The 57671-nt window shown below is 62.6% G+C and carries 53 protein-coding genes (2 of these 53 running past the window's edge); 19 read left to right on the plus strand and 34 right to left on the minus strand.

Annotation, left to right across the window (positions count from 1 at the left end; genetic code table 11):
- Window positions 1-705 carry the 3' portion of an ABC transporter permease gene (locus A0W34_RS15770; protein ID WP_003944033.1) on the plus strand. 51 nt of this gene lie to the left of the window's left edge, so the window shows 705 of its 756 coding nt (coding positions 52-756); its start codon lies off the left edge, out of view; it ends in the stop codon at window positions 703-705.
- Complete coding sequence (locus A0W34_RS15775) at window positions 702-1319, plus strand: TetR/AcrR family transcriptional regulator (RefSeq protein ID WP_064689646.1); 618 nt, start codon at window positions 702-704, stop codon at window positions 1317-1319. The genes A0W34_RS15770 and A0W34_RS15775 overlap by 4 nt, the downstream gene beginning before the upstream one ends.
- Here the strand turns inward: A0W34_RS15775 and A0W34_RS15780 are convergent.
- From A0W34_RS15780 to A0W34_RS15845, 14 genes are all read right to left on the minus strand, one after another.
- Window positions 1316-1522, minus strand: coding sequence for a Trm112 family protein (locus A0W34_RS15780; protein WP_003944045.1), 207 nt, complete (start codon window positions 1520-1522; stop codon window positions 1316-1318). The genes A0W34_RS15775 and A0W34_RS15780 overlap by 4 nt on opposite strands.
- Window positions 1523-1561: 39 nt before the next feature.
- Window positions 1562-4543 carry an acyl-CoA synthetase gene (locus A0W34_RS15785; RefSeq protein ID WP_021334041.1) on the minus strand — a complete coding sequence of 994 codons (2982 nt, stop codon included), beginning with the start codon at window positions 4541-4543 and terminating at the stop codon, window positions 1562-1564.
- A gap of 170 nt (window positions 4544-4713) precedes the next feature.
- Window positions 4714-6156, minus strand: coding sequence for an argininosuccinate lyase (gene argH, locus A0W34_RS15790; protein WP_081557920.1), 1443 nt, complete (start codon window positions 6154-6156; stop codon window positions 4714-4716).
- Window positions 6157-6159: 3 nt separating this feature from the next.
- Window positions 6160-7359: an argininosuccinate synthase gene (locus A0W34_RS15795; RefSeq protein WP_007736221.1), complete on the minus strand. Its 1200-nt coding sequence runs from the start codon at window positions 7357-7359 to the stop codon at window positions 6160-6162.
- A 47-nt stretch (window positions 7360-7406) separates the two neighbouring features.
- A complete protein-coding gene (locus tag A0W34_RS15800) occupies window positions 7407-7886 on the minus strand; it encodes an arginine repressor (protein WP_020907875.1) in 480 nt (159 codons plus the stop codon).
- Entirely contained in the window at window positions 7883-8833 is a 951-nt protein-coding gene (gene argF / locus A0W34_RS15805; RefSeq protein ID WP_064075615.1) for an ornithine carbamoyltransferase, read from the minus strand. Before argF ends, A0W34_RS15800 begins: the two co-directional genes overlap by 4 nt.
- Window positions 8830-10029, minus strand: a complete 1200-nt coding sequence (locus A0W34_RS15810; RefSeq protein ID WP_007736227.1) for an acetylornithine transaminase — start codon at window positions 10027-10029, stop codon at window positions 8830-8832. Before A0W34_RS15810 ends, argF begins: the two co-directional genes overlap by 4 nt.
- Complete coding sequence (gene argB / locus A0W34_RS15815) at window positions 10026-10949, minus strand: acetylglutamate kinase (RefSeq protein WP_081557921.1); 924 nt, start codon at window positions 10947-10949, stop codon at window positions 10026-10028. Before argB ends, A0W34_RS15810 begins: the two co-directional genes overlap by 4 nt.
- Window positions 10946-12196, minus strand: coding sequence for a bifunctional glutamate N-acetyltransferase/amino-acid acetyltransferase ArgJ (gene argJ / locus A0W34_RS15820; RefSeq protein ID WP_064075620.1), 1251 nt, complete (start codon window positions 12194-12196; stop codon window positions 10946-10948). Before argJ ends, argB begins: the two co-directional genes overlap by 4 nt.
- Before the next feature lie 20 nt (window positions 12197-12216).
- Window positions 12217-13287 (minus strand): N-acetyl-gamma-glutamyl-phosphate reductase, encoded by a 1071-nt coding sequence (gene argC, locus A0W34_RS15825; protein ID WP_081557922.1) that lies wholly within the window; start codon window positions 13285-13287, stop codon window positions 12217-12219.
- A 38-nt stretch (window positions 13288-13325) separates the two neighbouring features.
- On the minus strand, window positions 13326-13787 hold the full coding sequence (locus tag A0W34_RS15830) for a hypothetical protein (RefSeq protein ID WP_021344370.1): 462 nt from the start codon (window positions 13785-13787) through the stop codon (window positions 13326-13328).
- A gap of 102 nt (window positions 13788-13889) precedes the next feature.
- Entirely contained in the window at window positions 13890-14825 is a 936-nt protein-coding gene (locus A0W34_RS15835) for an SDR family oxidoreductase (protein WP_054781544.1), read from the minus strand.
- The gene (locus A0W34_RS15840; protein WP_081558818.1) at window positions 14822-15733 is read right to left on the minus strand and encodes a bile acid:sodium symporter family protein; all 912 of its coding nucleotides are present in this window, start codon (window positions 15731-15733) and stop codon (window positions 14822-14824) included. Before A0W34_RS15840 ends, A0W34_RS15835 begins: the two co-directional genes overlap by 4 nt.
- Window positions 15733-17052, minus strand: coding sequence for a flavin-containing monooxygenase (locus tag A0W34_RS15845; RefSeq protein ID WP_007736253.1), 1320 nt, complete (start codon window positions 17050-17052; stop codon window positions 15733-15735). The genes A0W34_RS15840 and A0W34_RS15845 overlap by 1 nt, the downstream gene beginning before the upstream one ends.
- Before the next feature lie 56 nt (window positions 17053-17108).
- On the opposite strand from A0W34_RS15845, the gene A0W34_RS15850 reads away from it, so the two are divergent.
- Entirely contained in the window at window positions 17109-18170 is a 1062-nt protein-coding gene (locus A0W34_RS15850) for an Lrp/AsnC family transcriptional regulator (RefSeq protein ID WP_081557923.1), read from the plus strand.
- A 58-nt stretch (window positions 18171-18228) separates the two neighbouring features.
- Here the strand turns inward: A0W34_RS15850 and pheT are convergent, their stop codons facing one another.
- From pheT to infC, 6 genes are all read right to left on the minus strand, one after another.
- Window positions 18229-20715: a phenylalanine--tRNA ligase subunit beta gene (gene pheT / locus A0W34_RS15855; protein WP_019748615.1), complete on the minus strand. Its 2487-nt coding sequence runs from the start codon at window positions 20713-20715 to the stop codon at window positions 18229-18231.
- Between the two features lie 60 nt (window positions 20716-20775).
- Window positions 20776-21846 carry a phenylalanine--tRNA ligase subunit alpha gene (gene pheS, locus A0W34_RS15860; protein ID WP_003944109.1) on the minus strand — a complete coding sequence of 357 codons (1071 nt, stop codon included), beginning with the start codon at window positions 21844-21846 and terminating at the stop codon, window positions 20776-20778.
- 186 nt (window positions 21847-22032) lie between these two features.
- Window positions 22033-22863: a TrmH family RNA methyltransferase gene (locus A0W34_RS15865; RefSeq protein ID WP_030536731.1), complete on the minus strand. Its 831-nt coding sequence runs from the start codon at window positions 22861-22863 to the stop codon at window positions 22033-22035.
- A gap of 23 nt (window positions 22864-22886) precedes the next feature.
- Complete coding sequence (rplT, locus tag A0W34_RS15870) at window positions 22887-23276, minus strand: 50S ribosomal protein L20 (RefSeq protein ID WP_003944011.1); 390 nt, start codon at window positions 23274-23276, stop codon at window positions 22887-22889.
- A 63-nt stretch (window positions 23277-23339) separates the two neighbouring features.
- A complete protein-coding gene (gene rpmI, locus A0W34_RS15875; RefSeq protein WP_003944043.1) occupies window positions 23340-23534 on the minus strand; it encodes a 50S ribosomal protein L35 in 195 nt (64 codons plus the stop codon).
- Between the two features lie 43 nt (window positions 23535-23577).
- Complete coding sequence (gene infC, locus A0W34_RS15880; RefSeq protein ID WP_075833310.1) at window positions 23578-24270, minus strand: translation initiation factor IF-3; 693 nt, start codon at window positions 24268-24270, stop codon at window positions 23578-23580.
- Between the two features lie 369 nt (window positions 24271-24639).
- Here infC and A0W34_RS15885 point away from each other — a divergent pair, with 369 nt between their 5' ends.
- Entirely contained in the window at window positions 24640-25008 is a 369-nt protein-coding gene (locus tag A0W34_RS15885; RefSeq protein WP_007736262.1) for a DUF1844 domain-containing protein, read from the plus strand.
- A gap of 1 nt (window position 25009) precedes the next feature.
- Window positions 25010-25426 (plus strand): DUF1801 domain-containing protein, encoded by a 417-nt coding sequence (locus tag A0W34_RS15890; protein ID WP_030536732.1) that lies wholly within the window; start codon window positions 25010-25012, stop codon window positions 25424-25426.
- 5 nt (window positions 25427-25431) lie between these two features.
- Here the strand turns inward: A0W34_RS15890 and A0W34_RS15895 are convergent, their stop codons facing one another.
- A complete protein-coding gene (locus A0W34_RS15895) occupies window positions 25432-26142 on the minus strand; it encodes a helix-turn-helix transcriptional regulator (RefSeq protein WP_047270467.1) in 711 nt (236 codons plus the stop codon).
- 80 nt (window positions 26143-26222) lie between these two features.
- Between A0W34_RS15895 and A0W34_RS15900 the strand changes: the two genes are divergently transcribed.
- Entirely contained in the window at window positions 26223-26930 is a 708-nt protein-coding gene (locus A0W34_RS15900; RefSeq protein ID WP_081557924.1) for an alpha/beta fold hydrolase, read from the plus strand.
- Between the two features lie 71 nt (window positions 26931-27001).
- On the opposite strand, the gene uvrA is transcribed toward A0W34_RS15900, so the two are convergent.
- The gene (gene uvrA, locus A0W34_RS15905) at window positions 27002-29962 is read right to left on the minus strand and encodes an excinuclease ABC subunit UvrA (RefSeq protein WP_024487477.1); all 2961 of its coding nucleotides are present in this window, start codon (window positions 29960-29962) and stop codon (window positions 27002-27004) included.
- A gap of 174 nt (window positions 29963-30136) precedes the next feature.
- Between uvrA and A0W34_RS15910 the strand changes: the two genes are divergently transcribed.
- On the plus strand, window positions 30137-30823 hold the full coding sequence (locus tag A0W34_RS15910) for an MBL fold metallo-hydrolase (protein ID WP_058227016.1): 687 nt from the start codon (window positions 30137-30139) through the stop codon (window positions 30821-30823).
- A 28-nt stretch (window positions 30824-30851) separates the two neighbouring features.
- Here A0W34_RS15910 and A0W34_RS15915 read toward each other — a convergent pair whose 3' ends face one another.
- Entirely contained in the window at window positions 30852-31418 is a 567-nt protein-coding gene (locus A0W34_RS15915) for a DUF2716 domain-containing protein (RefSeq protein ID WP_225320039.1), read from the minus strand.
- A 245-nt stretch (window positions 31419-31663) separates the two neighbouring features.
- On the opposite strand from A0W34_RS15915, the gene A0W34_RS15920 reads away from it, so the two are divergent.
- The 3 genes from A0W34_RS15920 to A0W34_RS15930 all read left to right on the plus strand — a co-directional run bounded on the left by A0W34_RS15920 (window position 31664) and on the right by A0W34_RS15930 (window position 35556).
- Entirely contained in the window at window positions 31664-32596 is a 933-nt protein-coding gene (locus tag A0W34_RS15920) for a DoxX family protein (RefSeq protein ID WP_081557925.1), read from the plus strand.
- 132 nt (window positions 32597-32728) lie between these two features.
- A complete protein-coding gene (locus A0W34_RS15925) occupies window positions 32729-35011 on the plus strand; it encodes a HelD family protein (protein WP_007728751.1) in 2283 nt (760 codons plus the stop codon).
- Window positions 35012-35094: 83 nt separating this feature from the next.
- Entirely contained in the window at window positions 35095-35556 is a 462-nt protein-coding gene (locus A0W34_RS15930) for a DUF732 domain-containing protein (protein ID WP_007728747.1), read from the plus strand.
- A 1-nt stretch (window position 35557) separates the two neighbouring features.
- Here the strand turns inward: A0W34_RS15930 and A0W34_RS15935 are convergent, their stop codons facing one another.
- The 3 genes from A0W34_RS15935 to uvrB form a co-directional block, all read right to left on the minus strand.
- On the minus strand, window positions 35558-36010 hold the full coding sequence (locus tag A0W34_RS15935) for a universal stress protein (RefSeq protein ID WP_003944055.1): 453 nt from the start codon (window positions 36008-36010) through the stop codon (window positions 35558-35560).
- 188 nt (window positions 36011-36198) lie between these two features.
- Window positions 36199-37074: an SCO6745 family protein gene (locus A0W34_RS15940; RefSeq protein ID WP_007728746.1), complete on the minus strand. Its 876-nt coding sequence runs from the start codon at window positions 37072-37074 to the stop codon at window positions 36199-36201.
- A 45-nt stretch (window positions 37075-37119) separates the two neighbouring features.
- Window positions 37120-39282, minus strand: coding sequence for an excinuclease ABC subunit UvrB (uvrB, locus tag A0W34_RS15945; RefSeq protein ID WP_007728743.1), 2163 nt, complete (start codon window positions 39280-39282; stop codon window positions 37120-37122).
- A gap of 86 nt (window positions 39283-39368) precedes the next feature.
- Here uvrB and A0W34_RS15950 point away from each other — a divergent pair, with 86 nt between their 5' ends.
- Entirely contained in the window at window positions 39369-39887 is a 519-nt protein-coding gene (locus tag A0W34_RS15950) for a DUF402 domain-containing protein (protein WP_054187412.1), read from the plus strand.
- Between the two features lie 4 nt (window positions 39888-39891).
- Here the strand turns inward: A0W34_RS15950 and coaE are convergent, their stop codons facing one another.
- Window positions 39892-41106: a dephospho-CoA kinase gene (gene coaE / locus A0W34_RS15955; protein WP_081557926.1), complete on the minus strand. Its 1215-nt coding sequence runs from the start codon at window positions 41104-41106 to the stop codon at window positions 39892-39894.
- 159 nt (window positions 41107-41265) lie between these two features.
- On the opposite strand from coaE, the gene A0W34_RS15960 reads away from it, so the two are divergent.
- Window positions 41266-41481, plus strand: a complete 216-nt coding sequence (locus A0W34_RS15960) for a hypothetical protein (RefSeq protein ID WP_003944056.1) — start codon at window positions 41266-41268, stop codon at window positions 41479-41481.
- Between the two features lie 179 nt (window positions 41482-41660).
- Here the strand turns inward: A0W34_RS15960 and rpsA are convergent, their stop codons facing one another.
- Window positions 41661-43148 (minus strand): 30S ribosomal protein S1, encoded by a 1488-nt coding sequence (gene rpsA, locus A0W34_RS15965; protein ID WP_003944095.1) that lies wholly within the window; start codon window positions 43146-43148, stop codon window positions 41661-41663.
- A gap of 338 nt (window positions 43149-43486) precedes the next feature.
- Here rpsA and A0W34_RS15970 point away from each other — a divergent pair, with 338 nt between their 5' ends.
- Window positions 43487-44332 (plus strand): class I SAM-dependent methyltransferase, encoded by an 846-nt coding sequence (locus A0W34_RS15970; RefSeq protein WP_064112545.1) that lies wholly within the window; start codon window positions 43487-43489, stop codon window positions 44330-44332.
- 3 nt (window positions 44333-44335) lie between these two features.
- On the opposite strand, the gene A0W34_RS15975 is transcribed toward A0W34_RS15970, so the two are convergent.
- The 4 genes from A0W34_RS15975 to A0W34_RS15990 all read right to left on the minus strand — a co-directional run bounded on the left by A0W34_RS15975 (window position 44336) and on the right by A0W34_RS15990 (window position 48226).
- A complete protein-coding gene (locus tag A0W34_RS15975; protein WP_003944053.1) occupies window positions 44336-45097 on the minus strand; it encodes an amino acid ABC transporter ATP-binding protein in 762 nt (253 codons plus the stop codon).
- Window positions 45094-46050: an amino acid ABC transporter permease gene (locus A0W34_RS15980; protein WP_003944035.1), complete on the minus strand. Its 957-nt coding sequence runs from the start codon at window positions 46048-46050 to the stop codon at window positions 45094-45096. Before A0W34_RS15980 ends, A0W34_RS15975 begins: the two co-directional genes overlap by 4 nt.
- A complete protein-coding gene (locus A0W34_RS15985; RefSeq protein ID WP_370852737.1) occupies window positions 46050-46964 on the minus strand; it encodes an ABC transporter substrate-binding protein in 915 nt (304 codons plus the stop codon). The genes A0W34_RS15980 and A0W34_RS15985 overlap by 1 nt, the downstream gene beginning before the upstream one ends.
- A gap of 164 nt (window positions 46965-47128) precedes the next feature.
- Window positions 47129-48226 carry an isocitrate/isopropylmalate dehydrogenase family protein gene (locus tag A0W34_RS15990; RefSeq protein ID WP_081558819.1) on the minus strand — a complete coding sequence of 366 codons (1098 nt, stop codon included), beginning with the start codon at window positions 48224-48226 and terminating at the stop codon, window positions 47129-47131.
- Here A0W34_RS15990 and A0W34_RS15995 point away from each other — a divergent pair.
- Window positions 48192-48767: a 2'-5' RNA ligase family protein gene (locus A0W34_RS15995; protein ID WP_198035647.1), complete on the plus strand. Its 576-nt coding sequence runs from the start codon at window positions 48192-48194 to the stop codon at window positions 48765-48767. The two genes, A0W34_RS15990 and A0W34_RS15995, sit on opposite strands and share 35 nt — an antisense overlap.
- Here the strand turns inward: A0W34_RS15995 and A0W34_RS16000 are convergent.
- Window positions 48712-49641, minus strand: a complete 930-nt coding sequence (locus A0W34_RS16000; protein WP_081557928.1) for a DMT family transporter — start codon at window positions 49639-49641, stop codon at window positions 48712-48714. The two genes, A0W34_RS15995 and A0W34_RS16000, sit on opposite strands and share 56 nt — an antisense overlap.
- A gap of 213 nt (window positions 49642-49854) precedes the next feature.
- On the opposite strand from A0W34_RS16000, the gene A0W34_RS16010 reads away from it, so the two are divergent.
- Entirely contained in the window at window positions 49855-50850 is a 996-nt protein-coding gene (locus A0W34_RS16010; RefSeq protein WP_081557929.1) for a helix-turn-helix domain-containing protein, read from the plus strand.
- 74 nt (window positions 50851-50924) lie between these two features.
- The gene (gene trxA, locus A0W34_RS16015; protein ID WP_003944106.1) at window positions 50925-51296 is read left to right on the plus strand and encodes a thioredoxin; all 372 of its coding nucleotides are present in this window, start codon (window positions 50925-50927) and stop codon (window positions 51294-51296) included.
- 58 nt (window positions 51297-51354) lie between these two features.
- Here the strand turns inward: trxA and polA are convergent, their stop codons facing one another.
- The gene (gene polA / locus A0W34_RS16020; protein ID WP_030536747.1) at window positions 51355-54102 is read right to left on the minus strand and encodes a DNA polymerase I; all 2748 of its coding nucleotides are present in this window, start codon (window positions 54100-54102) and stop codon (window positions 51355-51357) included.
- Window positions 54103-54405: 303 nt separating this feature from the next.
- Between polA and A0W34_RS16025 the strand changes: the two genes are divergently transcribed.
- The 3 genes in view from A0W34_RS16025 to A0W34_RS16035 are tightly spaced (at most 5 nt apart) and all read left to right on the plus strand, a layout consistent with a single transcriptional unit that may run on beyond the window.
- Window positions 54406-55716 (plus strand): branched-chain amino acid ABC transporter permease, encoded by a 1311-nt coding sequence (locus A0W34_RS16025; RefSeq protein ID WP_037126618.1) that lies wholly within the window; start codon window positions 54406-54408, stop codon window positions 55714-55716.
- A 5-nt stretch (window positions 55717-55721) separates the two neighbouring features.
- Entirely contained in the window at window positions 55722-56711 is a 990-nt protein-coding gene (locus A0W34_RS16030) for a branched-chain amino acid ABC transporter permease (RefSeq protein WP_003944088.1), read from the plus strand.
- Window positions 56704-57671, plus strand: the 5' portion of a protein-coding gene (locus A0W34_RS16035) for an ABC transporter ATP-binding protein (RefSeq protein ID WP_063316078.1). The gene runs 61 nt beyond the window's last position; 968 of the gene's 1029 nt are visible here — the first part of the coding sequence; it begins with the start codon at window positions 56704-56706; its stop codon lies off the right edge, out of view. The genes A0W34_RS16030 and A0W34_RS16035 overlap by 8 nt, the downstream gene beginning before the upstream one ends.

Genomic DNA, 57671 nt, shown 5'->3' on the forward strand with positions numbered 1-57671 from the left:
CGCCAGGACCATCGCACGGTGGCCATGATCTTGTTGGTCCCGTCGTTGTTGATGATTTTGCTGTATTTCCTCTACCAAGACGTACCCACGCCACCCGGCCAGGTTTCGCTCTTCCAACGAGTGGCGATCACGATGTTGGGAATCTTGCCGTTTGTGGTGATGTTCCTGGTCACGTCCATCGCCATGCAGCGCGAACGCAGTTCAGGAACCCTCGAACGCCTGCTCACCACACCGATGGGCAAACTCGACCTTCTCGCCGGATACGGGGCGGCATTTTCGCTCTCCGCCGCCGCCCAGGCAGCCCTCGCGTGCGCGGTTGCTTTCGGATTCCTCGGACTCACCATCGCCGGCAGTCTTGCCTGGGTCATCGTCATTGCAGTTCTCGGCGCAATACTGGGCGTTGCGCTAGGCCTGTTGGCCAGCGCATTCGCGAAGACCGAGTTCCAAGCGGTGCAATTCATGCCGGTAGTTGTGGTTCCACAGCTCTTCCTCTGCGGACTCCTGGTACCGCGCGACCAATTGCCGACCTGGCTCGAATGGATCAGCAACGTCCTCCCCTTGAGCTACGCCGTCGACGCACTTCAGCAAGTGTCAATGCATGCCGACGCGACGGGTCAGATGTGGCGTGATCTCGCCGTCATGGCGGGCTTCGCCGCCGCCGCGCTATCGCTGGCCGCGGCCACACTCGATCGCCGCACTCCATGACCGACAAGGACACGAGTCCGGTACCGATTCGTTCGGGGCGACGACCGGGCAAGTCGGAGACTCGCGCGCAGATCCTCGATTCGGCGCGACGGGCGTTCTCCCAGAACGGTTTTCGACGAACAACCGTTCGATCGATAGCTGCGGCCGCTGATGTCGATCCGGCTATGATTCATCACCATTTCGGGAGCAAGGAGCAGTTGTTCACCGCTGCGATCGCGCTACCGATCGATCCAGCAAAGGTACTGGGACCGGTTCACACCTCCCCGACCGAAAACCTCGGCGAAAGCCTTCTCCGGGCGGTGATCGGGCTATGGGATTCGGAACACCAGCCGGCGATTCTGGCGGCTTTTCGATCAGCCATTTCCGGCGACGGATCGCAGTTGATCCAGAGCTTTCTGCTCGATGTCGTATTGCGCGACATCATTCCGCGGGTGGACACACCACCTGGTACCGGCTTGATCAGAGCGGAATTGGTGGCCTCTCAGATGGCCGGACTGCTTGTCACGCGATATGTGCTCGGACTCGAACCACTCGCATCATTGAGCGTTGACGCGTTGGTACCGCTGGTGGCGCCGAACCTCCAGCGGTACCTGACCGGTGAATTACCGATCTAGCCTTCAGCCCGCGCGAGCAACTTCTCGTGTTCGTCGTCCGCTACATCGCGTGCCTCGTCGATCAACAGAACGGGAATGCCGTTCTCGATCGGGTAGGCACGCCGCAGGCGCGGGTTGTAGAGCAACTCGTCCCCGACCAGCAGCAGCGGGCCTTTGTCCTGGGGGCAGGCCAAAATGCTGAGCAACGTCGAATCAATAGCCACGTGTGTCCTCTCGAACCGATCAAACAGAATGTCCTCAGGCTACCGTGCTCCGGTGCTCACCCTCGTCGGCATCAACTGCGCGGCAATTGCCTTGGTCAGCCGCTTGTACGACTGCGACTCGGAATCGAGGAACCAGGTCCGTGGCCCCGGCGCCGGCAATCCGGCCGCAGCCAAAGCAGTGGAGCTCGGACGGTACGACGAACCCACCGGGATCTCGTCAACCACGTGCACGATATCCGGACGAGCGTCGAAAGCGATGCGCGAGAGGGCCTCTGCAAGCTCGGCAGAACGGAACTGCCGTCCCGGACGCCATGTCACGGCAGCGACCGCCAGCTGATGCGGCGCGTCACCGACTCCGTATGCAACGGCAAGATCCACCCGCGCCACACTCGACAACGCGTCGACGATTGGCTGGGTGAACACGGGACCGCGGAGCGTGGAAATGACCGTGTTCTTGTGGTCGATCAGCCAGTAGTCGCCGTCGGCGTCCCGGCGGAAGAGATTTTCGGTGGGAATCCACGAATCGCCGGCTTGGAAGAGACCTCGCATGGCTCCGCCCGAGAGATCGGCGGTGAATCCCGCGCGCCCGAGCAGCAATCCGACCTCGTCTTCGGCGCACTCACGGACAAATCCGTTTCCGTTCTCGAGGAGCCGACCACTCAGCGGGTCGTATGCCGCCAACCGCACCTGCGCGCTACCCGGCAGTGGGCGCCCCTTGGAACCAACTTTGGAGCCTGCAACATTGGCAAGAATCACGTCGCCTTCGGTCGACGCATAGAACTCGAGTACCTGCGCGGGGTCGAACGCCTCCGTTGTCCGCTTCCACAGACCATGGGGCATGCCCGAACCGATGAACAGGCGGACCGGATGACTACCGTCGATGAGAAGAAGATCCTCGTCGAGTATCTCGCGCATCATCGACCACGTGTAACTCACGACCGTCACGCCGTAGCGGTGGATTTCCTCGACGAACCTCGCGGGGTTCAGTCCACGTGAGAGCGCAATGCGTGAGCCACCGGCCATGGCACCACCGATGGTCGCGAGCAGACTCGACGAATGATGGAGTGGTGCAAGGCAGTACACGGTGTCACCGCGATCGAGATCTGCCGCCGTGGCCGTGCCGAAGGCCGACAGTGCCCACCGGTAGTTGGTGATCTGCTTGGCCTCGAGCACACCGCCGGATTCCGCAAAGATGATGAAGGCGAGTTCGCGGGCGACACCGGGATCCGGTCGGTACCACCCGGGCAGATTGACCTTCGTCGGATCGATTTGTTCGAGATCGATCACGTCGTGTGACGGATCCACCTCGAGGCCACGGGCATCGCCGCCGCCGAGCACCAGTACCGGCCGACCGGTAACCACTGCAGCATCGACGTTTTCCGGATCGGTGATGATCCGATCGACCGACCCCAGCTTGACCGCCGCCGTGATGTCGGAGCCTGGCGGAAGCATGACCGCGACGGCACCAAGTCGCGACAGGGCCGCGATGGCCGCGAGTGCGCTGGGGCGGGTCTCCATCAGGACACCGACATGCGCTGCCGGACGCACTCCCACGGAGATCAATCCACGCACGACATTGTCGATACGCGCGTTGACCGCTTCATAGGTGTGCACGCGATTGTCGAAGAGGAAGCACTCGCCGTTCGGCGCCTTTCGACGCTGCTCCGCCAGCAACTGGCTCAGCGAGATCTTGGTGTGCGGCTGAATCTGGTTGAGTCGAGCCAGACGTGGCAACGCTCGTGCCGCTTCTCCCGACAATTCGAAAGTGCCGCGCAACGCACCGGCGGCAAGGTCACTGATTCCCTTGGTGACTCCTGCACCTACTTCAGCGACCGAGGCGACGGTGTGGATGATCCGATTGCTGATCGACACACCGGTCTGGTCTTCGAGGTCGGCGCCGTAGACCATGTTCGCGATACGGTCCGGGAGGGGTCCACCCGTCTCGGTCCACTGCACGAATTCACCGGTGGTCGGCCAGGTGTGATTGGCCGCGGTGGAACCGACAACCAAACCGAAATGACCTGCACGCAAGGTAGATTCGTAGACCTTCGCCCGCGGAGCGGCTTGACTGATGCCTCGAACCGCTTGCGGCTGGCCGATGTCGTCGACCTCGCCGACGAATGCCAGGATGGGGCAGGTGATCTCGGCGAGCGAGACCAATTGATCCTTGATGACGAACCCACCGGTCATCATTCGGTTGTGCACGATGAACTGCTTGAGCAGTTCGGCTACCGCGGGCCCCGACCACGCGACCCAACCCTCGGTCGCGAGGAAGCGGCGTTGCTGCTCCCGCGGAAGCAACGCCTCACGGTCGTGCAGTTGAAGCAGAAAGTCGACGCGCATCTTCAGCGTCTTCACGGGATCGAGCAACTGGAACCCGGTACGGGCCATCCACCCGGTGACCGCCAGGCGATTGAAGACGTGATCGGCGAGGAAATCTGCACCCTTGGTTGCCAATCCCGCCGGGATGCCGAAGGGTAGCGCGGCGAGTGTGTCGACCGGACTGCCGAAGGTGATGACGCTGGCGATGTTTCGACTACGCCGATACGCGGCAGCCTGATAGGCGAACATGCCACCCTGCGAATAACCGGAGATGTGAACATCTTTTCCGGTGTGACGGTGGATGTGATCGACGATGTCGCTGAGAGCGATGATGTGATCGGCGAGGTTACGATCCCAACCGCCCTCTTCGGAGTCGGGCGAACCGAAATCGACGACCCAGGGATCAAGGCCCATCTCGTGCAGAATTCCCACAGCGCCCTGGTCACGGGTCACGTCGTACACGTTCGCCGACATCATCATCGGCGGGATCAGCAAGATCGGTGCGCCGACGGTTTCCGGGTCACTGTCCGGGAAGTAGCGCCGTAGCCGATACATCGCTGCGCGTTCGACGATCTCGAACGGCGACGTGGTCGCATCCGTTTCCAGCCCACCCAACCGGACGACCTCGAGGCCGTTTTGTGCTGTCGCAACCACCCGACGAATCGGGCCCAGCACAGACTTGGAATTCAATCCCACCATTTCACTCCCAAGTTACTCACCATGTGACGTCAGTCTCATTTTTCCCGCGCGCGACAAGCCTACTGACGACGAATACGCGTACGCGGTCAGGGAGCAAATTCTGCTACCTGACCGCGTACGACCGAAGGACTACTGCCGAAAAGAGAGCGACAACACTCGTGACCGCGAGGTCACAGGGTCCATTCCCGCAGTGACTGCGCCACTGCTTTGACTCCGTCCAGCTGCTCGGCAACCCGCACCCCCGCGGTGCCGCCTCGCGCGTTGCGCGAAGCGATGGAACCCTCGACTGTCAGCACCTCACGAACAGCGGGTGTCAGCGCGCTGTCGACGCCGGCCAGCTCCTCGTCAGTGAGATCTTCGAGTCCGACCCCTCGTGCTTCGGCGACACGCACGCACGCTCCGGCAGCCTCGTGGGCAACCCGGAACGGCACGCCCTGACGCACCATCCACTCCGCGATGTCGGTGGCCAACGTGAACCCTGCCGGAGCTAGTTCCGCCATGCGCTCGGTGTGGAACTCGAGCGTCTGCACCAGACCGGTGATGGCCGGGAGCAGCATCTCGAGCTGCGCAACCGAGTCGAAAACCGGTTCCTTGTCCTCTTGCAGATCGCGGTTGTACGCCAGCGGCTGAGCCTTGAGCGTCGCCAACAATCCGGTCAGGTTGCCGATCAAACGACCCGACTTACCGCGCGTCAGTTCCGAGACATCCGGATTCTTCTTCTGCGGCATGATCGACGATCCCGTCGACCACGCGTCGGCAAGCGTGATGTAGCCGAACTCCGGTGTGCTCCAGATGATGATCTCTTCCGCCATACGGGAGAGATCGACACCGATCATCGCAAGCACGAACGCTGCCTCGGCCGCAAAATCACGCGAAGCCGTTGCGTCGATCGAGTTCTCGGCCGAGCTGTCGAACTTCAATTCCGCTGCAATGGCTTCGGGGTCGAGACCGAGCGAGGAACCGGCCAGTGCACCGGAACCGTACGGGGACACCGCAGCTCGCACGTCGAAGTCGCGAAGGCGCTGCACGTCCCGCAACAGTGGATGTGCGTGAGCGAGCAGGTGATGCGCCAACAGGACCGGCTGAGCCGCCTGCAGGTGCGTCTTGCCCGGCATCACGGCATCCGGATGCGCCCCGGCCTGAGTCGCCAATGCGTCGGCCACGTCGAGAACTCCGGTGGAGATGCGGCGGACTGCATCGCGAAGCCACATGCGGAACAGCGTGGCCACCTGGTCGTTACGTGAACGACCGGCACGCAGGCGTCCACCGACCTCAGGCCCGACGCGCTCGATCAGACCACGCTCGAGTGCGCCGTGTACGTCCTCGTCCGAATCACTGGGCCCGAAGGCGCCACTGGCGACATCTGCCGCCAGACGGTCGAGACCGTCGAGCATCGTCGCGAGGTCGGCTTCGCTGAGCAGACCTGCCTTGTTCAGCACACGCGCATGCGCCTGCGACGCCCGCACGTCGTACGGAGCGAGGACCCAGTCGAAGTGAGTCGACTTGCTCAGCGCCGCCATGGCAGCGGCCGGTCCGGACTCGAACCGCCCGCCCCACAGCGCACCTTCGTTGGTGCCGTGTTTTTGAGCGTCTCCGTCACCGCGAGCCGTCATGGCTCAGAGTCCCAGATCGCGCTTCGCGGCGACCTTCGACGACAGACCGTGGATCTCGACGAAGCCCTTCGATGCGGACTGGTCGAAGCTGTCGCCCTCGTCGTACGTCGCGAGGTTGAAGTCGTAGAGCGACTCCGGGCTACGACGACCGTTGACGGTGATGGCTCCACCGTGCAGGAAGAGACGAATGTCGCCGGTGACGCGTTCCTGCGTCTTGTTGACGAACGTGTCCAGTGCGTCCTTGAGGGGCGAGAACCAGAGGCCGTCGTAGACCAGCTCGGACCAACGCTGCTCCATCTGACGCTTGTAGCGACCGAGTTCGCGTTCGAGGGTGACGTGTTCGAGTTCCTGGTGCGCGGTGATGAGAACCATGGCGCCGGGAGCTTCGTAGATCTCACGGCTCTTGATGCCCACGAGACGGTCCTCGACGACGTCGAGACGGCCGACGCCCTGAGCGCCTGCGCGCTTGTTCAGTTCCTGAATGGCTTCGAGAACCGACACCGGGCGGCCGTCGATGGCGACCGGGCGGCCCTTGTCGAAGCTGATGATGAGCTCGTCGGGTGCGTTCCAGTTGACCGTCGGGTCCTGGGTGTAGTCGTAGACGTCCTTCGTCGGCGCGTTCCACAGATCCTCGAGGAATCCGGTCTCGACGGCGCGGCCCCAGACGTTCTGGTCGATCGAGAACGGCGACTTCTTGGAGACGTTGATCGGGATGTTGTTCTCTTCGGCGAAGGCGATGGCCTTCTCGCGGGTCCAGGCGTAGTCGCGGACCGGTGCGATGACCTGAAGGTCGGGTGCGAGGGCGCCGAATCCGACCTCGAAGCGAACCTGGTCGTTGCCCTTACCGGTGCAACCGTGCGAGACGATGGTGCCGCCGTGCGAGCGTGCAGCTTCGACGATGTGCTTGACGATCAGCGGACGGCTGATGGCCGAGACCAGCGGGTAGCGGTCCATGTACAGGGCGTTAGCCGCGATGGTCGGCAGGCAGTATTCGTCCGCGAACTCGTCGCGGGCGTCGACGACAACGGATTCGACTGCGCCGCAGTCGATCGCGCGCTGACGCACGACCTCCATGTCCTCGCCACCCTGCCCCAGATCGATGGCGACGGCGACAACTTCAGCGCCCGTCTCCTTACCGATCCAACTGATGGCAACAGAAGTGTCCAGCCCGCCCGAGTAGGCGAGTACGACGCGATCGGCCATGGTTTTTGTGCTCCTTCGGTTGAAAATCTCTATCAAAGAATAAGGGGTCAGGCGAGCGATTCGATCATGGCCGCGAGTTCCGCTCCGGAAAGCGGTTCCCGGGCCACCACGAAGATGGTGTCATCTCCGGCGATCGTGCCCACGATGTCCGGCATCGAGGACCGATCCAGTGCGCTCGCGAGGTAGTGCGCGGCCCCCGGCGGTGTCCGGAGAATCGCCATGTTGCCGCTGAAATCGGTGGAGACCAACAGCTCACCCAACAGCCGTGAGAGACGGTCGGTACCGCCGGACACACCGCGTACCGGGTTCCCGTCCTCCGGCACCACGTAAACACCGGCGCCGCCGTCGGCGGCGCGCAGTTTCACCGCTCCCAACTCTTCGAGGTCACGAGAGAGAGTGGCCTGCGTCGCTTCGATGCCCTCGGCACCGAGCAACGCCGCCAGCTCCGTCTGACTTCGGACGGGGTGCGCCGCCAGCAGCGCGATGATGCGCGACTGGCGACCGGCCCGAGTGGGAGCGACGCTCACGCCTGGTCCAGTTGGGTTCGCTGTTCCAACAGCCACACGAGCAGCGCCTTCTGGGCGTGCAGACGGTTCTCCGCCTCGTCCCAGACGACGCTCTGGGGTCCGTCGAGAACCTCGTCGGTGACTTCTTCGCCGCGATGCGCGGGCAGGCAGTGCAGGACGACGGCCTTCGGATCTGCCTTTGCGAGCAGCTCCTTGTTGATCTGGAACGGACGGAAAGGTCCGACGCGATCGAGCCCGTCGTTCTCCTGACCCATCGAGGTCCAGGTGTCGGTGACCAACGCGTCGGCGCCGACGACGCCGGCCTGTGGGTCCTGCGTCAGGGTGATGGTCGCGCCGGTTTCCTCGGCGCGTTTGCGTGCTGCTGCCACGACCCAGTCCGCCGGTTCGAAGCCGGCGGGGCTTGCGATGGTGACGTCGATGCCTGCGGTCACTCCGCCGAGCATCAGCGAGTGAGCCATGTTGTTGGCGCCGTCGCCCAGGTAGGTCAGCTTCAGCCCCTTGAGCTCACCCTTCTGTTCGATCAGCGTTTGCAGATCGGCCAGAACCTGACAGGGATGAAATTCGTCGGACAATGCATTGACGATGGGAATCGTTGCGCCCGTAGCCATTTGCTCCAGGCGCTTCTGGCCGAACGTGCGCCACACGACGGCGTCGACGTAGCGGGAGAGAACGCGTCCGGTGTCCGCCAAGGTCTCTTCACGACCGAGTTGAGTGCTGCGCCCGTCTACGACGACAGCGTGGCCGCCCATCTGTGCGATGCCCATCTCGAACGAGAAACGTGTACGCGTCGAGTTCTTCTCGAAGATGACACCGACTCCGCGGGGACCCTCGAGCGGACGCCGAGCGAACGGGTCCTTCTTGAGAATCGCTGCGAGTTCGAGAACTTCGGCCTGCTGCGCAGGAGTCAGATCGTCGTCCCTGAGAAAGTGTTTCACCACGGTAGTCACTTCTCCCCCGGCTGGTCAGCCGATAGTGCGCTGTCGAAGATGGCAGGTAGTGCTGCCACGAAGGTTTCGGCCTGCTCGTCCGTGAGGATGAGCGGCGGCGCCAACCGGATCACTCCGGGTTGCGCTGCATTCACAAGGTACCCGGCTTCGCGCGCTGCGTTTTCCACCGCCGGCGCGACGTCCTCGGTCAGCACGACACCCAGCAACAGTCCTGATCCCCGTACGTAGTCGACCAACGGATGGCCTAGATCTTCGATGCCCGCCGAGATGGATTTACCCAAACTGTCGGCGCGTGAGATCAGGTCTTCCGCTGCAATGGTTTTCAGCACGGCAAGTGCCGCCGCAGCACACACCGGATTGCCACCGAACGTCGTACCGTGCTTACCCGGTCCGAACAACTCGGCCGTTGCCCCGGTCGCGATGCAGGCGCCGATCGGCATTCCGCCACCGAGTCCCTTCGCGAGGGTGATGACGTCCGGCACGATGCCGACTGCCTGATGGGCGTAGAACCAGCCGGTCCGGCCGATGCCGGTCTGCACTTCGTCGAGCACGAGAAGTGCACCGCGCTCGGCGGTGATCCGCCGAGCCTCGACGAGGTATCCCTCGGGTGGCACCACGACGCCGCCCTCACCCATGATCGGTTCGAGGAACACAGCGGCGGTGTCGGAATCGACGGCCTGCTCGAGTGCCTCGACGTCGCCGTACGGCACGAACTCGACACCGGCGGGCATCGGTTCGAACGGCGCCCGCTTGGCCGGCTGACCCGTCAGAGCGAGTGCGCCCATCGTGCGACCGTGGAAGGAGCCTTCGGCTGCGATGATCTTCTTCCGGCCGGTGGCGCGAGCGAGCTTGAAGGCAGCCTCGTTCGCCTCGGTACCGGAGTTGCAGAAGAACGCGCGCCCGGTGACGTTGCCGAGATGAGCGAGCAACTGCTCCGCCAACTCGACGACCGGCTCGCTGGCGTACAGGTTGGACACGTGGCCGAGTGTCGACAACTGAGTAGTGACGGCTTCGACGACGGCCGGATGTCCGTGTCCGAGGATGTTGACGGCGATTCCGGCCAGGAAGTCGACGTACTGCTTGCCGTCGGCGTCGGTGAGTACGGCGCCGTCACCGCGGACGAGAGCAACCCGGGGTACGCCGTAATTGTTCATCAGCGAAGCGGACCACCGCTGCTGCAGATCGATCGTGCTCATGAGCTAGCTCCCTGCTGGGGACCGGCGACGGAGGGACCCGGCACGACCATCGTGCCGATTCCTTCACCGGTGAAAAGTTCGAGTAGGACTGAATGTTCGAGCCGACCGTCGATCACGTGCGCCGACGGCACACCTCCGCGCACCGCGCGAAGGCAGGCCTCCATCTTGGGCACCATGCCGGCGTCGAGACTCGGCAACAACTGGGCCAGGTCGTCGGTGTCGATCTCGGTGGCCAGCGAGGCTCGGTCCGGCCAATCGGTGTACAGGCCCTCGACGTCGGTGAGGACAACGAGCTTCTCGGCACCGATCGCCTCGGCCAGTGCGGCAGCAGCGGTATCGGCGTTGATGTTGTGGACGACGCCGTCGGCGTCGGGCGCGATGGTCGAGACCACCGGAATACGTCCTGCCGCAATGAGATCGAGTACCGCGTCTGGGTTCACGGTGGTGACGTCCCCGACCAGCCCGATGTCGGTCTGCTCCCCCTCGACCGCAACAGTGCGTCGAGTAGCGGTGAACAGGTGCGCATCTTCACCGGAGATACCGACCGCGTACGGACCGTGCGCGTTGATCAAGCCGACGAGTTCACGGCCGACCTGACCGAAAAGCACCATCCGCACGACGTCCATCACCTCGGGCGTCGTGACCCGGAAACCACCGCGGAACTCACCCTTCATGCCAAGGCGCGCCAGCATCGCGTTGATCTGCGGGCCACCGCCGTGCACGACGACGGGATGGATGCCGACAGTCCGCAGGAACGCCATGTCGGCGGCAAATGCCGTTTTGAGCGTCTCGTCGATCATGGCGTTTCCGCCGTACTTGACCACGACCACCTTGTCTCGGAATCGCTGCAGCCACGGCAGCGCGTCGGCGAGGACATGCGCCTTCTGATGCTCGCTGATCACGGGATACGTCTCGGTCATGACGAATACGCCGAGTTCTCTTCGACGTAAGCATGCGAGAGGTCCGTGGTGCGAATGCTCACGGACTCGTTGCCGATTCCCAGATCGATGTCGAGTTCGATGTCGATCCCACTCAGGTCCACCTCACGCGCCCCCGGAGCACCGACGCCGTCGATGCAGACGGGACTCCCGTTGAAGGACACACTGATTCGATCGGGATCGAGCTCGATGGGAGCGATACCCACTGCGGCGAGAACGCGACCCCAATTGGGATCGGAACCGAAAAGCGCTGTCTTGACCAGGCTGTCGCGGGCGATGGTCCGGGCGCCGATCAACGCATCGGACTCGGACGCCGCGCCGCGAACCGTCACCTTGACCCGCTTAGTGACACCCTCGGCGTCTGCCATCAACTGATCCGCGAGATCATCACACACGGCCAGCACTGCGGCGTTCAGTTCGTCCTGCGTCGGCGTGACACCGCTGGCGCCGGAAGCCAACAGGAGCACTGTGTCGTTGGTGGACGTGGCGCCGTCGACGTCGAGGCGATCGAAGCTCAGGTGGGTGGCGGCGCGCAGAGCGGTATCGAGCTGATCCGCCGTTGCGACAGCATCGGTCGTGACGACGCACAGCATCGTGGCCAGCGCAGGCGCGAGCATGCCTGCGCCCTTGGCCATTCCGCCGACGTTCCATTTGTTCGCGTGGTGCAGCGACGCCTGCTTCGGCACGGTATCGGTGGTCATGATCGCGTATGCCGCGTCGGTGCCGCCGGAGATTCCGCCAGCGAGTTCGTGCACCACCTCGGTGACACCGGGGATCAGCTTGTCCATGGGCAAGCGGTCACCGATAAGTCCGGTCGAACAGACAGCGACCTCGATCGCGCCCGTCTCGGTGCCCCAATTACTCAGTGCCGAAGCAACTTCCTCGGCAGTCTTGTGTGCATCCTGGAATCCACCCGCGCCCGTGCAGGCGTTCGCGCCGCCCGAGTTGAGGACCACCGCGCGCAGCTTGCCCGTCGTCAGGACCTGCTGAGACCAGAGCACCGGAGCTGCCTTGACCTTGTTCAGGGTGAAGACGCCGGCAGCGGCCAGATCGGGTCCCTCGTTGAGCACCAATGCGAGGTCCGACTTGCCACTCTTCTTGATACCGGCAGCAATTCCGGCACCGCGGAATCCGGCAGGTGCGGTGACGCCCTGCGTGCGGAGCAGACGTCCCCCGGCGACGTGAACCACGTCTGCAACGGTCGCGTCAGGCTCGGTTGCGTTGTCGATCTGCTGCGGATTGTCGGTGCTCACGGAGCTACTCCCACGGTAGAGAGACCTGCGGTCTCGGGTAGGCCAAGGGCGAGATTCATCGATTGCACCGCGCCACCGGCGGTGCCCTTGGTGAGATTGTCGATTGCCGAGATGACAACGAGCTGACCGGCGTCGGCGTCAACGGTGACCCCGATCTGTACGGCATTGGATCCGATCACGGCACCGGTCTGCGGGAAGACTCCGGCAGGCAGTACGTGGATGAACGGCTCGTCGTTGTATGCCTTGTCGTAGATTTCGCGCGCTTGCTCTTCGGTGGCCGTGGTGGCTGCCGTGCAGGTCGCGAGGATGCCGCGCGGCATGGGCGCGAGGACTGGAGTGAAGGAAACACTGATGTCCTTGCCGCCTGCGGCCGAAAGATTCTGAATGATCTCAGGGGTGTGGCGATGGACACCTCCGACACCGTACGCACGGACGGAGCCCATGACCTCGGAACCCAGCAGATCAGCCTTCGGTGCCCGGCCGGCGCCCGAAGTGCCACTGACCGCAACCACGTTCACGTGTGAGTCCACGATCCCCGCGGCAACGGCGGGGGCCAGCGCGAGGCTCGCAGCCGTCGGGTAGCAGCCCGGAACGGCAATGCGGGTTGCGCCTACCAATTTCTCACGGGCACCGGGCAATTCAGGAAGACCGTAGGGCCAGGTACCGGCATGAGTACTCTTGTAGTACTTCTCCCAGGCTGCGGGATTCTGCAGCCGGAAGTCCGCGCCGCAGTCGATGATGACCGTCGATTCGGGTAGCAACTTGGCGTACTGAGCCGAATTTCCGTGCGGGAGACCGAGGAAGACAACGTCGTGACCCGAGAGGATTTCGACAGTGGTCTCTTCGAGTACCCGCGACGAGAGTGGGAGCAAGTGCGGATGATGCTCACCGAGCGTCGAACCGGCGTTGCCACCGGCGGTCAGCGAACCGATCACCAGACTGCCGTCGACATAGGAGGGGTGCCCGAGGAGCAGACGCAGAACCTCACCACCGGCGTACCCACTGGCGCCGGCAACGGCGACTCTGATCGGCTTGCGTGTGTTCTCGGTCGTACCACCTTCAGTCATGTCACACAGTATGCATCATTGTGCATCGGAATGCATAATTACTTACCCATGGATCGCCGGATCTCCTCGAGCTTGGCTTTTGCGGCCTTCTGGCGCTCGTCCCACTGCTCGTCCACGGACTTTCCGGCAGGACTCTCGTGTGCCAATTCGGCCGAACCTATGGAAGTACCGAAGCGCCCCTCTATCTTCTCCCGAACACGGTCGAAAGTGGGGACTCCCCCTTCGGTGTAGTCGGGTTCGGGAATTCTCGGGTCGGTCGCAAGTACCACCGGGACGTCGATGATCTCGTCGACCTCCACAACGGTGTCGGGCAGTTCGACTTCTTCGGCGTCGGTGATCGTGTTGTCGTCCTCTACACGGTGCGGCTCGAGGCTCGCGGCAGCGGTGTCCACCACGGAAAGAAGGACCGACAAACTCGGACGACGCTCGACCACTGCGCGGACGACCGCGAGGAAGTCCTTGTCGTCGAGTGCACTGGCGGCCTCGACTACCTGGTGCACGGACCCATCATGTTCGGACCCATCATTTCGTGACACTGTCAGTCCCTTCTCGAAAACGCCGACGGACAATTCCGATCCTTCCACGACCGTCCGTCGAAGGGGTCAGCGTGACGCGAGATACGCGGCAAACGCTTCCTCGCTCGAATATTCGGGGACGTATCCGAACTGTTCCTTGAGCCGCCGATTGTCGAGAACCGGTCGGTACTGGAGAAATCCGACGCGCTCCGGACCGTGTTCCGTTACGCCCAATCGCCGTCCGACGCGTAGAACGCCTCGCAACAACCATGCAGGAAGCGTCACCGTGCTCTTGCCCATCCGGGAAGCCAACTCGTCGACGGTCAGCACGCCGTCGCCCGCGACATTGAAGATGCCCACTTGGTTTCCGGTCACGGCCTCCGCAAAAGCGCCCGCGACATCGGTGTGCCAGACGAAGACGAAGGGGCTGTCGCTCCCGGCAACCTTGAGCAGCTTGCGGCGATCGAACAACGCGGTGATCTGATTGTCGACGCTCTCGCCCAAGATCGTGCCGATCCGGAAGACAACTTGTTCCAACTCCGGGTGTTCGACGCGATATTCGGCGAGCATCTCCTCGACCAGGCGTTTGTGGCGACTGTATGTGAATTCGTCGTTGCCTCGGACAGGTACGTCCTCGGTGATCCACGGTGGGTTGTCGGAGTGGTAGCCGTACGCCGCTCCGGACGAAGACACGACGACCCGTCCAACCCCGTGTTCGACGCAGGCCGCGAGCACGTTTCGTGTCCCGTCGACGTCGACGCGGTACTCCTGCTCTGCTGTCGTTTTCTTGCCGGGATTCACGATGGACGCAAGGTGGATCACGACGTTCGGTCGGTACTGACCGAACACCCGCCCCAATTCTGTGGGGTCGCAGACGTCCGCCCTGACGCGGCGGATGCGATCGTCCGGCGTGTCCTTGACCGTGAGGTCGACACAGACGACGGTGATGCCCTGCGCGATCAGTGCGTCGATGACAGCGGTACCCAGGAACCCGTTTCCGCCCGTGACGAGTGCGACGGTCATGCCGGTACCGCCTTTCGGGCGCGTCGCTTGGACCAGATCGTCGCCAGAGCCAACCCGGCGATGATGTCCCAGATCCCCCACCAGCCGGCCACGACGGCCATGCCACCGAGCCCGTCGAAGAACGTGAACACCAGGCCAAGCCCCAGCCCGGCATTGCGGATGCCGACCTCGAAAGAGACGGCGCGACGGCTGTATTCGTTCAACCCGGTGACGGCGCCGCAGAAGTATCCCAGTGCTAGGGCAACCGTGTCGTGCAGGAAGACCGCGAGCAGTACCACCCCGATGTAGTCGACGAAGTACGACGCGTTCCCCGACACCCCCGCGACGATGAAGATCAACAACGCCACCAACGAACCGTATTTCACCCAAGGCTGCGCTTTCGCGGCGATCTCCGGAAACCTTCGTGCCGCCCAGATGCCGAGAACGAACGGCACACCGATGATCAGGGCGATTTGCGCGACCATCTCGAGCGCATTCAGGTTCACGGACTGCAACAGAGCGTCGGTCTCCGGGCGTCGGCTCCCCCAGAACGCAAGATTGAGCGGCATGAGGAAGATCGCGAGGACGTTCGACACCGCCGTCATGGACACCGAGAGTGCGACGTCGCCGCCCGCCCGGTGAGTCAGGACGTTCGAGATGTTCCCTGGCGGGCAGCACGCCACCAGGATCATGCCGAGTGCTACCGACGGAGCCGGCGAGAGAATCAGCGTCAGGAGAAAAGTCACTGCCGGCAACAGCAGGAACTGCGCAGCAATACCCACCGCCATCGCCTTGGGTTTGGTGAGCGCACGACGAAAGTCGTCGACCGAGGTGTCGAGGGCGATCCCCAGCATGATCGCGGCCAGCACCGCGTTGAGGATCATCAACGATCCCGGGTTGAAGTTGAGCACCACGTCGTCGATCGGCATCACTGTCCTCCCTTCGTCAGAGCGGCATCAAGCAGTCCGATGTGCCGCTTGATCGCCGAGCGGTAGGCGTCCTTGTTCACGTAGTAGGCCATTCGTCCCAACTTCAGGTACTTGTATCCCCCGGACAGATCGGGAGGAGGACCGGCCGCCGCCGCCGAGAATTCCCGCGCCGCGGCGGGGGCTTCGGTACGTGCGGTGATCAATTTGGCCACCAACTCGGCCTGCTCGAAACGGCCCTGCCACCCGAGACCGGATGCTTCGACCATGCCGAGAACAAAGAGATTGTCGTGGCGGCGACTCGCGACGTTGAGGAACAGGTCCGGGGCAGCGCCCGACCAGTCCAAGTCCTCGCGCGCGATGAAGGGATAGTCGAGGTGATACCCCGTGGCGCAGAGAACGAGGTCGTAGTCGGCAGACGATCCGTCGACAAACCGCACCGTCTTCCCCTCGAACCGGTCGACGTCGGCGCGCACGTGCACATCACCGTGCCCGATGTGGTGCAGGATCAACGAGTTCACGACCGGATGCGATTCGTAGATCTTGTAGTCCGGTGCCGGAAATCCGAACCGCACCGGATCACCCGTGAACTGCTTGAGTACCAAGGTGTCGACGCGTTGTTTGATCCACGGCGGCAACGGCTTTCCCTGATTCAAGGTGTCCGAGGGTCGGCCGAACAGATACTTGGGGACGAAGTAGTAGCCTCGCCGAACGCTCAGGTCGACGCACTCGGCCTGGTGAACGGCATCGACGGCGATGTCGCATCCACTGTTGCCCGCTCCGATGACCAGTACCTTCTTCCCGCGGAAGATCTCGGCGCTGCGGTACTGGCTCGTGTGCATCAACGTGCCGGTGAAGTCGCCCCGGAAAGTCGGCATGTTCGGCTTCGACAGCGTTCCGTTCGCGATGATCACGCCTCGATACCGCGCGACTGTTGTCTCACCGCTGCGACTGCGCGTGGTGACCTGCCATAGCGAATCGACCGGCGAAACGTCGACGACGGTAATGCCGAAGGCAAAGTGCCTGCGAAGATCGTGAGTATCGGCGTAGTCGCGGAAATAATCGGCAAGTTCGACGTGGCTCGGGTAGTCGGCCACCGAATCAGCCATCGGGAACTCCGCGAATGCGGTGGTGCCCTTCGAAGAGATGAGGTGCGCCGACTCGTAGACGGTGCTGTGCGGGTTGTCGATGTCCCAGAGCCCACCGACGTCGTCGTGGCTCTCGAAGCCGTCGAACGCTATCCCGGCCCGATCGAGGTTTCGCGCGCCGGCCAATCCAGACGGGCCCGCTCCGATCAGCGCGTACTTCTCCTCTGTGATCATCCGTCGAGCGTCGCAGATAGTCCGAATCTTGCAGCAATATGCCGGATAATGACGTTATGAGTGCACCAGATGCCGGCAACGGCCGCAGGATAGATGAAATCGATCTGAGGATAATCAATGCGCTCCAGCTCGCACCGCGATCGAAGTGGCTTTCGTTGGCCGAACCACTCGAACTCGACGCCGCGACTCTCGCCCGTCGTTGGAATCGACTCTCCGAATCGTCGTTGGCCTGGGTCACGGTCACTCCAGGGCCACAGGTGCTGGGCAGCATCGTCACAGCGATCATCGAAATCGATTGCTCACCTGCTCTTCTCGACACCGTCGCGGCACGGCTGACTCGCTCGGCCCACGCCGTGACCATCGAAGCATCAACGGGCAGAGCAGATCTGCTCGTCACAGCCGGTACCGCGGATCTGGCGTCGATGTCGCGCTTCATCTCGGAAGACGTCGCAACGATCGACGGTGTACTGGCGACACGAACCTCGATCATCACACGCTGGTTCACCGAAGGTGGGCGATGGAGACTCAATGCGCTGGCACCGTCCGAGAAGGGTGTGCTGACCACCAGCGAAAACCGTCCTGCCGTGCGCGCTCGGCCGACCGGGATATCCGAACAGGATCGCAAGGTTCTGACGAAGCTCGCTTACGACGGGCGCACTCCCATGAAGGAGTTGGCCGACGCGATCGGTGTCAGTCCCGCTGCGTGCAAACGCCAGATCGACCGGCTCACGTCTTCGGGGTTGGTGGCGCTGCGGTGTGAATTCGCGCGGCCGCTGGCCGGCCTTCCCGTGCTCGCCACTTTGTGGTGCCGCGTCGAACCCGAGCTTCTCGATACGGCGGGACGAGTGCTGAGCCGAGCGCCGGAAGTCCGAAACTGTTTCGCGGTGGTGGGCGCCGACAACCTGGTGGTTCAGTTGTGGCTGCATTCTCCTGCAGAACTCGATGCATTCGAAACTCGTCTGCGCAAGGAGATTCCGGGTCTTTGCGTCACGGAACGATCCATCGTGCTGTATTTGCGCAAACTGCTCGGCCACGTGCTCGACCAGCAAGGGCGACGGACGGACACCGTTGCGCCAGATGTGTGGCTTTCCGATTCACCTCAGTCGAAAAGCCGATAACACGACAGAGCCCACGACCACCGGCAACGGTCGTGGGCTCTGTGATCAGTTGAGGAAATCAGCCGCGCATCTGCGCACCGACGGCCTTGGACGCCGCCTCCACTGCCGCATCACGCGCGGCACTGGCCTCGTCCTCGGTCAGCGTCCGGTCGACACCACGGAATCGCAACGCGAACGCGAGCGACTTGCGGCCTTCACCGACCTGCTCGCCCTCGAAGACGTCGAAGAGGCGAATGTCTTCGAGAAGTTCGCCGCCGCCGGAACGCAGAGCTTCCTGCACCTTGGCTGCCGGAATGTCGCGATCGACAACAACTGCCACGTCCTGGAGCACTGCGGGGAACGGCGAAATGCGCGGAGCGGGCAGATTCTCGACCAATGGCAAAGCGTCGAGATCGATTTCCAGTGCGCAGGTGCGCGCGGGCAGTCCCGCGCGCTCGAGAACAGCCGGATGCAGTTCGCCCGCATGACCGACTACGTTGCCGTCAACGACAACCTCGGCGCAACGGCCGGGATGCCACGGCAGGTACTGCGCCGCACGCAGTTCCACCTCGACGCCTGCTGCAGCTGCAATGACCCGCACGGCTGCAAAAGTGTCCGAAGCCTCGGCCTGACGGCCAGGACCCCAGGGGCCGCTCGGCTCACGCAAACCACTCAACACTGCAGCGATGTGCACGGGCTGAGCCGGCAACGACGCGATCAGGTTCGCGATCTGCTCGTCCGTCGGACGACGATCCACCGGCAATGCATCCACCGGCTTGGTGTCGGGGCCCGGCAGGACGACCTGCGCGATGCCGTACAGCGACAGATCACGCTGACCGCGAGAAGCGTTGCGAGCCAGGATCTCCAGCAGACCCGGGAGCAGCGTGGTCGCCAACTCCGGACGATCGGCTTCGAGCGGATTGAGGACCTTGCTGGTGTTGCGGCGCGGATCATCCGCGTCGAGGCCCCAGACGTCGAAGACGTTCGTCGGCAGGAAGACCGGAGGAAGGACCTCGACGTAACCGGCGTGAGCCACGGCCTTCGAGACCGTGCGCTTTCGCCGCTGCGACGGAGTCAACCCACGTCCGGCCGGAGCGGCGGGAAGCACAGACGGGATCTGCTCGAGACCTTCGAGGCGAAGAACTTCCTCGACGAGGTCCGCAGGCTGCACCAGGTCCGGACGCCACGACGGCGGCGTCGCGACCAACTGGCCGTGTCCTTCTTCGCTGACGCCGACCTCGACGTTGCAGCCAACCTGGGTGAGGCGGCGAGCTGCGGTGCCGTTGGGGTACGTGACTCCGGCGACACGGTCGGGCAGGTCGATATCCATGCGAATGGCAGCGCGAGGGGCAACATCGCCCACGTCGGTCAGGACCGGTTCGATCCGTCCGCCGGCAATCTCGACCAGCAGAGCGGCTGCGCGGTCGACGGCCGCGAGCGGAATTGCCGGATCGACGACGCGCTCGAAACGCTTGCTCGCCTCACTCGGCAGCTTGTGCCGGCGCGCCGTCTTGAAGACTGCGAGCGGATCCCAAGTAGCTCCTTCGAGGAGGATGTCCGTCGTTGCCGTTCCCACCTCGGTGGTTGCGCCGCCCATGACGGCAGCCAGCGAGATGACTCCGGAATCGTCGGCGATGACAACGTCTTCGGGATCGAGCGTGCGTTCGACGTCGTCGAGCGTCGTCAGCTTCTCCCCCGCCTTGGCGCGACGGACCACCAGGTCGCCCTGCACCGAGGTCGCATCGAACGCGTGCAGAGGCTGACCGAGTTCGAGCATCACGTAGTTGGTGACGTCGACGGCCGGCGAGATCGGGCGAACACCCGAGAGCAGAAGTCGACGCTGCAGCCACCACGGGCTCACTGCCTGCGGATCGATACCCGTGATCTTCCGCATCACGAAACGCGAAGCCTTGGACTCCGGTTCGAGGCGCACCGGCCAGGCTTCACCCTCAGCCGGGTGCGCGGGAACCGAAGCGGGATCGGCATATTCGAGATCGAAGCCGCACGCGAGCTCTCGCGTGAGACCGCGGACCGAGAAGCAGTAGCCACGGTCCGGGGTGATGTTCAGTTCGATGATCGTGTCACCGAGACCGAGCAACTCGTTGCCATCTGCGCCGGGTTCGGCGGTACCAGGCTCGAGCACCAAGATGCCCGAATGGTCTTTGCCGATACCGAGTTCCGAGACGGAGCAGATCATGCCGTCGGACACCTGGCCGTACGTCTTGCGAGTGGCGATTTCGAATCCGCCGGGCAGCACCGCGCCGGGCAACGCAACGACGACGAGGTCACCCTCGTTGAAATTGCGCGCGCCACAGACGATGCCACGGGGCTCGGGTTCGCCGACCTCGACCTGGCAGAAGCGGATCGGCTTCTTGAACTCGGTCAGTTCGGTGATGGAGACGACCTTACCGACGACCAACGGGCCGTCGATCGCCTCGAGTGTGTCGAGTTCCTCGACTTCGAGTCCCACCCGGACGAACCCGGCGTCCAGCTCTTCCGGGGTCACCTCCCAGTCCGGAGTTGCCCGCTGCAGGATCTCGGTCAGCCAGGATTGCGCTACTCGCACGTCTGCTCAGCTCTCTCGTTTGTCGATAAGTCTTTGTGAAGGTTCCGCGGACCGGATCGGTCAGCCTGCGACACCGAAGGGCAGCGTGAAACGCACGTCACCTTCGACGATGTCGCGCATGTCCGGGATACCGTTGCGGAACTGCAGGGTCCGCTCGAGGCCCATGCCGAATGCGAAACCCGAGTACTCGTCGGGATCGATACCGCTGGCGCGCAGAACGTTCGGGTTGACCATGCCGCAGCCGCCCCACTCGACCCAGCCTGCGCCGCCCTTCTTGTTCGCGAACCAGACGTCGACCTCGGCCGACGGTTCCGTGAACGGGAAGTAATTGGGGCGCATACGGGTACGCGTCTCGGGGCCGAAAAGGGCACGAGCGAACGCGTCGAGAGTCCCGCGCAGGTTGGCCATGGTCAGGCCCTTGTCGACGGCCAGGCCCTCGACCTGCGAGAAGACAGGCGTGTGCGTCGCATCGAGTTCGTCGGTGCGGAACGTGCGGCCCGGGCACACCACGTAGATCGGTACCTCACGCGAGAGCATCGTGCGGACCTGCACCGGCGAGGTGTGGGTACGAAGCACCTGGCGAGAGTTCTCGGGTGCCAGGTGGAAGGTGTCCTGCATCGTGCGGGCAGGGTGATCCGGCAAGAAGTTGAGCGCGTCGAAGTTGAAGTGCTCGGTCTCCACCTCCGGACCCTCGGCAACTTCCCAACCCATCGCGACGAATACGTCGGCGACCTGCTCGGAAATCAGGCTGATCGGGTGACGCGCCCCGACGGGGTGGCGATCGGAGGGCAGAGTGACGTCGATTGCCTCGGCAACCAACACCGCGGCGTCACGCTCGGCGAGGAGGACCTCACGACGAGCGTCGTACGCGTTGTTGATCCGAGTGCGGAAGATGTTGACGCGCTTACCGGCGTCCGCCTTTTCCTTGCCCGGAAGGCTGCCGAGACCCCGGCGCGCGAGGGCGATTGGGGACTTGTCCCCCAGGTGCTCCACCTTGACGTGCGCCAGCGCGTCCAGGTCAGCGGCGTCCGCCAGCGCCTTCTCGGCGTTCTCAGCCGCAGCGGTCAACGCCTCTTCGGTGAGTACACTCGCGTCGACCTCCGGCGGTGTCGCGCCCTCATTTTTGGCCACGGCTGTGACGCTCCTGTCGCTTCTCGGTTTACTTCTCGTACTGCGTGCTTCTTGTACTGCTTACTTCTTGTACTGCTTACTTCTTGTACTGCGAGCGAGCTTTCGAACTCGCTCGAGCATTGTCTCTGCTCTTGTATTGTCTCAGGCTTCCGCAAATGGGATTCCGTGAGGTCTTCGCGTGCGTTTTCAGCCGTGATCGGTGGCGCGATTTTGCACCCGCGCGCTTGCGTACAGGCAAATTGCCGCCGCTGTCGCGAGGTTCAAGCTTTCGGCGCGGCCATGGATCGGAATCCTGACCCGATGATCAGCCTGCGCGGCGATCGCCGGATCGAGACCGTGAGCTTCGTTACCGAACAGCCAGGCCGTCGGCTTGCTCAGCAACTCGTCGGCCTCGTCGAGATCGACCTCGCCGTCAGCTGCAGTCGCGAGAATCTGAATGCCTGCTGCGCGAATCTGCTCGATCACCGACACTGTGTCTCGATCGCGGACGACTGGCAGGTGAAACAGGCTGCCCGCCGACGAACGAACGACCTTGCCGTTGTGCGGATCGACGCTGTCGCCGGCGAGGATTGCCGCATCGGCACCCACTGCGTCGGCGATGCGAATGACGGTGCCCGCGTTACCTGGTTCGTTGACCTCGACCGGCACTGCGAGCAGGCGGGTCTCCTGATGGACGGCTGCGCTCAGCGGTACATCCAGTAGATCGCTGACGGCAACGAGACCGGGCGGCGTGACGGTATCGCTCAGAGCTTTGATTGCTCGATCGGTCACACGAGCAACACGAACTCCAGCGGTCAGCGCCCGATCGATGACGTGCTGATAGCGCTCGGCTGCGTCCTCGGTGTAGAAGAGGTCGTGTACCGGGCGGGCCTCGCCATTCGAGAGTGCACCGTTCAACAGTTCGGTGACCGAGTTCTCGCCCTCGACGAGGAAACGTCCTGCTTTGCGTCGTTCTGCTGTGCGCAGGAGCTTGACAGCAGAAACGACCCGCGGAGTCCGCTCGGTGAGCGGGTCCACGGGCCGTTGCTGTGATGCGTGAATCAGGCTGCTTCTCCGGCAGGAGCGTTCACGTCAGCCGGCAGAGCGGCCTTCGCGAGTGCGACCAGGCCGGCAAAGGCCTCGGCATCGGAGACAGCGAGCTCGGCCAGGATCTTGCGGTCGACGTCGACCTCTGCCAGACGCAGGCCCTGGATGAGGCGGTTGTACGTGATGTCGTTTGCACGAGCTGCAGCGTTGATACGCGTGATCCACAGCTTGCGGAACTCGCCCTTGCGCGCACGACGGTCGCGGTACGCGTAGGTGAGCGAGTGGAGCTGCTGCTCCTTGGCCTTGGTGTACAGACGCGAACGCTGTCCACGGTAGCCGCTGGATGCAGCAAGAATTGAACGACGCTTCTTCTGGGCGTTGACCGCCCTCTTTACGCGTGCCACTTGAAAAATCCTGTCAATCTAGGGGCTGAAAGTACGGCCCCGGGTGGTCAGTAAGGGGGCGACTCAGATGCCGAGCATGCGCTTGATGCGCGGAGCGTCGTCAGGGCTGACAACAGCGACACCGTCGAGACGACGGGTAACCCTGCTGGACTTGTGCTCGAGAAGGTGGCGACGGCCGGCCTTCTGGCGCATGAGCTTTCCGCTGCCGGACACCTTGAATCGCTTCGAGGCGCCGCTGTGGCTCTTCATCTTGGGCATGGAGTCCTCAGTTCTTGTTACGTGGTGGATCTTGGGAAATCGACTAGCTGGCCGGAGCCTCGGGAGCGGCATCGCCGGTCGTCGGTGCTTCCGGAGCTGCTTCACTGGAAGCCGGTGCGGCCGGAGCCGGACGCGGAGCAGCCTGAGCCACTGGCGCCTGAGCGCTCTCCTGCGCCTTGACACGAGTCTTGGCGCCCTTGTGCGGTGCCAGGACCATCGTCATGTTTCGGCCGTCCTGCTTTGCCGAGGTTTCGACGAATCCGAGATCTGCGACGTCTGCTCCCAGACGCTGCAGAAGGCGGTAGCCGAGTTCGGGGCGTGACTGCTCACGTCCGCGGAACATGATCGTGACCTTGACCTTGGAACCGGCTTCGAGGAAGCGAACGACGTTGCGCTTCTTGGTCTCGTAGTCGTGGTCGTCGATCTTGGGTCGGAGCTTCTGCTCCTTGATGACCGTCAGCTGCTGGTTCTTACGTGACTCACGTGCCTTCTGCGCAGCCTCGTACTTGAACTTGCCGTAGTCCATGATCTTGCAGACCGGTGGACGGGCGTCAGGAGCTACCTCGACCAGGTCGAGGTCGGCCTCAAGGGCCAAGCGGAGTGCATCTTCAACACGCACGATGCCTACCTGTTCGCCGCCAGGTCCGACCAAACGAACCTCGGGAACGCGGATACGATCGTTGATGCGGGTCTCAGTGCTGATGGGGCCTCCTAGGTTGAACGGTGCGGTCTTCATGACCGCACGCAGCCCGTACCGCCCGCACCCCAACAAAAAAGCCCCGCTGTGATGATTGCTCATCCGCGGGGCCCGATGTCGACCGATCACATAAGATCCAGCTCACGCCGAAACCTATCTCCTCGACTGAGCGAGGAACCTGACGAAGAATGATCTCCGATAACAGGTGACCGGAACCACTGAACTGCAGTTTCACCTGCCGCGCAGAGGTGGGAGTCGGACTCCACTTGCTGCCCCCGAACAAGTCGGAGGCGGTCGTTGCAACAAGAGTAACAGGTCGCCACAGATGAAAGAAATCGGTGCCGCTCCCAGTGCTGCCGGGAGAGGCCCGATTCAACACCGTCACGGCCTGATGGAATCCTTACATCCATGAGTGAGAACTTCGAGGCAGAACAGAACACCGACGGCGCGAACCCCGACGTCCGCGAACTCTCCGAAGTTCCCGCGGTCGAGGTCATCAGCCGTGCTGCAGTGATGCTGATGAGTTCAGCTGCCGAAAAACTCGGCCTCTCCGACGCCGATCCGTCTTCCAGCCCCTACCTGGACCTCGACGAAGCGCGTCGCGTCATCACGGCACTTGCCGGACTCGTGACTGCGTCGGTCGAATACCTCGGCCCTCATGCCGGACCCATCCGTGAAGGCCTCCAAGCCCTGCAGCGCGCATTCCGTGAGGCGTCCTCGCACCCGGACGAGCCAGGAAAGGGACCGGGCGAGAAGTTCACCGGTCCGGTCTACTGAGTTGGCAACCGCCAACAAGACTCAACCGACGCCCGAGGACGTCGACGCATTCATTTCACGCGTCGACGACCGCAAACGCGCCGACGCCGTGGAGCTGATCTCCCTGCTGTCGGCCGCAACCGGCGAGCCTGCTGTCATGTGGGGCTCGAGCATCATCGGATTCGGGGCACGGCACTACCGATATGCGAGTGGCCACGAAGGTGACACCCCACTGATCGGGTTCTCCCCCAGGGCCACCGCGCTCACGTTGTACTTGTCGCTGAACTTCGACGACTACACCGACACGCTCGCTCGCCTCGGCAAGCACAAAATCGGCAAGGGCTGCCTGTACGTCAAACGGCTGAGCGACGTCGATGTGACGGCCCTGACCGAACTGATCACGGATTCCGTTGCCGCAGCCCGCAACATGATCGACTGAGTCACTCACCTACGGGGAGAAACAGGCCGAGCGTCTTCGGGCGGTTGCCCGAAGACGGTCGAATCGCGTGGTGTGAAGTGATCGTTCGTCAGCGTGGCCCGACGCATTCGATCGAGTCGAAACCACCGCACCGCGTCGCGCTGGCGACACCAGCCGATAAGAAACCACTGCCCACGGTCCTGCGCCAGAATGTGCGGCTCAACTGCCCGCACCGTCTCCGCACCGTCCCCGTCCACGTAGTGCAACGACACGACGCGGCTCTGCTCGAGACCCTGCTCGACGGCTTGCCGGTTCGCGCGCGAATCCGTCAGAGCCCCGCCGTCACCGCGAATCCACACGCGGCCACCGAGCTCCGCGACCTTACGACGACTCTCCTCGTCCATCACATCGAGCAGTTTCGCCAGCGCTGCTCGCCCATCCGGCGCAAACGGAGCATCACCCATCGCCGTCAAGGCCAACGCGATCGAAACTGCTTGCGGAACAGTGAAATTCACCGGCGGTAGCGTGGCGCGACCCACGAGTCGGTAACCACCCCCGGGGCCTGAGCGCGCTTCGATCGCCGCACCCGACATCATCAGCGTCTCGATATCCCTCTTGATCGTCCGGGTGGTGACACCGAATTCCTCGGACAATCGGGAGCACGTAGTCCCTCGATCGCCCTGTCGCCGAAGTTCCTCGACGAGAGCATGCAATCTCGCAGCTCGATTCACGTTCACCAGTGTCTCAGATTCCGATACCAAACGGTGACATAATTGGTGACACTCTGTTGTCACCAACCCGGGTGCACTGTGAGTACATGAAAACTCACATCGTTCTTGTTCCCGGATTCTGGCTCGGTTCATGGGCTTGGGATGCAGTACTCCCCCACCTCGAGCGTTCCGACACCCGCGTGACCAGCCTGACACTGCCCGGGCTCGACGCCGTAGACACAGATCGATCAGCGGTCACCTTCGACGCTCACGTCCGTGCAGTCGTCGACGCCGTATCGGACTCCGACGAGCGCACGGTCTTGGTCGTACACAGCGGCGCCGGCCCGGTGGGGTACGCCGTCACCGATCGCATCCCGGATCGCGTCGCTCGGATCGTCTACGTCGACTCGGGCCCCATGCCCGACGGCGCAGCGCTGCGACCGGATCTGGCTTCCGATGTCATCGAGATTCCGCTCCCCACGTGGGCAGAGCTCGAAGCGGACGGCAGCAGCCTCGAAGGACTCGACGAGAAAGCTCTGGAGACGTTCCGCGCCAACGCGGTACCCGAACCGGCTGGGCCCGCGCGTGAGCCGATTGTCCTGATGAACGAAAAGCGCTACCAGGTGCCGTCAACCGTCGTTTGCAGCACGTTCCCCTCCGCGGTGATCGCCCAGATGGCCAACGGAGGTCATCCGATGGCCGCCGAACTGGCGAAACTCCCCGTGACGTACGTCGACCTCCCGACCGGCCATTGGCCGATGTGGTCGCGCCCCGAAGAGGTCGCCAACGTAATTCTCGAGGCCAGCACTTCCTGATCGACAAAGCAGTGATGCCGGGTCGATTCCGACCCGGCATCACTGACCGATTTCTACTTGCTCACGTTCTACTAGCTCACGGAAGCGGCTTTCTTCCGTGGCGCGGCCTTCTTTGCGGCAACTGCCTTCGTTGCACGCTTCTTGGTGATCGGCTTGGCCTTGACCGGCGCGTGCTGTGCGGTGAGAACCTCACTGAGGAACTTGCCCGTGTAGCTCTCGGGGACCGCGGCAACGTCTTCCGGAGTACCTTGCGCCACAACGGTTCCGCCGCCGGATCCACCCTCGGGCCCCATGTCGACGACCCAGTCCGACGTCTTGATCACGTCGAGATTGTGCTCGATCACGATCACGCTGTTGCCCTTGTCCACCAGACCGTTGATCACGATCAGGAGCTTGCGGATGTCCTCGAAATGCAGACCCGTGGTGGGCTCGTCGAGGATGTACACCGTGCGACCGGTGGACCGCTTCTGCAATTCGGCGGCGAGCTTGACGCGCTGCGCTTCACCACCGGACAGAGTCGGAGCCGGCTGACCCAGTCGGACATAGCCCAGGCCGACGTCGACCAGCGTCTTGAGGTACCGGTGAATTGAGGTGACCGGCTGGAAGAACTCGGCTGCTTCCTCGATAGGCATGTCGAGTACCTCGGCGATCGACTTGCCCTTGTAGTGGACCTCGAGCGTTTCGCGGTTGTACCGGGCGCCGTGGCATACCTCGCAGGGCACGTACACGTCCGGCAGGAAGTTCATCTCGATCTTCAGCGTTCCGTCGCCGGAGCACGCCTCGCAGCGTCCGCCCTTGACGTTGAACGAGAATCGGCCGGGCTGGTAACCGCGGACTTTCGCTTCCGTGGTGGCCGCGAACAGGGTTCGGATCTTGTCGAACACGCCGGTGTACGTCGCCGCGTTCGATCGTGGAGTCCGGCCGATCGGAGACTGATCGACCTGCACGAGCTTGTCCAGCTGATCGAGACCGTTGATTCGTGTGTGACGCCCAGGTACCTGGCGTGCACCGTTGAGTTTGTTCGCCATGACGGTCGCGAGGATGTCGTTGACCAACGTCGACTTGCCCGAACCGGAGACACCGGTGACAGCAGTGAGAACACCCAGCGGGAAACTCACGTCGATGCCGTCGAGATTGTGCTCGCGAGCTCCGACGACCGTGACCTGGCGTTTGCGGTCCACCGGTCGACGAATGGCCGGAACCTCGATGAAGCTACGACCTGACAGGTAGGCGCCGGTCAGAGATTCTTCACACGTCAGCAGTTCTTCGTATGGCCCGCTGTGGACGACCTTCCCGCCGTGCTCGCCGGCGTACGGTCCGATGTCGACTACCCAGTCGGACGTGCGGATCGTGTCTTCGTCGTGCTCGACGACGATCAGCGTGTTGCCGAGGTCGCGCAAGCGCGTCAGGGTTTCGATCAGTCGTCGATTGTCACGCTGATGCAGGCCGATGGACGGCTCGTCGAGTACATACAGCACGCCGACGAGTCCGGAACCGATCTGCGTTGCCAAGCGGATTCGCTGGGCCTCGCCACCGGACAACGTGCCAGCGGCACGCGAGAGGGAAAGGTATTCCAAGCCGACGTCGAGCAGGAACCCGAGTCGTGCCTGAACTTCCTTGAGGACCTGACCCGCAATCGCCTCTTCGCGCGAACCGAGAGTGAGGCTGTTCAAGAAGTCCGCGCAATCGGAGATCGACAGTTCACAGACCTCGGCGATGGACTTACTGCCGAAGTCTCCCGCCGCGATAGTTACCGACAGGATTTCCGGGCGCAGGCGAGCACCACCACACGCCGGGCACGGCGTGTCGCGCATGTACCCGTCGTACCGTTCCTTCATCTGATCCGATTCGGTCTGCTCGAGCCGGCGATGCAGGAACGGCATCACACCTTCGAACTCCGCGTAGTAAGAACGGGTACGGCCGTACCGATTCTTGTACCGGACGTGAACCTGCTCCTCGCTGCCTTCGAGGATTGCTTTACGGGCCTTCGCCGGCAACTTGTTCCACGGCGTCTTCATGTCGAAACCGAGGATGTCGCCGAGGCCGGAGAGCAACCGTCCGAAGTACTCCGAACTCTGGCCCATCGACCACGGCGCGATTGCTCCGTCTTCGAGACTCAGGTCGGGATCGGGAACCACCAGATCCGGGTCGACCTCCTTGCGGATACCGAGGCCGGTGCATTCCGGGCAGGCGCCGTAGGGCGAGTTGAAGGAGAACGAGCGCGGTTCGAGATCGTCGATCGCGAGTGCGTGGCCATTCGGGCAGGCCAGCTTCTCGGAGAAACGACGCTCACGATCAGGTGCATTTTCTTCACGGTCGACGAAGTCGAGGACCACGATGCCTTCAGCCAAGCGAAGTGCGGTCTCGACCGAGTCGGTCAGGCGCTGCTTCGAACTCGCCTTGACCTGCAATCGGTCGACCACTACTTCGATGTCGTGCTTTTCCTGCTTCTTGAGCTTCGGCGGATCCGCCAGCGAATGGACGACACCGTCGACGCGCACTCGCGAGTAGCCCTGGGTGTTGAGCTGATCGAAGAGATCGACGAACTCGCCCTTACGAGTACGGACCACTGGTGCGAGGACCTGGAACTTGATACCCTCCTCCATCTCGAGCACCTGGTCGACGATCTGCTGGGGCGTCTGACGTGCGATCTTCTCACCACACACCGGGCAGTGCGCCGAACCTGCGCGGGCATAGAGAAGTCGGAGGTAGTCGTAGACCTCGGTAATGGTGCCCACCGTCGAACGGGGGTTGCGGTTGGTCGACTTCTGGTCGATCGACACCGCAGGAGACAATCCCTCGATGAAGTCCACATCCGGCTTGTCCATCTGACCGAGGAACTGACGCGCGTATGCCGAGAGCGACTCGACGTAGCGGCGCTGACCTTCGGCGAAGATCGTGTCGAACGCGAGGCTGGACTTGCCGGAGCCGGACAACCCGGTGAAGACGATCAGGCTGTCTCGCGGGAGGTCGAGATCGACTCCTCGCAGATTGTGCTCACGCGCACCCCGCACGATCAGGCGATCCGCCACACCAATTCCCTTCATTGTCAATCGTCCGGGGCCGTCCCCCCGGAGAAGTCTCGAGTGGCCTCGCAAACGCGAGTCCTCGAGCGATCGTCATCGTAGGCCGAGCCACCGACACGTTTTTCTCACCAGGCGAGCCCATCGCTCTACCTGCCCCTATTCGAAGGTAGCCTGCGTTTCATGACGAATCAGCCCATCGTGATCGACGACTCCTACACCGGTCAGCTCTCCCCCGATTCTGCCCCTCAGCGGCGCACGGTCGAAGGCGCCGTCATCACGAAGATGTCGGTCGGCCCCATGGACAACAACACTTACCTCGTCGTCTGTTCCACGACCGGGAAATCTCTCCTGATCGATGCGGCCAACGAAGCCGAGAAGATCATCGCGCTCATCGCACAGGAAGCACCTGTTTTCGATTCCATCGTCACCACCCACCAGCACGGCGATCACTGGTTGGCCCTCGAAGACGTTCACGCCGCAACCAAGGTGCCGACCGCCGCGCACCCCCTCGACGCAGAGGTCCTTCCCGTCACCCCGGACGTACTCCTCGAAGACGGCGACAAGGTGACCGTTGGCAACTTGAGCCTCGACGTCATTCACCTGTCCGGCCACACGCCCGGCTCCATCGCGCTGGCTCTCACCGAACCGAGCGGACAGGTTCACCTCTTCACCGGCGACTCACTCTTCCCCGGCGGAGTAGGCAAGACCGCCGACCCCGAGAAGTTCACTTCTCTACTCGACGACGTGGAAAACAAGCTGTTCGGAAGGTACGACGACGCGACCGTCGTCTACCCCGGGCATGGCAAGGACACGACGCTCGGCGCCGAGCGCCCGCACCTGGCGGAGTGGCGCGAACGCGGTTGGTGACGTTTCACCTGTTCCGTACTGGACCCCGCTAACCGACTTGGCTGTCGACCTGTTCACCGTTGACTCGAAGTCGCGGAAGCCAGGTCGACAGAGTCCGGCCCAGTCCTTCGACCATCCGTTCCCCGAACACACACAGCGTGCGTTCCCACGGATGGCCGAAGGTCCCTTCCGTGAAGTCGTCCCGACTGAATATGTAGTAGTCACCGTTCGGATAGACCGGGACACGCCACTCCGCAAGCTCCTTCGCAGCAGCATGTGCCTCCGCGTCGAAGGTGTAGCCCGGATGCTGCCAATCCAGAACGACGAAGTTGGGATCGTCGTTCCAATCGGTGACAAAACAGCGCAACGCTTCGGCGTTGATCGCATCCACGCGAGCGGCCCACGCCCCGGGAGTCGCAGCTGGCGCCGCACCCAAATCGAAGACCACGGACGGGATGGGCTCGGCGATGGCGGGCCAAGATCGTGCGTCGATGCCGGGCGTGAACCCAAAGCGGTCACGAAAGACCGCCCAGTTTCTCTCGTTCTCCTCGTCCGACAGCTGTCCCCAGCCGGTGGGAAGGGTCGAGCCGAAATTCTGAGTCATCTTGGTGGTCACAACACCATCGTGCTCGAACGGTGAGCATACTGTGACACCTTCGAACACGCCGTATGCGGATACGCGGTAACGGATACTTCAGAACGGTGCGTCCGGATCAGTGGAGAAGTCATCGTCGCAGTACAGCGCGCTTCGGCGACCAGGAATCCGGCGACCGGGTCAGGCGTGCCGGGATCGCCGAACCGGACCAATTCCTTGTGAGATCGCTAGGGTGGAAAACGAACCTACATCGGGAGGCTTGAAACATGCTGGTACGTCGAATTGCTCGTCCACTGCTTTCCACGATCTTCATCGCCGGGGGAATCGATGCTTTGCGCAACCCCGCTCAGCGAGCAGCCAAAGCGTCACCGCTGATCGACAAATCCGTCGAGACGCTGCCAGGAGCAGTGACGCAGAAGGTGCCTGCTGATCCGGAAACACTCGTCAAGATCAACGCCGCCGTCCAGATCGGCGGCGGTGCCCTGCTGGCCACCGGCAAGGCGCCGCGGCTCGCGTCGTTGGTGCTCGCGGGGAGCCTGGTACCGACCACGCTTGCCGGTCACGACTTCTGGAACGAAACCGATCCGTCACTGCGAGCGATGCAGCGCACAAACTTCATCAAGAACGTCAGCTTGCTCGGCGGACTGATGATCGCCTCCGTCGACACCGAGGGCAAGCCGTCGCTCGGCTGGCGTGGCCGCCGCGCCGCGAAGAAGGCCCAGGCGTCTATCGCCGCAGCACTTCCATTGGTCGCATCGCAGACCGATCACACGAGCGATCGCGTCGAACACGCTCTGTCGGTGGCGTCCGAACGCGGTTCCGAACTTGCCGAAACCGCGAAGGCACACGGCACGGATTGGCTCGAACTTGCGAAGGAGCGCAGCTCCGAGTTCGCGGAGATCGCGAGCAAGCGAGCCGCGGAATTCGGAGAGGTCGCCAAAGAACGCGGCCCGGACATCCTGGAAGTCGCGCAGAAGCGCGGCTCCGAACTGGCCGAGACCGCACGCGAGCGCAGCGCCGAACTGGCAGAGCTGGCGAGCAAGCGCAGCTCCGAGTTCGCCGAACTCGCCCTCGAGAAGAGCAACGAGTGGGCCGAAACGGCGTCGGAGCAAACCGAGGTGCTGGGTAAGCGTGCTCGCAAGCGCGCCGAGAAGGCGCTCGAAAAGGCTCGCGCCAAGAAGGACGAATTGGCGCACTGAGTGCACCGAAAAACACGGTCAGGCCACCTTCGGGTGGCCTGACCTGTATCTATGCGGCAGTTCATCTGGGGGAACTAGACTGTCTTGGCGCTTTTGCAGCGCGTGAATTTCTCATCAAGCCTAGGAGATCCTTTGCCCGACGCGGACCCGTCACTGAACGAGCAAGAGCTCGAGCAGCAGTACGTGACGATGTTGTACTCCCGTCTCGACGATCTTCGAAAGTATGCCCAAACTCGCTTGAGCACGGTCCTCCTCGAGACCGGCGGAACCCCGCAAGCACGCAGCGAACGCGAATCCTTCAACGCCATGTACACCGAGGATCTCGCCAAGTACGACGCAGCCGAGAACGGAATGTGTTTCGGACGCATCGACTTCGACGACGAGCGACGCTACGTCGGCCGACTGGGAATCCTGGACACCGACAACGACTACGAAACGCTGCTCCTCGACTGGCGAGCTCCGATGGCACGCCCGTTCTATCTGGCGACGCCCGCGGCACCTGAGGGCGTGAAGCGGCGACGCCATATTCGCAGTCGGAGCCGCACAGTCACCGGCATCAACGACGAATACCTGGACCTCGACGCGGCCCGCGCCGCAGGCGTGGTGACCGAAGCCGGCGGCGTCGCCGGTGAGAGCGCTCTCCTGGACGCTCTGAACGCAGCGCGTACGGGTCAGATGAACGACATCGTCGAGACCATTCAGAGTGAGCAGGATGCCATCATCCGCTCCGAGCACAAGAGCGTTTTGGTCGTCCAGGGCGGTCCGGGTACCGGCAAAACCGCAGTCGCCCTTCACCGTGCCGCCTTCTTGCTCTACACCTACCGCCAGCAACTGGCCAAGGCCGGTGTTCTCATCATCGGGCCGAACGCGACGTTCCTCGACTACATCAGCCAGGTCCTTCCTTCACTCGGTGAGACCGGAGTTCTACTCTCGACGATCGGGGACCTGTACCCCGGAGTGCGTGCGACTCGTACGGATTCCCTCGCCGCCGGTGAGATCAAGGGTTCCCTCGCGATCCTCGACGTGCTCAAGAACGCCGTCCGGGATCGGCAGGAAGTTCCGTCGAAGCCGATTACCCTTCGATTCGACACGTACGACTTGAAGCTGGATCGAAAGACTGTCACGAAGGCGCGCGGGCGTGCTCGGTCGTCGCGTCGCCCACACAACCTGGCGCGCCCGATCTTCGTGGCAGCAGTCATCGAGGCGTTGGCACTGCAGATGGCCGAACTCATCGGCGGAAACCTCGTCGACGGTGGGTCACTCCTCAGTCGGGACGACATCGCCGACATTCGCGACGAGATGCGTGAGGACCCTGACATCATGTCCGCCATCGGAAAGCTGTGGCCCGAATTGTCGCCGCAGCAAATCCTCGCGGAACTGTGGACGTCGCCGGCGAGGTTGGCCAAGGCAGCGCCGCAACTCGACGACGCCCAACGCGACGAGCTTCTGCAGAGCGTCGGACCGGGTTTCAGTGCGGCCGATGCTCCCCTGCTCGACGAACTGGCCGAGATTCTCGGCGTCGACGACGCCGCCGAACGCGAACGCGCACAACGTGAATGGCGCGCGCAGATCGCCGACGCCCAGGGCGCCCTCGACATCCTCACCGGGTCTGCACCACAGGATCTCGAAGACGAGATGGATCCCGAGATCTTGATGGCGTACGACTTGATCGACGCCAGCCAACTCGCCCAACGCCACGATCAGGGCCAGCGCCAGACCACGGCAGAACGCGCTGCCGGCGACCGAACCTGGACCTACGGTCACGTGATCGTCGACGAAGCCCAAGAGCTCTCCGAAATGGCGTGGCGAATGCTGATGCGGCGCATACCGAATCGCTGGATGACGTTGGTCGGCGATACAGCTCAGACCGGTGATCCCGCGGGAACTTCGTCCTGGCAGAAGATTCTCGAGCCTTACGTCGCCAAGCGCTGGAAGCTCACCGAACTGACCGTCAACTACCGAACTCCCTCGGAGATCATGGATGTCGCGCACCGTGTGCTCGAAGAGATCGACCCGGAGCAATCCGTGCCCCGGTCGGTACGCGACAGCGGATTCGCGCCGTGGGCGCTCAAGACCACGGCCGAAGAATTGGAATCGACCGTGCGCCGTTGCATCGAGTCCGAGTCGCATCCCGGTATCACCGCAGTGATCGCCGGTTCCGAGGTCGTTGCCGATCTGGCGGGCATTGCGAGTGACACCGTAAGCGTCCTGTCCGTCAAGGACGTCAAGGGACTCGAGTTCGACACCGTGTTGATCGTCGAACCTGCCGACATTCTCGACGAGTCACCACGCGGAATGAACGACCTCTACGTCGCATTGACCCGCGCTACCCAGAGGCTCGGCATCATTCACGTCGAGTCGCTCCCCTCGGTTCTCGACGGCGTCGAAGCAGCAGAGTTGGCCTTCGATTCGTGAGCATCACGGAGTAGGTTCGTGCGTGACACCACGAATGGTGGTGTCACTCCAATTTGTGTCGACGACTGAAGGAATGACCCCTCGTGCTTGGCCTGCCCGCAAGTTCCGCCGCACCCATCCGCAAGATCGCTCGCGTGGTGATCGGCGTCGGGATGCTTGCGGCGGTGACAGCCGGTTGCTCAGAGGATGATTCGAGTTCGACGGCTGCTGCCGGCAGCGACGACATCGCTGCTGTTGCTGCCGCACCGACAGAAAAACCGGTAGACGAGGCAGATCGGCTGCGGGCGGCGCTTGCGTCTACCGGGGTCACGCCCGCCTTTTCCGACGACATGTTGCAGGCGCTCGGTGACGGCGTCTGCCAGCAGCTCGCGGCCGGAACGGATCGAGCGATGATCATCGCGAATCTGCGGGCGGTATCGCTGAACGGAGCAAGCGAACCAATGGTCACCTCCGGAAACGGCTCGGCCGCATCGACAACACCCCCCAGCGCCGATCAGCTGGCTGAAGTGTTCGTCGATGCGGCCGAGGCCGACTACTGCCGGTAGTTCAGCGAACGGTGTGCACGATCAGGACATCGGACGTCGCCTTGCGAGCGGCATCGGAAGGCACCGATCCGAGTAGACGCCCGGTCAACGTGTTCAATCCGCGATTTCCGACGACCAGCAAGTCGCCCTTCACCTCGTCGAGCAAAGCGAGAAGCGATTCGACGGGAGCGCCGACGACGGCGCGCTCGACAACATCCTTTGCCCCCTGGGCATGTGCGCGCTCACGAGCGGTGCGAAGGATCTCGTAGGTCGGAGCGGAACCGGTGACCTGGTAGGCCTCGTTACCCAACGCATCAGCGGCAGCGCTCACGTCCTTGGGATCAGCCGGGTAGTACGCACACGCGATGACGAGCTGAGCGTCCGAGCCACTGGCAATGGCGGCAGCTCTGTCGACTGCCTTCAGTGACGACTCGGAGCCATCGGTTCCTACGACAACGGTCCGGTAGGCACTCATTCATTCCTCCATGGTTACGGGACGGACGGTACGGCCGGCACCGGGCGCAACGCTGTTGCGCCCGCTCGACAACCGCTGCGCTGACATTAGCGGGATTGTGCCGCGGATAGTGTTATTTGCAGTACACGCCACAAGCCCACAGTGAATGTGATTCTTCGTCACAGACACATTTGTTCGGTGGTGACCACTCAGCGAAGTTTGCCAAAGCGGGGCCCGAACAGCGCCGCCGGAAATACTTCCTGCTCGACCAGGGCGGTACGCCACGGCGTCGCCAATTCCAGCAACCGCTTGGCACCCTCCTCACCCAGCGCATCCCACGGAGCCAAAGCGAGGTCGTCCGTCAGGTCTTCGACGACGTCACGCAAGTCCTGCCCGTCCTCGGTCAGCGCACCGGACGAACGATCCAGCAGTTCGCGGTCCTTCAAACTCTCGACGGCCTCGTCCCACTGTTCCTGCGACCATCCGCGACGAGTCTGCGCGAATTTGCGCTGAAACCCGATTCCCGTCGCGGTGTGCGTGATCAACGCGTCCAGGCCGTTCAATCCCGCGGTCTGAAGGGCCGCAATGTGGCCGTCACCGCGATACTCACGCAGCAGTGTCAGCGCGTGCCAGAAACGCAGGTGCGGCTCGGCCGGCCAGTCGAGCGACGCCCAACCCGCGTACAGAGGGCGGCCGTCCACTCCAGGAATGTTCTGGGCAGCGATCGACACGAGTTCGGCGGCCTCGGCCATGTCCGCCGATCCTGTCACGTCTGCACCGAACAGGCGGACGTACGCCGCGTCGATTGCCCGATACCGCGCGGCGACAACCTCTGTGGGCCTTGCCAATTCCCAGGCACGTGGGATGACACTGGCGATCAATTCAGGATTGAAGTTGAAGAAGGTGGCCGTGACGACAGTCGCGGGTGGAGCGCCGAGCGGAGCTGATCGCCCGGCAAAGTACACCATTCGGCCAGGCTCCAACCCGACGCCGACAAGTTCCTTCTCCGTCTCCGGGACGAAGTACGCCAAGGAATGGAGAAGTTCGAGAGTCCGCGCGGTCTTGCCTGCAGTCTGTGCATCCATACCTGAAACCGTAGCGGTCGAAAGCACGAACGCACGCGAGGCGACCTACTTGAGACCCGCGGCGTCCATTCCTCGAAGCTCCTTCTTCAAATCCGAGATTTCGTCTCGCAATCGCCCAGCCAACTCGAACTGAAGGTCGCGGGCAGCGTTCATCATCTGATCGGTGAGTTCCTTGACCAGATCTGCCAATTCGGCGCGAGGCATCGATTTGGTGTCGCGCCCCTCGTACACACCCGCACTGACCGCACGACCGGCCTCACCCTGCGCACGCCGACCACGCGTCGCATTGCGACCCGAACCACCGACGTCCACGGACGCCGCGGTGTCCTCTGCCTCCTCGTACACCTGATCGAGAATGTCCGCGATCTTCTTGCGTAGAGGTTGTGGGTCGACGCCCATCTTCTCGTTGTAGGCGACCTGCTTCTCGCGTCGTCGCTCGGTTTCCTCGATGGCCTGCGCCATGGAAGCGGTGATCTTGTCCGCATACATGTGCACTTGACCGGATACATTTCGAGCCGCTCGGCCGATCGTCTGAATGAGGCTGGTGGAGCTACGTAGGAAACCTTCTTTGTCGGCATCGAGAATCGCGACCAGCGACACCTCGGGAAGGTCGAGTCCCTCACGCAGGAGGTTGATGCCGACCAGCACGTCGTACTCCCCCAGGCGGAGCTGACGGAGCAACTCGACTCGCCGGAGCGTATCGATATCCGAGTGCAGGTAGCGGACGCGAATACCGAGTTCGAGCAGGTAATCGGTCAGATCTTCCGACATCTTCTTGGTCAACGTCGTGACCAGCACACGCTCGTCACGTTCCGCTCGCTCGCGGATTTCGTGAACGAGATCGTCGATCTGTCCCTTGGTGGGTTTGACGATGACCTCGGGATCGATCAATCCGGTCGGGCGGATCACCTGCTCGACGAACTCACCGCCGGACTGACCCAACTCGTACTTACCTGGTGTCGCCGACAAGTAGACGGTCTGACCGATCCGCTGACTGAATTCTTCCCAAGTCAGAGGGCGGTTGTCTGTTGCCGACGGTAGCCGGAATCCGAACTCGACCAGGTTTCGCTTGCGCGACATATCGCCCTCGTACATGGCGCCGATCTGAGGAACCGTCACGTGCGACTCGTCGATGACCAGAAGGAAATCTTCCGGGAAGTAGTCGATCAAGGTTGCGGGGGCAGTTCCAGGGCCACGGCCGTCGATGTGGCGCGAGTAGTTCTCGATGCCGGAGCAGAATCCGACCTGTTTGATCATCTCGAGGTCGTATTGCGTACGCATGCGCAGACGCTGAGCCTCGAGGAGCTTGCCCTTGCCTTCGAGCTCGGCGAGTCGCTCTTCGAGTTCCGCCTCGATGTCCTTGGCGGCACGCTCCATGCGTTCAGGGCCGGCGACGTAGTGCGTCGCCGGGAAGATACGAACCGTGTCGACCTGGCGAACGATGTCACCAGTCAGTGGATGGAGGTAGTACAGTGCCTCGATCTCGTCACCGAAGAATTCGATGCGGACCGCCAGCTCTTCGTACGACGGAATGATCTCGACCGTGTCGCCGCGCACGCGGAACGAACCTCGCGTGAACGCCATGTCGTTGCGGTTGTACTGAACGTCGACGAGCAGACGCAGGAACGCATCCCGCGGTACCTCCACACCGACGTCCAGCTGAATCGAGCGATCGAGGTACGACTGCGGTGTACCGAGGCCGTAGATGCACGACACCGATGCCACCACGACCACGTCCCGTCGTGACAGAAGGCTGGACGTCGCCGAGTGGCGCAGCCGCTCGACATCGTCGTTGACGGACGAATCCTTCTCGATGTAGGTGTCCGTCTGGGCGATGTACGCCTCGGGTTGGTAGTAGTCGTAGTACGAGACGAAGTACTCGACCGCGTTGTTGGGTAGCATTTCCCGAAGCTCGTTCGCGAGCTGAGCCGCCAAAGTCTTGTTCGGAGCCATCACCAGAGCCGGGCGCTGCAGCTTCTCGATCAACCACGCAGTCGTGGCCGACTTGCCGGTACCGGTCGCACCGAGGAGGACTACGTCCTTCTCCCCCTCGTTGATCCGTTTCTCCAGCTCGGCGATAGCTGCCGGCTGATCGCCTGCCGGTTCGTACGGGCTGACGACCTCGAAGCGCGCGTCTGAGCGCTCGATGTCACCAACCGGCCGAAACTCGGAATGCGCGACCACGGGATGTTCGGAAGCAAACGCCATGAAACCAGGGTAAGCGCACCTACCGACACAATGCCCGCTCGTCCGCGTTCAGCCGAAAATGCAGTTCGGCGGTAGGTTCTTCGACCATGAGCGAGGAACGTCCCCACATTCACCGGCCGAAGGTCGAAACCTTCGACATCGCAGCTCGCACCAACGTCGATCCCAAGGGCTTCGTTCGCCCGGTCGAGCACTACCGCGAAGAACCGTGGGGGTTGTACATGGCGCGCCACGCCGACCATCCCCGGTTTCACTACCTGGAGTCCTGGATCATTCCCGAACTCGGAATTCGGGCGTCGATCCTGCACTTCACCCCGGAACACATCCGAGACTGGGATTTCTATGTCGACATCGGCGACTTCATCCGCGGCGACCAGGTCTGGACGTCCGAGGACCACTACCTCGACCTGATCGTGCAGACCGGACGCAGCGTCGAATTGCTCGACGTCGACGAATTGCTCGAGGCGAACACCGCCGGGATTCTCGACCCGAAGACGTCAGAGCGTGCGATGCTGAACGCGGCCCGCGCTATCGACGGCATCGCCGCCCACGGTCACGATCTCGACGCCTGGCTCACCTCGGTGGGCATGCCGGTCACGTGGCGCTGAGTGGTTAGAGGGACCAGCCTGATTTCTCGGCCCACTCCCATGCCCGGTGGAAAGCGGCGTCGAACCACGGCGTCTTGACTCCCAGATAGGCGTCGATCGCAGCGGCGTAGTCGTCGATGCCTGCGGCACTCTCGGCTGCCTTGACCTTGAGTTCGGCATATTCGGCACGCGCCGACGCATCGGCGCGAAGCCAGTCACGGAAGAGGATCGCGAACTGCTGACCCGGCCAACCATCCACCCGAATGTGGATGTTCGCGCGGCGCCCTGGATCGGCGCTTCCGTGAATTCGCTTCGCCCACACCGCCGGATCGGTCTCACCACCGAGGTACGACGGTTTCGGGTCGTCGGCGACGATGTGCTCGATCCGGGGGAACCCGGCAGCGGCCAGATCTTCCGCGAGGTCGTCGGCAACGCCGAGGTGCTCGACAGTGATCTGAATGTCGATCACGTCCTTGGCATCGAGACCAGGCACTGCGGTCGATCCGATGTGATCGATACGGCGCGCGCGGTCACCGGACGCCAACGACAACCGGCCGATGATTCGTTCGGCCTGCACCGGCCACGACGGGTCGGCTGGAGTCAGCTCGGGCAGTGCGCGCACTACCGTGCCCTCGCGGAGGTTCTTCTCGAAGGGAACAAGTCGATTCGCCCACAAGTCGCGGACCACGTCGTCGAGTGAACCCGGCTCTCCGCTGTTGTCGAGCCACACGTCGGCAACAGCACGACGCTGATCGTCATTTGCCTGCGCTGCGATGCGCGCACGAGCGTCGGATTCAGGCATGCCGCGCGAGCCCACCAAGCGTCGAACTCGTTCCTCCTCGTCGACGTAAACGATGACGACCAGATTGAATGCCGGCGCCATCGAACCCTCGACCAACAGCGGAATATCTTGAACGAGCACTGCATCCGACGGCGCAGACGAAATCTGCTCCATCGTCCGCGCACCGATCAGTGGGTGGAGGATGCCGTTGAGAGTTCCGCGTGACGTGTCGTCGGCAAACGCCAACGACGCCAGCGCGGGTCGGTTGAGGCTGCCGTCCTCGGACAGAATCCCGTCGCCGAATGCATCGACCAGAGCGGCAAGTCCCGGAGTACCGGGCTCGACCACTTCTCGGGCGATCAGGTCGGCGTCGACGATGACGGCTCCCAGTTCGCTGAGGATTTTCGACACTGTCGACTTACCGGCTCCGATGCCTCCAGTGAGGCCAACTCTCAACACACTCGACAGTCTCTCATCTCCGCGCCCGAGAGATTCAGACACGCCTACTGATCGAACACGCCGGGGCGTTCGAGGCTCAAATACCACAATTTCGGTGACCGTGCGGTTATGTTCTAGCGAACGCACCTGTACCTGCACCTTCTCGAGAAAGTGGACGCCATGCGAGCAGATCGCGACCATCACGGTCAGCACCGCCTCGGAATGCCGAACGGCGTGCACTGCATAGAGTTTCCCGAAGTTGCTTTTGCCCTGGCAGAGCACCGTCGTACGTGGTTCACGATGCTCGTGAGCCAAGGCCGACACAGCTTCGCGTCGATGCGTAAGCGCACAGCCGAAGCGACCGCCACCTACTGGGTGCCTGCTCCCGCAAACTGAGTTCTCTTCACAAAGTACAAAATGACCGGCAACCCTTCGGTGCCGGTCATTTTTGTGTTCACTCACTGAATTGATTCTTCGCTCGCAAGTGACACCTGGCAGAGAGAAGAACCCCGCCCCTGCACGTGCAGGGGCGGGGTTCTTCACAGATCTCGCCTGATCAGATCAAGCGGTAATCCTTATGCGTTGCCCGACAGCTTCTCGCGAAGTGCGGCGAGCTGTGCATCGCTGGCAAGCGATCCGCCAGCGGACTCGGCCGGAGCGGAGCCGGCAGCAGCCGGAGCCTCGGCGTCGTCTGCAGCAGCCGTCTCCGAGGAGTAGCCGGCAGCAGCGGTGGCAGCCTCAGCGGCCTCGTCTGCAGCGGTCTTCTCCATCTGAGCGGTGTGCATCTTGTGGCGACGTTCAGCCTCGGCGTAGCGGTTCTCCCACTCTTCACGCTGCTTGTCGAAGCCCTCGAGCCATTCGTTGGTCTCGGGATCGAAGCCCTCGGGGAAGATGTAGTTGCCCTGCTCGTCGTACGAGTCGGCCATGCCGTACTTGGACGGATCGAACTCGGCGTTGTAATCCTCGTTGGCCTGCTTCAGCGACAGCGAGATACGACGACGCTCGAGGTCGATGTCGATGACCTTGACGAGTGCATCGTCGCCGACGCCGACAACCTGGTCCGGAACCTCGACGTGGCGCTCAGCGAGCTCCGAGATGTGAACGAGGCCTTCGATTCCCTCTTCGACGCGCACGAATGCACCGAACGGAACCAGCTTCGTGACCTTGCCGGGCACGATCTGGCCGATGGCGTGCGTGCGGGCGAACTGACGCCACGGATCTTCCTGCGTTGCCTTGAGCGACAGGGAGACGCGCTCGCGGTCCAGGTCGACGTCGAGAACCTCGACGGTGACCTCGGTGCCGACCTCGACAACCTCGGACGGGTGATCGATGTGCTTCCAAGACAGCTCGGAAACGTGAACCAGACCGTCTACGCCGCCCAGGTCCACGAATGCACCGAAGTTGACGATGGAGGACACGACGCCCTTGCGGACCTGGCCCTTCTGGAGCTGGTGCAGGAATTCGCTGCGAACCTCGGACTGAGTCTGCTCGAGCCATGCGCGGCGCGACAGGACCACGTTGTTGCGGTTCTTGTCGAGCTCGATGATCTTGGCCTCGATCTCCTTGCCGACGTACGGCTGGAGGTCGCGGACGCGACGCATTTCGACGAGCGAAGCGGGGAGGAAGCCACGAAGACCGATGTCAAGGATGAGGCCGCCCTTGACGACCTCGATGACGGTGCCCTTGACGGCCTCGTCCTTCTCCTTGAGCTCCTCGATGGTGCCCCAGGCACGCTCGTACTGAGCGCGCTTCTTCGACAGGATCAGTCGACCTTCTTTGTCCTCCTTGGTGAGGACGAGAGCCTCGACCGCATCTCCCACGGAGACGACCTCGTTGGGGTCGACGTCGTGCTTGATGGAGAGCTCACGAGAAGGGATGACGCCTTCGGTCTTGTAACCGATGTCGAGCAGAACCTCGTCGCGGTCGACCTTGACGATGGTTCCTTCGACGATGTCGCCATCGTTGAAGTACTTGATCGTGGCATCGATGGCGGCGAGGAAGTCCTCGGCGGAGCCAATGTCGTTAATGGCAACCTGCGGCGAGGTGACGGTTGTGGAGGGCATATGTTGAATTGCTCCGGACGAGTTGTGGTCGGTTGATGGATTTTGTCGGACGAGATGCGCAACTGTGGCGTACAAATGTTGGAAGTACTTTTGTGAAGTACTAGATCGAAGTACCCAGCTGCATCAATAACGAACAACCGAATACCGGATCACATTCCACACCGCGGAAGCGCACCGCGAGCTCCCTCGGTCCGACTGATTCCGAGACCTTGGTAAAGATCTCGTATAGACAATCGATCGGATGACAGACACTCGCGTGAGTAAGACTACGCGTCGGCTATCTTGCCGGGCAAACCCGGGTACCCTGCGCCCGCATCACCCGTTCTACTGTGTTGTTCATGTCTGACGAGCGCCATGCCGCTGCCAATTCCATTCTCGGTACCAGCGGCGTCGGCCGAGTCCGTGTCGATTCGAGTGCCAGCGACCGCGCCAGCCGGGCGTGGTGGGACGCCGACGCCGACGATTACCACCGAACCCACGGCGAGTTTCTGGGCGTGAACAGCGCGGAAGGTGAATTCGTCTGGTGCCCCGAAGGGCTGCACGAGGGCGATCACCACTTGCTCGGCGACATAGTCGACAAAGACATATTGGAAGTGGGTTGCGGCTCCGCGCCGTGCGCCCGATGGCTCGCCGGACACGGTGCTCGGGCCGTCGGTCTCGACATCTCGATGGGGATGCTCGCCCGCGGGCAGGACGCGATGAATGCCGGCGGGCCGGCAGTCCCGTTGATTCAGGCAAGTGCGGAACTCCTGCCGTTTGCCGACGGGAGTTTCGACATCGTCTGTTCCGCGTTCGGCGCCGTCCCGTTCGTTGCCGATTCGCAGCGAGTGATGAACGAAGTCGCCCGGGTTCTCCGTCCCGGCGGATCGTGGGTCTTTGCCGTCAACCATCCGATTCGATGGATCTTCCCCGACGATCCCGGGCCGAAAGGCTTGACCGCGACCCTCCCCTACTTCGACCGCACCCCGTATGTCGAGGTCGATGACAACGGAGTCCCCACCTACGTCGAGCATCACCGCACCATCGGCGACCGGGTTCGTGAGATCGTCGCCGCCGGACTTCAGGTGCGCGACATCATCGAGCCCGAATGGCCGGAGTGGTTGGACCGCGAATGGGGACAGTGGAGTCCCCTGCGCGGCCAACTCTTTCCGGGCACTGCAATTTTCAGCGCCGTCAAACCCTGACGGCTACAGCAGCTTCGACAGGAAAGCCTTGGTCCGGTCGTGCTGAGGATTGGCCAGGAGTTCCCGCGGCTCGCCTGCCTCGACCACAACTCCCCCGTCCATGAACACCAACTGGTCGGCGACCTCGCGGGCGAAACCCATCTCGTGAGTGACGACCACCATCGTCATGCCTTCTTTGGCCAACTGCTTCATCACGGTGAGAACTTCACCGACCAGTTCGGGGTCGAGCGCGGACGTCGGCTCGTCGAACAGCATGAGCTTCGGGTCCATCGCGAGAGCGCGGGCGATGGCAACTCTTTGCTGCTGACCACCCGACAACTGGGCCGGGTAGGCGTTGGCTTTGGCGCTCAACCCGACCTGATCGAGGAGGTCCTTCGCTCGTTCGACAGCCTTCTTCTTACTGACGCGCTTCACCTGCGTCGGCGCTTCGATGATGTTCTCGAGAGCGGTGCGGTGCGGGAACAGATTGAAGTGCTGAAACACCATCCCGATGTCGCGGCGCTGTTTGGCCGCTGCTCGCGGGTGAAGTTCGTACAGTTTTCCGTTCTTCTCCGAGTAGCCCACCAGGTCGCCGTCGACGTACAGTCGGCCGGCGTTGACCTGCTCGAGGTGATTGATGCAGCGCAAGAACGTCGACTTGCCCGACCCGGACGGCCCGACGAGGCACAGAACTTGGCCGGGATCGATTTCGAGTGAGACCCCTTTGAGAACCTCGAGCGCGCCGAAGTTCTTACAGACCCGGTCTGCCTTGACCATCGGTGTCATCTGCGTTCTCCTCCTGGAATATCCGGGAGTGTCTCCACTACCGTTTCTTTGCCCTGTGCGTCGGCGAGTGCCTGAAGCTGGCGAGTGGTGAGCGTCCTCGTCGACCCTTTCGAATAGTGGCGTTCGACGTAGTACTGGCCGACCATGAGAACACTGGTCATTGCGAGGTACCACGTAACCGCGACCATCAAGAGTGGGATCGGCTCGAAATTTGCACCGGATATGTCTCTCGCTCGTCCGTAGAGTTCGGTACTCAACGGCACTGCGGTCACCAGCGAAGTCGTCTTGAGCAAGCTGATCAATTCGTTGCCGGTCGGTGGGATGATCACCCGCATCGCCTGGGGAAGGACCGTTCGCCGCATCGTCTGGCCCCACGTCATTCCCAAAGCCACTGACGCTTCGGTCTGACCTTCGTTGACCGAGGCGATACCTGCACGGACGATTTCGGCCATGTACGCCGCCTCGTTCAATGCGAGTCCGATGACTGCGAAGAGAAACGCCGCCTGGAGATCCTGCATGTCGAAATGCACGAACTGATGGACGAACGGAACGCCGAGATCGATGCTCTTGTATATGGAGGGGAAGAGACCCCAGAAGACGAGCTGGACGTAAACGGGCGTGCCGCGGAAGACCCACAAATACACCCAGGCAGCGGACTTCAGCACCGGGTTCGGCGACAGCCGCATTACCGCGAGGACGATGCCCAGAACGATCGCGGCTGCCATCGACAGAATTGTCAGTTGAATGGTGACCCAGGCGGCCTTCGAAATTCGAGCGTCGAAGAGGTACTGGCGGTAAGTCGCCCAGCCGAACTGTTCATTGGTCGCCGAACCGTAGATAAAGAGCCCCACCAGGACCACCACCACGACTGCTGCGACCCATCGGCCCGGTCTGCGCAGTGGGATCGCCTTGATCGGCGCCGGATCGCCAGTCTCAGTTGTTGTCATGTTCATCAGCTTTCCGCGCCGTTGATCTTGGATACTTCGATGACGCCGGCCTCGACACTCCAGGTCTGCGCGATCTGTTGATAGACGCCGTTGTCGATCAGGTACTGCATTGCCTGCTGCAGGGCGGGACCAAGGGCGGAACCCTTCACGATCGGCCAGCCGTACGGCGCGGAATCAAAGGGCTGACCCGCAGCTTCCATCCGCCCCTTACTCCGTTTGATCGCGTAGCCGGTCACCGGTGAATCCGCAGACAACGCGTCGACTCGACCCAGGATGAGTGCGTTGGCCGCATCGTCCTGACTGTCGTACTTGATCTTCTCGATGGGCGGCTTGCCCGCAGCAACGCATGCCTCGCTCTTGGCGGGTACTTCGTCGATGTCCTCGGTAGTTGTGGTCTGTACCGCCACTCGCAACCCACACGCATTGTTCGGGTCCACGGGATTGTCCGGCCGCTGAGCCCACTGGATACCTGCGCTGTAGTACGTGACGAAGTCGACCGACTTCTCCCGCTCCTTGGAGTCGGTGAACGAAGACATGCCGAGGTCGTAGCTTCCCGACTGGATAGCGGGGATGATCTTGTCGAAGTCGGCCTGGTTATAGACAGCTTCGACCCCGAGCACAGTCGCCACTGCGTTCATGATGTCGACGTCGAAGCCGACGATTTTGCCATTCTCATCTTTGAATTCGTTTGGTGCGTAAGGAATGTTGACCCCGACCTGCAGCTTGCCCGACTCCCTGACGTTCGGGGGCAACAGGGCGGCGATCTCGGGCACCTTCTGGATGTCAAGTGGCGGCCCCTCCGGAACGAGGCCCTCGTTGTTGGTCACACACCCGCCGCACAGTGCGACGATCAAGCCCACCAACAAGACTCGCACCACGTTGGTGCGGATACGCCCGCCACTGCTCGAGCCATAACTCACGCCACGTGGCCTTGGTGCCCGTGCGTTTTCATCGACCACGACTCTGCTCTCCACTCGTCGATCGCCGCACTTGCAACGTCCATCCGAAATTCAGTCGAACGGTAGGTTACGGCAGGAGTTCCACCGTCGCCGACTTCGCAAGATTCCGGCCTGTCGTACAAGAATCAGCGACGCAGAGTGTGTGCGTACACGACTTCGGAAAATTCGCTGGTCGATGCCAAACCGCCGAGGTCGGCGGTCGCGATGCCCGACGCGATGGTCGTGCGAACGGCATCTGAAATCCGGCGTGCTGCCGCAGACAACAACCGATCGCCACGCGCATCACCGAGCCAGTCGAGCATCATTGCACTCGAGAGGAACAGTGCCGTCGGGTTCGCCCGATTCTTCCCGGCGATGTCGGGTGCGGCACCGTGCGCAGCCTGAGCCATGACCTGCGTCTCGGAAGCGTTGATCGACGGCGCGGTTCCGAGTGAACCGGACAGCTCGCCCGCCAGATCCGATAAGATGTCGCCGAACATGTTTTCGGTCACCACGACATCGAAGTCGCCGCCGCGCCGAACCAGGTGCGCCGCCATCGCGTCGACGTGCTCGTCGTCGACAACGACGTGCGGGTACTCCGCAGCGACGGTTCGGCAGGCGTCACGGAACAGGCCGGTGGTCAGTGTGAGGACGTTGGCTTTGTGGACGATCGTGACGTGATTGCGCCGTCGCGACGCCAACGCGAAGGCAGTGCGTGCGATCCGTTCACACGCAGCGCGGGTGAACACACCGACGGCCAGCGCGATGTCGGGCGTCGGCATGAATTCACCGCTGCCGACTGCCATGTTCCGATCCGCGTACAACCCCTCGGTGTTCTCACGGACAATCACCAGATCGATGTCGGGGACCATCGCCTTGACACCGGGGAACGCTGCTGCCGGTCGGATGTTCGCGAACAACTCGAACTTTTTCCGGATGACGCCGCCGGGTGTGAGTTGTCCGCGAAACCTCTCCGGATAGGACGCACTGTCGTGGGGTCCGAGAATCCAACCCTGCAGCTGCCCCAACGCATCGATGGTTTCGTCGGGAATCGGCGTGCCGTGAGTGTCGATGGCCGTACTCCCGAGCGGAAGCTCGACCCACTCGACGGGCGGAGCATGAACCGATGACAGCGCCGCATCCACGATCTGCCGTGTCGCCGGGACGATTTCGTGGCCGATTCCGTCGCCGTGCATGAGTCCCAGCCGCATGGCCGAAGTACCGATTGCGCTCGCACCTGTCATCAGGCAATCATTGCTCACCATGGTCCAGTCGGTGGAATTGCTCCTCGATCCAGTGAGTGAGTCGGCAGTCCGAGCACAGTGGCAGCTTCTCGCCGACGCCGGTTTACCAAGTCAGGCCTCTCATCACAGCCCGTCCAACCGTCCGCACATCACACTGTTCGTCGCCCGTGAGATCCCCGCGGAGATCGACGGACTGTTGAAGCGGCGCTTCTCGGCCCCGGACTTCGAGGTCCGACTCGGTGGCTACATCGTGTTCGGCGGCAAGCAGATGGTCTTGGCGCGCTCGGTCATTCCTTCGCGCGCACTCCTTCACCTGCACCGAGAAATAGCCGAGGCAACCGTTGGCTCGACGGCACTTCCCGCCCACGTCGAGCCCGGCGCGTGGACTCCTCATGTGACGCTCGCCCGACGCGTCGAACCTGCACGTCTGGGTGAAGCCATCGCCCTGCTCGGTACCGACGTGATTCACGGGCGCAGCGGCGCGATCAGGCGCTGGGACGGCGAACAGAAGACGGAATGGTTACTGACACCGCCGCTGTGACAGAGCGGGTTGCACGTCGGGTCACCAGGATTCCCGCGATCACCACGAGTGCACCAACCGGCTGATTCCAGCCAACGCATTCGTCCAAGACTATTGCGCCGAGAGCGACGCCCACCACTGGACTGAGATAAGTGACGGTGGACGCCGCAGTCGGCCCCCACCCCTGAACGACATTGGTGTTCCAGATGAATGCGAGCCCGGTCCCCAGTGCGCCCAGAGCAATCATCGACAGGACAACTGCCGGCGTCAGGTGCATCGGCGTGTTTGCGACGACCGGAGAGGCCAGAACCATCACGAATGCACCGATACTGATCTGCAATAACGCGACCGTGCGGGTGTCGACGCCGAGAGGAAGCACGAAACGCCTGAGGTAGACAAACGAAATCCCGTACGACGCAGTCGCTCCCAGGCAAGCGAACTGAGCACTCACACTTCCGCCGACGCCGAGATTCCACGGCGCCAATACGATCAGCACCCCACCGAATCCGAGAAGCAACCCCAGCGACTTGTATCGCGTCAGCGTCTCCCCCGGCAGAAAGGCAAGGGAGACAGCCATAGTCATCAGTGGCGTGGTGGCGTTGTAGATGCTCGCGAGTCCCGAGGACATGTTTTGCTCGGCCCAACTGAACAGCAGCCACGGAACGATGCATTGCGTCGCTGCGAGAAAAGCCAGGTGCTTCCAGACACGAAATTCCCTCGGTAGGCCGATCCGGCTGACCGCTGACACGAGAACCAGCGCGAGCGCACCGAAGACCAAGCGCCACAGAACTACCTGCGTGAAGGACAGACCTTCGAGCCCGATCTTCATGAAGAGGAAACTGGCTCCCCACACCACCGCAGCTGCGGTGTATTGAAAGGCCAGACTTGCCCTCAAAGGGTGAAGTCTCCGTGCGGACTGACGTCGTGACGAGTGTCGGGCGTTCGGCCGGCAAGAGCTAGTACGTTCAGGACCAGTAGGACCAAGAGGCTGACGACGATGATTGCCATGTGTCCAGCCTGACGGAATGTCCCACGTGGCAGTAGTGGCAGAAAAGCCAGACTTGGACGATTTTCTGCCACTTTCCTGTTTTTCTGTCACACTCGAAAGATGCTCGCGAAAGTGGTGGTCCCACTGATGCCGATGACCGAGGCGTTCGAACTCGGCGTGGCATGTGAAGTCTTCGGCTTCGACCGATCCGACGACGGCCTCCCCACGTACGACTTCTCTCTGATCGCCGCAGTTCCGGGTCCGATCCGAACGCGGTTCGGGTACAACATCGATGTTCCGTACAACCTCGATTCTCTCGACGACGCCGACCTCATCGTCGTGTCCGCCGGCGGAACCTACGACGCCGGCGACGCGTACATGTGCTCACCGAGTCCCGACTCGAGTGTCGATCCCCTGTTGGTCAAACTCAACCAGGCCGTAGCCCGGGGCGCCAAGGTGGCGAGTCTGTGCACCGGAGCGTTCGTCCTCGGGGCGGCTGGACTACTGGACGGAAGGCGATGCACGACGCATTGGCGGCATGCAGAGAGGCTTGCCCAGACGTATCCGGAAGCCAAGGTCGATCCGGACGTGTTGTACGTGGACGAAGATCCGGTGTTCACCAGCGCAGGCACCGCGGCAGGAATCGACCTGTGCCTGCACATCGTCCGAAAAGAACAGGGTTCTCGCGTTGCCAATGGCATCGCGAGAAGGATGGTGGTGCCGCCCCATCGTGACGGTGGGCAAGCCCAGTACGTTGCCACTCCCCTCGCCTCGACGCCGAGTGCAACCCTTGCCCCGCTCCTCGACTGGATGACGGAGAACCTCGCCCTCGACCTCACTGTGGGCATGGTCGCAGCCCGCGCGAACATGTCCGCGCGCACGTTCGCGCGCCGTTTCCAAGCGGAAACGGGAACAACCCCCGCCCGCTGGCTCAGCGATCAGCGAGTACTGGCCGCCCAACACCTCCTCGAGAATTCCGACCTCTCCGTCGACGTCATCGCAGAACGCGTCGGATTCGGCGGCGGTGCCGTGCTTCGCCAGCACTTCATTCGTCTGCGTTGCACCACGCCGCAGGCCTACCGCCGGACGTTTCGGGCGACCGAGAACGCAAGCTGAAATCGGCTCAGGGAAGAATCAGCGGTTCCGGGGCGTTGCACACACCAACAGCCCGCACAATGGAAAGGACCCCTGTGGCCACCCAGACACTCACCCAGCAGAACTTCGACGAAACGATCAACGGCAGCGACGTCGTCCTCGTGGACTTCTGGGCCTCCTGGTGCGGCCCGTGCCGCCAGTTCGCACCGACGTTCGAAGCCTCTTCGGAGAAGCATGCCGACGTCGTTCACGCCAAGGTCGACACCGAGGCCGAGCAGGGAATCGCAGCGGCCGCCAACATCCGCTCCATCCCCACGATCATGGCCTTCCGCGAAGGCGTACTCGTGTTCAACCAGGCCGGCGCGCTTCCCGCCGCTCAGCTCGAAGAGCTCGTCACTCAGGTCAAGGCACTCGACATGGACGAGGTCCGCAAGCAGATCGCAGAGCAGACCGCATCTGCTGAATAGCGTGAAATGGCTGGGCCGGAATCGAAGTCGATTCCGGCCCAGCCTTTTTCGTTGTTGCCTAGTGAGCCGCGCTGTCCCAGCTTCGACCGGTTCCCACCGAAACATCCAGAGGTACCGACAGCTCGATGGCTGTGGCCATCTTGTCCTTGACCAGCGCGGTGACCTCCTCCAACTCGGAGGCAACCACTTCGAGCACCAATTCGTCGTGCACCTGCAACAGCATGCGCGACTTCAATCCGGCGTCGGCGAGAGCCTTCTGCACGTTGATCATCGCGACCTTGATGATGTCGGCCGCAGTGCCCTGGATCGGCGCATTGAGGGCAGCACGTTCGGCAACCTCACGACGCTGACGGTTGTCGCTGTTGAGGTCCGGCAGGTAGCGACGACGACCGTAGAGCGTCGAGGTGTAGCCGTCCTTACGTGCCTGCTCGACCACCGCGTGGAGGTAATCCCGCACGCCGCCGAAACGAGCGAAGTACGCATCCATCTGCTGCTTCGCTTCTTCGGTCGAAATCTTCAGCTGCGACGCCAATCCGTAGGCACTGAGCCCGTAGGCCAGACCGTACGACATCGCCTTGACCCGGCGCCGCAGTTCTGGAGTCACCTCTTCGATCGGTACACCGAATGCGCGCGAGCCGACAAAGCTGTGCAGGTCCTCACCGGTGTTGAATGCCTCGATCAGCCCCTCGTCGCCTGACACGTGCGCCATGATGCGCATTTCGATCTGGCTGTAGTCGGCAGTGAGCAGAACGTCGAACCCCTGCCCGACTACGAATCCGTCGCGAATCTCGCGCCCCGCGTCGTTTCGCACCGGGATGTTCTGCAAGTTCGGATCGGTCGACGACAGGCGTCCGGTCGCGGCAACCGTCTGATTGAACGTCGTGTGAATGCGTCCGTCTTCGGCTACGGCCTTGAGAAGACCGTCGACGGTCACCTTCATACGCGTCGCATCACGATGCGCGAGAAGGTGTTCGAGGAACGGGTGTCCTGTCTTGTCGAACAGACCCTGCAACGCCTCGGCGTCGGTGGTGTAGCCCGTCTTCGTCTTCTTCGTCTTGGGCATGTCGAGTTCTTCGAACAAGACCACCTGCAGTTGCTTCGGCGAACCCAGGTTGATCTGCTTGTCGATCACCTCGTAGGCGGAGTTTGCGGCGTCGGCGACCTGGGAGGCGAAACGGCTCTGAAGATCGTGCAGATGCGCGCTGTCGACGGCGATGCCGGTGGCCTCGATCTGAGCGAGCTCGATCGTCAACGGCAGTTCCATGTCGGAGAGGAGCGACTTGGATTCGATCGACTCCAACTCGGTGTCCAGTGCAGCTGCCAAGTCGAGAACGGCCTGAGCGCTGAGCATCGCGGTCTCGGCCGCTTCGGCATCGAGCTGCTCGGTGTCGTCGAGCAGTGAAAGCTGTTCCTGGCCGGATGTTTCGGCGCGCAGTTCACGCTTGAGGTAGCGGAGCGAGAGGTCGTCGAGATTGAAGCTGCGCTGGCCCGGCCGGACGAGGTACGCGGCCAGAGCAGTGTCGCTGGTCAGTCCACCGAGCGTCCAACCACGCCCACGCAGAGCATGGATCGCCCACTTGGCTTCGTGCAGCGCCTTCGGCTGCGATGCGTCGGCGAGCCAATCACCGAGAGCTGCTTCGTCTTCCGGTGTTGCCGTCGACGCCGCGATGTATGCACATTCACCGTCGGAGGCCGCGATCGCGAGTGCAGTGACGTCGCCGGCGAACGGAGTTCTGGTTCCGAGCACCGTCACGCCGTGACGCTCACCGGTTCGTGCGTGGGCGTCGAGCCACGCGGCAACCGCACCCGGGGCGAGTGCGTCGCCGCTGACCTCGAACCCTTCCTCTGCTTCGGGCTCGGACGACGACAGGGTCGCGAACAGTCGATCGCGGAGAACCTTGAACTCGAGATCGTCGAACAACGCATGAATCTTCTCGCGGTCCCACGGGGCCAACACCAACTGCTCGGGCGTGTACGGCAAGGGAACGTCGCGAACCATTTCGGTGAGCTGACGATTGAGCAGGACGTTCGCGAGGTTCTCCCGCAGTGAGTCGCCCACCTTGCCGCGGACCTTGTCCACGTTGTCGACCAGTCCCTGCAGGTCGCCGTACTCACGGATCCACTTGGTGGCGGTCTTCTCGCCGACGCCGGGGATGCCGGGGAGGTTGTCACTCGGGTCGCCGCGCAGGGCAGCAAAATCGGGATACTGCGCCGGGCTGAGGCTGTACTTCTCCTCTACGGCCGTCGGCGTGAATCGGGTGAGCTCCGAGACACCCTTCTTCGGGTAGAGCACAGTGACGTTGTCGGTCACCAGTTGCAGCGAGTCACGGTCACCGGTCACGACGAGAACCCGGTATCCGAGTGCCTCCGCCTGCGTGGTCAAGGTGGCGATCACGTCGTCGGCTTCGAAACCTTCCTCGGCCATGACCGGGATGCCCAGCGCGCCGAGAACGTCCTTGGTGATGTCGATCTGGCCCTTGAATTCGTCCGGAGCCTTCGCGCGCTGCGCCTTGTATTCGGGGAACAGGTCGGCGCGAAACGTCTGACGCGACACGTCGAAGGCCGCGGCCAGGTGGGTGGGCTGCTCGTCACGAAGAAGGTTGATCAACATCGACGTGAAGCCGTACACCGCGTTGGTGGCCTGCCCACTGTGTGTCTTGAAGTTCTCTGCAGGCAGCGCATAGAAGGCGCGAAATGCCAACGAATGCCCGTCGAGAAGCATCAGAAGAGGGCGATCGTCCGCCTTGCCGGTGGTGCCGGCTGAAGCGGTGGACGTGCTGGACCGAGTTGTGGTTGCGGGGCTCACGGTTCATCAGTCTAGGGATCGCGACCGACATCGACGCCTTCGCCGTTGTTTACGCAGGAACAGACACAAGAATCGGACAATTGATGCAGCCTTCGGCCTTCGATACGGAACCGAAACATCCCGGAAATCTCAGAACCCCATCTGAAGCGAACGGAGCCGTTAGAGTCCGGAAATCGCAGCAACGAAACAATCCCTGTGCTGCGCGGCACCTTTGTCCAGACGCGCTATTCCCGACCCGCTCGGAGGACGTACGTGGCCCCACCCGTAGTGAAACGGCAGACCCTCGCGACACTCAGCCGACTACTGGCCTTTGCATTACTGACGTTCTTCGCATTACTCAGCCTGGCCGGAATTGCTTCGGCTCAGGAACCGACCACTTCCCCTACACCGCCGACCCCGACAGCATCCGCAACACCGACAGCACCGGTTCCCGACAACGCTGTCCCCGTCAGCGGCAATCTCAACAACGGCGGCACACGCCTCGAGGGCGTCACCGTCCGTGCACTCGATTCTTCCGGCACGGAAGTCGCCACCGGAGAATCGGCATCGAACGGCCGTTGGGAACTGGCCGTGGCACCGGGCACCTACACCTTCGAGATCGTTGCCGACACACTTCCCGACGGGGTCAGTGTGCAAGCCGCTGTCGAACGCGAGGTGGTGGCCGGCCGCGCGAACACCGTGATCTTCTCGTTCGGCGAGGTACGTACCGCCTCGAATGTCAGCTTCGGCGAGAAGCTGATCCGCACGACGGTCGACGGTCTGCGGTTCGGCCTCGTGATCGCGATCGCCGGTGTGGGTTTGAGCCTGATCTACGGCACCACTGGCCTGACCAACTTCGCTCACGGCGAGATGGTGACGTTGGGAGCCGTTGCTGCCTGGGTGATCAACACGTCCTTCGGCGTTCCGCTGATTCCCGCCACGATCCTCGCGATCTTCGTCGGCATCGGCATCGGCCTGCTGACCAACGGAATCGTCTGGAAACCACTGCGTAAGCGCAAGACCGGGTTGATCGCGCAATTGGTGGTCTCGATCGGTCTCGCGATTTCATTGCGCTACTTGATCCTGATCTTCTTCTCCGACCGCGCCGAACCGTTCGACGACTACCAGGGCCAGGTCGAGAAGAACTGGGGCCCGATCGCACTGACCGACGCCAACGCGATAGTCATGATCGTCAGTCTGGTCGTCCTGGTCGGCGTCGCACTGCTTCTGCAGAAGACTCGCATCGGAAAGGCCATGCGTGCCGTCTCCGACAATCGTGACCTCGCCGCCTCGTCCGGTATCAACGTCGAGCGCGTGATCATGTTCGTCTGGGGTCTCGGCGGCGGATTGGCCGCCCTCGGCGGTGTGCTGTTCGGTATCTCCGAGCTCGGCGGACGCGTCCAGTGGGAAATGGGCTTCAAACTGTTGCTGCTCATGTTCGCCGGAATCACCCTCGGTGGTCTGGGAACCGCGTACGGGGCGCTACTCGGCTGCGTCATCGTGGGACTTCTGGTCCAACTCTCGACGCTCATCATCAACCCAGACCTCAAATACATCGGCGGACTTCTCGTCTTGATCGTGATCCTCGTGGTTCGCCCCCAGGGCATCCTCGGATCCAGACAAAGGATCGGGTGACGAACATGGACATCATGGGAGCTTTCCAGGTTTCCTTCGCCCAGCTGATCGGGCCGTCGGCAATCTTCTACGCACTGTTGGCAATCGGGTTGAACCTGCACTTCGGCTACGCCGGACTGCTCAATTTCGGTCAGATCGGTTTTGCCCTTCTCGGCGGCTACGGCGTCGGCATCATGACCGTGACCTACGACCAGCCGCTCTGGCTCGGCATCCTCGTCGGACTCACCGCAGCCGGCCTTCTCGCGCTCGTGCTCGGTATTCCGACGCTGCGTCTGCGCGCCGACTATCTCGCCATCGTCACCATCGCGGCCTCGGAGATCTTGCGTCTGATCTTCCGCTCGACCGCGTCGGATTCGGTGACCGGTTCCACCAACGGCCTCTTCGGTTTCGCAGATCCGTTCACCGCACTGAGCCCGTTCGACTCGGCCAAGCAATACTCGTTTCTCGGCGTGAAGTTCTACGGAGACGACCTCTGGTCGATGGTCGTGGGGTGGACCCTGGTCTTGATCTTGTGCGGATTTGTCTACCTGTTGACGCACAGCCCGTGGGGGCGCGTCCTCAAGGCGGTTCGCGAAGACGAGGACGCAGCGCGATCGTTGGGCAAGAACGTGTTCGTGTACAAGATGCAGGCGCTGGTTCTCGGCGGCGTGATCGGTGGTCTGGCCGGGGTGTTCAACGCTTTGCAGACCAAGTCCATCAACCCGGACTTCTACTCGACCGCGCAGACGTTCTTCGCGTTCGGCGCACTGATTCTGGGCGGGGCGGCAACGGTATTCGGCCCGGTGGTCGGCGCAATGTTGTTCTGGTTCCTCCTCGCCATCCCTGATGCCTTGCTGCGTCAGGCGATCTCCGGCGAGAATCCGCTGCTCTCGCTGACCGAACAACAGGTCGGGGCCACCAGGTATGTCCTGCTCGGATTGATGATTGCTCTCCTGATGGTCTTCAGACCGCAGGGAATACTGGGTAACAAGCGGGAGGTGCAACTCAATGCTTGACGCCGATACCAGAGCAAAGATCTTTGCCGACGTTCCTCACCTTCCCGGATCGGCGAAACCCGACCCGGTGTTGGTCGCTGACAACGTCTCGCGGACGTTCGGCGGTCTCAAGGCCGTCGACGTCGATCACCTCGAGATTCAACGAGGGTGCATCACGGGTCTGATCGGTCCAAACGGTGCCGGAAAAACGACGCTCTTCAACCTCCTTACCGGATTCGACCGGCCGGACACCGGTACGTGGTCGATGGACGGTCAATCGCTGGGCCGCATGTATCCCCACCAGGTAGCCAGGAAAGGAGTGGTACGGACGTTCCAGTTGACCAAGGCGCTCTCCAAACTCACCGTGCTGGACAACGTACGTCTCGGTGCCACCGGCCAACGTGGTGAACGCATTTTTGCATCTCTCGTCCCGTGGATCTGGAAAGGCCAGGAACGCGAGATCACCGAACGCGCCAACGAACTCCTCGCACGATTCAAACTCGACACCAAGGCCGACGACCTCGCCGGTTCACTCTCCGGTGGGCAGCGCAAACTGCTCGAAATGGCTCGCGCACTCATGACCTCGCCCTCGGTGGTGATGCTGGACGAACCGATGGCGGGGGTCAATCCTGCTCTGACGCAAAGCCTGCTCGGACACATCAAGTCATTGCGCGACGACGGAATGACCGTCGTGTTCGTCGAGCACGACATGGACGTGATCCGAGACATCAGCGATTGGGTGGTGGTCATGGCGCAGGGCAGCGTCATCGCCGAATCCACCCCGGACGAACTCTCGTCCAACACAGCCGTCGTCGACGCATATCTGGGCAGCCACCATGACCAGGCCCTCGAGTTCGACGACAACGGAAATCCGGTGGGCGAGACGGCCGTTCTGGCCGCCGCCCTGGCTGAAGCCGAGGTCGAAACCCTCGAGACGGGCGGGGACCTGTCGGAACCCGACATCGACAACCTTCCGGCCGA

The organism is Rhodococcus sp. BH4 (assembly GCF_002079265.1).
In the GTDB taxonomy this organism is placed as follows: Bacteria; Actinomycetota; Actinomycetes; order Mycobacteriales; family Mycobacteriaceae; genus Rhodococcus_F; species Rhodococcus_F qingshengii.

Excerpts from the sequence above, each read along its gene's own strand:
- A0W34_RS15775 (WP_064689646.1), top strand. The coding sequence starts at position 702 with ATGACCGACAAGGACACGAGTCCGGTACCGATTCGTTCGGGGCGACGA.
- A0W34_RS15785 (WP_021334041.1), bottom strand. The coding sequence starts at position 4,543 with ATGGTGGGATTGAATTCCAAGTCTGTGCTGGGCCCGATTCGTCGGGTG.
- argH (WP_081557920.1), bottom strand. The coding sequence starts at position 6,156 with ATGACGGCTCGCGGTGACGGAGACGCTCAAAAACACGGCACCAACGAA.
- A0W34_RS15795 (WP_007736221.1), bottom strand. The coding sequence starts at position 7,359 with ATGGCCGATCGCGTCGTACTCGCCTACTCGGGCGGGCTGGACACTTCT.
- A0W34_RS15810 (WP_007736227.1), bottom strand. The coding sequence starts at position 10,029 with ATGAGCACGATCGATCTGCAGCAGCGGTGGTCCGCTTCGCTGATGAAC.
- argB (WP_081557921.1), bottom strand. The coding sequence starts at position 10,949 with ATGACCGAGACGTATCCCGTGATCAGCGAGCATCAGAAGGCGCATGTC.
- argC (WP_081557922.1), bottom strand. The coding sequence starts at position 13,287 with ATGACTGAAGGTGGTACGACCGAGAACACACGCAAGCCGATCAGAGTC.
- A0W34_RS15835 (WP_054781544.1), bottom strand. The coding sequence starts at position 14,825 with ATGACCGTCGCACTCGTCACGGGCGGAAACGGGTTCCTGGGTACCGCT.
- A0W34_RS15840 (WP_081558818.1), bottom strand. The coding sequence starts at position 15,733 with ATGCCGATCGACGACGTGGTGCTCAACTTCAACCCGGGATCGTTGATG.
- A0W34_RS15845 (WP_007736253.1), bottom strand. The coding sequence starts at position 17,052 with ATGATCACAGAGGAGAAGTACGCGCTGATCGGAGCGGGCCCGTCTGGA.
- A0W34_RS15850 (WP_081557923.1), top strand. The coding sequence starts at position 17,109 with ATGAGTGCACCAGATGCCGGCAACGGCCGCAGGATAGATGAAATCGAT.
- rpmI (WP_003944043.1), bottom strand. The coding sequence starts at position 23,534 with ATGCCCAAGATGAAGAGCCACAGCGGCGCCTCGAAGCGATTCAAGGTG.
- infC (WP_075833310.1), bottom strand. The coding sequence starts at position 24,270 with ATGAAGACCGCACCGTTCAACCTAGGAGGCCCCATCAGCACTGAGACC.
- A0W34_RS15885 (WP_007736262.1), top strand. The coding sequence starts at position 24,640 with ATGAGTGAGAACTTCGAGGCAGAACAGAACACCGACGGCGCGAACCCC.
- A0W34_RS15900 (WP_081557924.1), top strand. The coding sequence starts at position 26,223 with ATGAAAACTCACATCGTTCTTGTTCCCGGATTCTGGCTCGGTTCATGG.
- A0W34_RS15910 (WP_058227016.1), top strand. The coding sequence starts at position 30,137 with ATGACGAATCAGCCCATCGTGATCGACGACTCCTACACCGGTCAGCTC.
- A0W34_RS15920 (WP_081557925.1), top strand. The coding sequence starts at position 31,664 with ATGCTGGTACGTCGAATTGCTCGTCCACTGCTTTCCACGATCTTCATC.
- A0W34_RS15935 (WP_003944055.1), bottom strand. The coding sequence starts at position 36,010 with ATGAGTGCCTACCGGACCGTTGTCGTAGGAACCGATGGCTCCGAGTCG.
- A0W34_RS15940 (WP_007728746.1), bottom strand. The coding sequence starts at position 37,074 with ATGGATGCACAGACTGCAGGCAAGACCGCGCGGACTCTCGAACTTCTC.
- uvrB (WP_007728743.1), bottom strand. The coding sequence starts at position 39,282 with ATGGCGTTTGCTTCCGAACATCCCGTGGTCGCGCATTCCGAGTTTCGG.
- A0W34_RS15950 (WP_054187412.1), top strand. The coding sequence starts at position 39,369 with ATGAGCGAGGAACGTCCCCACATTCACCGGCCGAAGGTCGAAACCTTC.
- A0W34_RS15960 (WP_003944056.1), top strand. The coding sequence starts at position 41,266 with ATGCGAGCAGATCGCGACCATCACGGTCAGCACCGCCTCGGAATGCCG.
- rpsA (WP_003944095.1), bottom strand. The coding sequence starts at position 43,148 with ATGCCCTCCACAACCGTCACCTCGCCGCAGGTTGCCATTAACGACATT.
- A0W34_RS15970 (WP_064112545.1), top strand. The coding sequence starts at position 43,487 with ATGTCTGACGAGCGCCATGCCGCTGCCAATTCCATTCTCGGTACCAGC.
- A0W34_RS15975 (WP_003944053.1), bottom strand. The coding sequence starts at position 45,097 with ATGACACCGATGGTCAAGGCAGACCGGGTCTGTAAGAACTTCGGCGCG.
- A0W34_RS15980 (WP_003944035.1), bottom strand. The coding sequence starts at position 46,050 with ATGAACATGACAACAACTGAGACTGGCGATCCGGCGCCGATCAAGGCG.
- A0W34_RS15995 (WP_198035647.1), top strand. The coding sequence starts at position 48,192 with ATGGCCGAAGTACCGATTGCGCTCGCACCTGTCATCAGGCAATCATTG.
- A0W34_RS15990 (WP_081558819.1), bottom strand. The coding sequence starts at position 48,226 with ATGACAGGTGCGAGCGCAATCGGTACTTCGGCCATGCGGCTGGGACTC.
- A0W34_RS16010 (WP_081557929.1), top strand. The coding sequence starts at position 49,855 with ATGCTCGCGAAAGTGGTGGTCCCACTGATGCCGATGACCGAGGCGTTC.
- A0W34_RS16030 (WP_003944088.1), top strand. The coding sequence starts at position 55,722 with ATGGACATCATGGGAGCTTTCCAGGTTTCCTTCGCCCAGCTGATCGGG.